The 57,671-nt window shown below is 57.3% G+C and carries 45 protein-coding genes and 13 pseudogenes (1 of these 58 cut by a window edge); 41 read left to right on the top strand and 17 right to left on the bottom strand.

The genetic code is table 11. From position 1 onward, the window contains the following. Nucleotides 1–176: 176 nt before the first annotated feature. The 4 genes and pseudogenes from GEV02_RS21675 to GEV02_RS21660 all read left to right on the top strand — a co-directional run bounded on the left by GEV02_RS21675 (nt 177) and on the right by GEV02_RS21660 (nt 5,623). The gene (locus tag GEV02_RS21675) at nt 177–2,372 is read left to right on the top strand and encodes a hypothetical protein (RefSeq protein WP_152840039.1); all 2,196 of its coding nucleotides are present in this window, start codon (nt 177–179) and stop codon (nt 2,370–2,372) included. Nucleotides 2,373–2,519: 147 nt separating this feature from the next. Beyond that, nucleotides 2,520–3,374: a hypothetical protein gene (locus tag GEV02_RS21670; RefSeq protein WP_152840038.1), complete on the top strand. Its 855-nt coding sequence runs from the start codon at nt 2,520–2,522 to the stop codon at nt 3,372–3,374. A gap of 49 nt (nt 3,375–3,423) precedes the next feature. After that, nucleotides 3,424–4,504 (top strand): annotated as a pseudogene (locus GEV02_RS21665) (IS3 family transposase); the annotation flags it as partial. A gap of 141 nt (nt 4,505–4,645) precedes the next feature. Next, the gene (locus GEV02_RS21660) at nt 4,646–5,623 is read left to right on the top strand and encodes an IS481 family transposase (RefSeq protein WP_152840037.1); all 978 of its coding nucleotides are present in this window, start codon (nt 4,646–4,648) and stop codon (nt 5,621–5,623) included. 471 nt (nt 5,624–6,094) lie between these two features. Here GEV02_RS21660 and istB read toward each other — a convergent pair. From istB to GEV02_RS21650, 3 genes and pseudogenes are all read right to left on the bottom strand, one after another. Beyond that, nucleotides 6,095–6,889, bottom strand: a pseudogene (gene istB / locus GEV02_RS21655) (IS21-like element helper ATPase IstB). Beyond that, the gene (locus GEV02_RS33005; RefSeq protein WP_174999260.1) at nt 6,879–7,022 is read right to left on the bottom strand and encodes a hypothetical protein; all 144 of its coding nucleotides are present in this window, start codon (nt 7,020–7,022) and stop codon (nt 6,879–6,881) included. The pseudogene istB and the gene GEV02_RS33005 overlap by 11 nt, the downstream one beginning before the upstream one ends. A gap of 81 nt (nt 7,023–7,103) precedes the next feature. After that, nucleotides 7,104–7,409, bottom strand: a pseudogene (locus GEV02_RS21650) (transposase domain-containing protein); the annotation flags it as partial. Nucleotides 7,410–7,420: 11 nt separating this feature from the next. Between GEV02_RS21650 and GEV02_RS21645 the strand changes: the two are divergent. Continuing rightward, entirely contained in the window at nt 7,421–8,284 is an 864-nt protein-coding gene (locus GEV02_RS21645) for a transposase (RefSeq protein WP_217433156.1), read from the top strand. 326 nt (nt 8,285–8,610) lie between these two features. Here GEV02_RS21645 and GEV02_RS21640 read toward each other — a convergent pair. After that, nucleotides 8,611–9,756 (bottom strand): annotated as a pseudogene (locus GEV02_RS21640) (IS256 family transposase). Nucleotides 9,757–9,977: 221 nt separating this feature from the next. Here GEV02_RS21640 and GEV02_RS21635 point away from each other — a divergent pair. The 3 genes and pseudogenes from GEV02_RS21635 to tnpC form a co-directional block, all read left to right on the top strand. Further along, nucleotides 9,978–11,120, top strand: a complete 1,143-nt coding sequence (locus GEV02_RS21635; RefSeq protein WP_152840036.1) for a hypothetical protein — start codon at nt 9,978–9,980, stop codon at nt 11,118–11,120. Nucleotides 11,121–11,172: 52 nt separating this feature from the next. Beyond that, nucleotides 11,173–11,448 (top strand): IS66 family insertion sequence element accessory protein TnpB, encoded by a 276-nt coding sequence (gene tnpB / locus GEV02_RS21630; RefSeq protein ID WP_152840035.1) that lies wholly within the window; start codon nt 11,173–11,175, stop codon nt 11,446–11,448. Between the two features lie 101 nt (nt 11,449–11,549). Beyond that, nucleotides 11,550–12,591, top strand: a pseudogene (tnpC, locus tag GEV02_RS21625) (IS66 family transposase); the annotation flags it as partial. A 51-nt stretch (nt 12,592–12,642) separates the two neighbouring features. On the opposite strand, the pseudogene GEV02_RS21620 reads toward tnpC, so the two are convergent. Then, nucleotides 12,643–12,993: pseudogene (locus GEV02_RS21620) on the bottom strand (IS110 family transposase); the annotation flags it as partial. Nucleotides 12,994–13,660: 667 nt separating this feature from the next. Between GEV02_RS21620 and GEV02_RS21610 the strand changes: the two are divergent. From GEV02_RS21610 to GEV02_RS21595, 4 genes are all read left to right on the top strand, one after another. Next, nucleotides 13,661–14,833: a hypothetical protein gene (locus GEV02_RS21610; RefSeq protein ID WP_152840033.1), complete on the top strand. Its 1,173-nt coding sequence runs from the start codon at nt 13,661–13,663 to the stop codon at nt 14,831–14,833. A gap of 280 nt (nt 14,834–15,113) precedes the next feature. Next, on the top strand, nt 15,114–15,476 hold the full coding sequence (locus tag GEV02_RS21605; protein ID WP_152840032.1) for a helix-turn-helix domain-containing protein: 363 nt from the start codon (nt 15,114–15,116) through the stop codon (nt 15,474–15,476). A 126-nt stretch (nt 15,477–15,602) separates the two neighbouring features. Then, on the top strand, nt 15,603–17,873 hold the full coding sequence (locus tag GEV02_RS21600; RefSeq protein ID WP_174999258.1) for an EAL domain-containing protein: 2,271 nt from the start codon (nt 15,603–15,605) through the stop codon (nt 17,871–17,873). 201 nt (nt 17,874–18,074) lie between these two features. Then, nucleotides 18,075–21,581 carry a hypothetical protein gene (locus GEV02_RS21595; protein WP_152840030.1) on the top strand — a complete coding sequence of 1,169 codons (3,507 nt, stop codon included), beginning with the start codon at nt 18,075–18,077 and terminating at the stop codon, nt 21,579–21,581. A 102-nt stretch (nt 21,582–21,683) separates the two neighbouring features. On the opposite strand, the pseudogene GEV02_RS21590 reads toward GEV02_RS21595, so the two are convergent. After that, nucleotides 21,684–22,779: pseudogene (locus GEV02_RS21590) on the bottom strand (IS3 family transposase). Nucleotides 22,780–23,072: 293 nt separating this feature from the next. Here GEV02_RS21590 and GEV02_RS21585 point away from each other — a divergent pair. The 21 genes and pseudogenes from GEV02_RS21585 to GEV02_RS21480 all read left to right on the top strand — a co-directional run. Further along, entirely contained in the window at nt 23,073–23,909 is an 837-nt protein-coding gene (locus GEV02_RS21585) for a hypothetical protein (protein ID WP_152840029.1), read from the top strand. Between the two features lie 55 nt (nt 23,910–23,964). Next, nucleotides 23,965–24,249 (top strand): hypothetical protein, encoded by a 285-nt coding sequence (locus GEV02_RS21580; protein ID WP_152840028.1) that lies wholly within the window; start codon nt 23,965–23,967, stop codon nt 24,247–24,249. A 23-nt stretch (nt 24,250–24,272) separates the two neighbouring features. Further along, nucleotides 24,273–24,770 (top strand): SycD/LcrH family type III secretion system chaperone, encoded by a 498-nt coding sequence (locus tag GEV02_RS21575; RefSeq protein WP_152840027.1) that lies wholly within the window; start codon nt 24,273–24,275, stop codon nt 24,768–24,770. Continuing rightward, nucleotides 24,767–26,176: a hypothetical protein gene (locus tag GEV02_RS21570; RefSeq protein WP_152840026.1), complete on the top strand. Its 1,410-nt coding sequence runs from the start codon at nt 24,767–24,769 to the stop codon at nt 26,174–26,176. Before GEV02_RS21575 ends, GEV02_RS21570 begins: the two co-directional genes overlap by 4 nt. 59 nt (nt 26,177–26,235) lie before the next feature. After that, a complete protein-coding gene (gene sctB, locus GEV02_RS21565; protein WP_152840025.1) occupies nt 26,236–27,099 on the top strand; it encodes a type III secretion system translocon subunit SctB in 864 nt (287 codons plus the stop codon). Between the two features lie 16 nt (nt 27,100–27,115). Beyond that, on the top strand, nt 27,116–27,586 hold the full coding sequence (locus GEV02_RS21560) for a tetratricopeptide repeat protein (protein ID WP_152840024.1): 471 nt from the start codon (nt 27,116–27,118) through the stop codon (nt 27,584–27,586). Nucleotides 27,587–27,669: 83 nt separating this feature from the next. Continuing rightward, entirely contained in the window at nt 27,670–28,122 is a 453-nt protein-coding gene (locus GEV02_RS21555) for a hypothetical protein (protein ID WP_152840023.1), read from the top strand. Continuing rightward, nucleotides 28,122–28,463, top strand: a complete 342-nt coding sequence (sctI, locus tag GEV02_RS21550; RefSeq protein WP_152840022.1) for a type III secretion system inner rod subunit SctI — start codon at nt 28,122–28,124, stop codon at nt 28,461–28,463. The genes GEV02_RS21555 and sctI overlap by 1 nt, the downstream gene beginning before the upstream one ends. A gap of 2 nt (nt 28,464–28,465) precedes the next feature. Next, entirely contained in the window at nt 28,466–29,233 is a 768-nt protein-coding gene (sctJ, locus tag GEV02_RS21545; protein ID WP_152840021.1) for a type III secretion system inner membrane ring lipoprotein SctJ, read from the top strand. Further along, nucleotides 29,226–29,858 carry a hypothetical protein gene (locus tag GEV02_RS21540; RefSeq protein WP_152840020.1) on the top strand — a complete coding sequence of 211 codons (633 nt, stop codon included), beginning with the start codon at nt 29,226–29,228 and terminating at the stop codon, nt 29,856–29,858. The genes sctJ and GEV02_RS21540 overlap by 8 nt, the downstream gene beginning before the upstream one ends. Beyond that, nucleotides 29,825–30,448: an HrpE/YscL family type III secretion apparatus protein gene (locus GEV02_RS21535; protein ID WP_152840019.1), complete on the top strand. Its 624-nt coding sequence runs from the start codon at nt 29,825–29,827 to the stop codon at nt 30,446–30,448. Before GEV02_RS21540 ends, GEV02_RS21535 begins: the two co-directional genes overlap by 34 nt. A 7-nt stretch (nt 30,449–30,455) precedes the next feature. Beyond that, nucleotides 30,456–31,781, top strand: coding sequence for a type III secretion system ATPase SctN (gene sctN, locus GEV02_RS21530; RefSeq protein WP_152840018.1), 1,326 nt, complete (start codon nt 30,456–30,458; stop codon nt 31,779–31,781). Nucleotides 31,782–31,791: 10 nt separating this feature from the next. After that, entirely contained in the window at nt 31,792–32,283 is a 492-nt protein-coding gene (gene sctO / locus GEV02_RS21525; protein WP_174999256.1) for a type III secretion system stalk subunit SctO, read from the top strand. Beyond that, nucleotides 32,273–33,034 carry a type III secretion HpaP family protein gene (locus GEV02_RS21520; protein WP_152840016.1) on the top strand — a complete coding sequence of 254 codons (762 nt, stop codon included), beginning with the start codon at nt 32,273–32,275 and terminating at the stop codon, nt 33,032–33,034. Before sctO ends, GEV02_RS21520 begins: the two co-directional genes overlap by 11 nt. 92 nt (nt 33,035–33,126) lie before the next feature. Beyond that, nucleotides 33,127–34,065: a type III secretion system cytoplasmic ring protein SctQ gene (gene sctQ / locus GEV02_RS21515; RefSeq protein ID WP_174999254.1), complete on the top strand. Its 939-nt coding sequence runs from the start codon at nt 33,127–33,129 to the stop codon at nt 34,063–34,065. Further along, nucleotides 34,062–34,709 carry a type III secretion system export apparatus subunit SctR gene (sctR, locus tag GEV02_RS21510; protein ID WP_328595883.1) on the top strand — a complete coding sequence of 216 codons (648 nt, stop codon included), beginning with the start codon at nt 34,062–34,064 and terminating at the stop codon, nt 34,707–34,709. The genes sctQ and sctR overlap by 4 nt, the downstream gene beginning before the upstream one ends. Nucleotides 34,710–34,718: 9 nt before the next feature. After that, the gene (gene sctS, locus GEV02_RS21505; protein ID WP_152840014.1) at nt 34,719–34,988 is read left to right on the top strand and encodes a type III secretion system export apparatus subunit SctS; all 270 of its coding nucleotides are present in this window, start codon (nt 34,719–34,721) and stop codon (nt 34,986–34,988) included. After that, entirely contained in the window at nt 34,963–35,793 is an 831-nt protein-coding gene (gene sctT / locus GEV02_RS21500; RefSeq protein ID WP_235922873.1) for a type III secretion system export apparatus subunit SctT, read from the top strand. Before sctS ends, sctT begins: the two co-directional genes overlap by 26 nt. Then, nucleotides 35,790–36,851: a type III secretion system export apparatus subunit SctU gene (gene sctU / locus GEV02_RS21495; protein ID WP_328595882.1), complete on the top strand. Its 1,062-nt coding sequence runs from the start codon at nt 35,790–35,792 to the stop codon at nt 36,849–36,851. The genes sctT and sctU overlap by 4 nt, the downstream gene beginning before the upstream one ends. 408 nt (nt 36,852–37,259) lie before the next feature. Beyond that, a pseudogene (locus GEV02_RS33435) lies at nt 37,260–37,804 on the top strand (IS3 family transposase); the annotation flags it as partial. Continuing rightward, nucleotides 37,804–38,641, top strand: a pseudogene (locus tag GEV02_RS21480) (IS3 family transposase); the annotation flags it as partial. The pseudogenes GEV02_RS33435 and GEV02_RS21480, both read left to right, overlap by 1 nt. A gap of 150 nt (nt 38,642–38,791) precedes the next feature. Here GEV02_RS21480 and GEV02_RS21475 read toward each other — a convergent pair. Next, the gene (locus GEV02_RS21475; RefSeq protein WP_152840010.1) at nt 38,792–40,894 is read right to left on the bottom strand and encodes a hypothetical protein; all 2,103 of its coding nucleotides are present in this window, start codon (nt 40,892–40,894) and stop codon (nt 38,792–38,794) included. A 415-nt stretch (nt 40,895–41,309) separates the two neighbouring features. Between GEV02_RS21475 and GEV02_RS21470 the strand changes: the two genes are divergently transcribed. From GEV02_RS21470 to GEV02_RS21460, 3 genes are all read left to right on the top strand, one after another. Continuing rightward, complete coding sequence (locus GEV02_RS21470) at nt 41,310–41,819, top strand: hypothetical protein (RefSeq protein WP_152840009.1); 510 nt, start codon at nt 41,310–41,312, stop codon at nt 41,817–41,819. A gap of 100 nt (nt 41,820–41,919) precedes the next feature. Next, the gene (locus GEV02_RS21465) at nt 41,920–42,759 is read left to right on the top strand and encodes a hypothetical protein (protein ID WP_152840008.1); all 840 of its coding nucleotides are present in this window, start codon (nt 41,920–41,922) and stop codon (nt 42,757–42,759) included. A 109-nt stretch (nt 42,760–42,868) separates the two neighbouring features. Next, nucleotides 42,869–44,287, top strand: a complete 1,419-nt coding sequence (locus tag GEV02_RS21460) for a hypothetical protein (RefSeq protein ID WP_152840007.1) — start codon at nt 42,869–42,871, stop codon at nt 44,285–44,287. A 280-nt stretch (nt 44,288–44,567) separates the two neighbouring features. On the opposite strand, the pseudogene GEV02_RS21455 reads toward GEV02_RS21460, so the two are convergent. The 4 genes and pseudogenes from GEV02_RS21455 to GEV02_RS21440 all read right to left on the bottom strand — a co-directional run. Continuing rightward, nucleotides 44,568–44,773, bottom strand: a pseudogene (locus GEV02_RS21455) (ATP-binding protein); the annotation flags it as partial. 587 nt (nt 44,774–45,360) lie between these two features. Then, a pseudogene (locus GEV02_RS21450) lies at nt 45,361–46,455 on the bottom strand (IS3 family transposase). Between the two features lie 409 nt (nt 46,456–46,864). Further along, a complete protein-coding gene (locus GEV02_RS21445) occupies nt 46,865–47,956 on the bottom strand; it encodes a hypothetical protein (protein ID WP_152840006.1) in 1,092 nt (363 codons plus the stop codon). A 361-nt stretch (nt 47,957–48,317) separates the two neighbouring features. Next, on the bottom strand, nt 48,318–48,554 hold the full coding sequence (locus GEV02_RS21440; RefSeq protein WP_174999209.1) for a hypothetical protein: 237 nt from the start codon (nt 48,552–48,554) through the stop codon (nt 48,318–48,320). Between GEV02_RS21440 and GEV02_RS33850 the strand changes: the two genes are divergently transcribed. Further along, entirely contained in the window at nt 48,454–48,687 is a 234-nt protein-coding gene (locus GEV02_RS33850; protein WP_456320530.1) for an ATP-binding protein, read from the top strand. The genes GEV02_RS21440 and GEV02_RS33850 overlap by 101 nt on opposite strands. 259 nt (nt 48,688–48,946) lie before the next feature. Here GEV02_RS33850 and GEV02_RS21430 read toward each other — a convergent pair whose 3' ends face one another. The 4 genes from GEV02_RS21430 to sctY form a co-directional block, all read right to left on the bottom strand. Then, nucleotides 48,947–49,174 (bottom strand): hypothetical protein, encoded by a 228-nt coding sequence (locus GEV02_RS21430; RefSeq protein ID WP_152840005.1) that lies wholly within the window; start codon nt 49,172–49,174, stop codon nt 48,947–48,949. Between the two features lie 152 nt (nt 49,175–49,326). Beyond that, nucleotides 49,327–49,950, bottom strand: a complete 624-nt coding sequence (locus tag GEV02_RS21425) for a hypothetical protein (RefSeq protein WP_152840004.1) — start codon at nt 49,948–49,950, stop codon at nt 49,327–49,329. Between the two features lie 69 nt (nt 49,951–50,019). Continuing rightward, the gene (sctV, locus tag GEV02_RS21420) at nt 50,020–52,134 is read right to left on the bottom strand and encodes a type III secretion system export apparatus subunit SctV (protein ID WP_152840003.1); all 2,115 of its coding nucleotides are present in this window, start codon (nt 52,132–52,134) and stop codon (nt 50,020–50,022) included. Continuing rightward, nucleotides 52,131–52,469 (bottom strand): type III secretion apparatus assembly chaperone SctY, encoded by a 339-nt coding sequence (sctY, locus tag GEV02_RS21415; protein WP_152840002.1) that lies wholly within the window; start codon nt 52,467–52,469, stop codon nt 52,131–52,133. Before sctY ends, sctV begins: the two co-directional genes overlap by 4 nt. A gap of 478 nt (nt 52,470–52,947) precedes the next feature. On the opposite strand from sctY, the gene GEV02_RS21410 reads away from it, so the two are divergent. Further along, a complete protein-coding gene (locus GEV02_RS21410; protein ID WP_152840001.1) occupies nt 52,948–54,051 on the top strand; it encodes a hypothetical protein in 1,104 nt (367 codons plus the stop codon). 168 nt (nt 54,052–54,219) lie between these two features. Here GEV02_RS21410 and GEV02_RS21405 read toward each other — a convergent pair. Further along, a pseudogene (locus tag GEV02_RS21405) lies at nt 54,220–54,539 on the bottom strand (transposase); the annotation flags it as partial. 127 nt (nt 54,540–54,666) lie between these two features. Here GEV02_RS21405 and GEV02_RS21400 point away from each other — a divergent pair. Further along, nucleotides 54,667–54,777 (top strand): annotated as a pseudogene (locus GEV02_RS21400) (IS3 family transposase); the annotation flags it as partial. Between the two features lie 215 nt (nt 54,778–54,992). Here the strand turns inward: GEV02_RS21400 and GEV02_RS21395 are convergent. Then, on the bottom strand, nt 54,993–55,892 hold the full coding sequence (locus tag GEV02_RS21395) for a hypothetical protein (RefSeq protein WP_152839999.1): 900 nt from the start codon (nt 55,890–55,892) through the stop codon (nt 54,993–54,995). Nucleotides 55,893–56,160: 268 nt separating this feature from the next. Between GEV02_RS21395 and GEV02_RS21390 the strand changes: the two genes are divergently transcribed. Both GEV02_RS21390 and sctW read left to right on the top strand, forming a co-directional pair. Further along, the gene (locus GEV02_RS21390; RefSeq protein WP_174999247.1) at nt 56,161–56,616 is read left to right on the top strand and encodes a type III secretion system chaperone; all 456 of its coding nucleotides are present in this window, start codon (nt 56,161–56,163) and stop codon (nt 56,614–56,616) included. Nucleotides 56,617–56,697: 81 nt separating this feature from the next. Beyond that, nucleotides 56,698–57,671 carry the 5' portion of a type III secretion system gatekeeper subunit SctW gene (gene sctW, locus GEV02_RS21385; RefSeq protein ID WP_152839997.1) on the top strand. The gene runs 172 nt beyond the window's last position, so 974 of the gene's 1,146 nt are visible here — the first part of the coding sequence; the start codon lies at nt 56,698–56,700; its stop codon lies beyond the right edge, outside the window.

Below are 57,671 nucleotides of genomic sequence, written 5' to 3'. Positions count from 1 at the left end.
TAGTGTTTCTAGAGGAGCTTAGTAACCGCTTCGGACCACTGAGTTCATTAGCGAAAGGTCGACTTGATGGTGAACTATTTCCGCTCTATGGTTACCGAGTTTTGACCATGGCAGTAGCTCGTGTAACTGAGCGCGGGATGCGGAAATTTAATCCATCAATAATTAGAAAGCATACTATGAACAACGCAAACGCTGCGGGCCAGCGCCGGCTAAGTCTATCGGCGAATTGGGTATCGGGTTCCTCGACCACTACGTGCCTAGCTGCCTTGGCAAGTGACGCGTCTGGTCAGGTGCGCCATCCGCCGAGACAGCGCTTAAGCCTGTCGCTGCCGCCGCGCGGCGACTATGATGCGCCGACCAACAGCGTCCCATGTGCTCCATCATCGCGCGCTGTTGTCGAGCCTCCTCCTGCGTCACCCTCCACGCCACCAGGCTATGTGGCGCCGGCTGCAGCCGCGTCCACATCCACGACGCCGTCTGCAACCCAATATGTTGAAGAAGGTTACCGGTTCACATCGCAAGAAGATGCCAAGCGCCTTCGTCACTCTCTCTTTTACGTGAAACAACCGGGGATGGTGTTGAGCCCGCTGAACTGGCCGAGATTCTTCCTGTACTTGATCGGAGGCCGGCCGCAGTTTTCCGCCGACGTGCGACGTGCGTTTGATAGCGAGTCCGAGGGCGGCATTGTTGGCACTATCGATGGCCTGGATGACCTAATTGCTCTCCTCAACGCCAGCCGTTTGCCAGAGCGCGCGACGGCCGCGCTGCAAGCAGGGCTTTATCCCGTAGCTCTACCGCTGGTAAACTTTGGAGCGGTCGGCGCGCGCGCCGAGTTCCGTGAGGTGCGTGCGGCATATAGGGAAAACACAAAAAAACTGACCGAACTGAGGACGGAATTATTGGCGCATGCGGACGTGCGGGCGATGGATAATGGATTCCTGTCGTCGGCGACTACGCCTACGGAATTCGGCCTCCGGCTGGTTGCTGTGTTGAAGGCGCGCAGTCAGCCAGTCGAAGCTGATCTGCTGGGGCTTGTGGTTCAATACCGGGCATTGTTGGCGCTGCGCATCGCCAACGCATTGGCTCTTGGCGCTGCGCCAGCCGCGCTGGTGGGCGCGCATGGAATGTTGGCAAGCATTGTGGCTTGTGAGGGGACGGCGCTAGCCGCCGCAATTGGTGGCGCTGGTTCGCAGGTGGCCGCTGCGACCATCATGATGGTGGGAAATTTTGTCATGGGCGGCGCGCAGGTGGCAATGGCTGTGTACGGCCTGGTCGGCGTGGTCCGAGCGATAGTAGCGCACGGCGTACTACGTAAACAGGCGGCCAGTATTGTTGCGTCAAAGTCGATTCAGCCAGCGACGCAAAATGCGCTGCTGGTTGAAAACCGCGTACAGAAACGATTGAATCTGGCCATCGGCCTAGCCAATGCCGGCCTTGCTGGCGGACAGGCACTGATGTTGGCCGGAGGGGCGATTTTCGGTTTGGGCGTGCCATTTTTGATTGCTGGCTCTGTACTGACCATCGCATCCATTGTCGTAAAACTCGTAGCTCAGAATGCTTACGACAAGCGCTTCGCCTATGATCTTAACAATGCTGAACAGGCGCGGCGAGGCACTGGGAGGCCATCCGTAGCTAATCTGGAGCAGCTTCGCGATAAGTCGTTGCGCGCCGGGGTTTGGCGTGAAGTATTTACGACGGCGCAACGTGTCAAAGAACGCTACGGCACCAAGTCCCTGGAAGTGCAAAAGCAGCGATTGTTGCATGAATTGAATGCTATATATTCAACGCACGATCCTCGCCGAGTCCTGTACCAGGAGGTGTACGAGTCAGCTCAAGAACTGTTGAACGCCTGCATGGAGAGTGGGGTCACTTGGGTCGCCAGTTACATTGCCTTGTCAGGTCCGGAAAATTCTGAGAACTCCGCGGTCAAACTGAGGCAATTCGAAGATTTGGCGCCCAAAGACCGAATTGCCAAGTTGTTCAGTTGGGCGATCGAGCGTAGGATCGACGGCGAGTTGTCGCAGGAGGTTGTTCGTCAACTTGTGGTTTCAGTGGCGGGTTTGAAGAATCGCAGTGGGCATCGCTACGATAAATATCTGCAACGTATCAGGTTCTGGGAGCAGCGAAGATTTTTATGGGATAAGCGCAAGACCGCATACAACTTCGATGTGGACACGTTTATAAATGACATCGAGAGTAAGGCGGCCGAAGTCGTGGAGCTTGAGCATATCGTCTATCGGGCGCTAGAGAAAACAGTAGCAAAGGCTTATGCCCAGAGTCAGCGTTCCGAGCTGGCGGCAATTCACGCAAACCTGGTGTCAATTACCGCAGGCGATGCACTCGCAGCCGACCTCGCCGATAGTCGTGTTTAATGCAAGCGTTCCTCTTTTGCCAGTCAGGTGTCCAGTTTGTGCCGGCAGTGCAGCAAACCGATTTCCGGCTGCGGTTACCCATGCTATGGGGAGGCTTGCACAGCTAGGCAAACTGTTAATACCGATCACATTACATGAAAGAAAAAAATGTTTCTTATTCGTCGCTGTTTTGGATTCCGCGAACCAAGCGTGAATTTTTCGACCATCAACTCTACCCCCGACACGACTGCATCGCCAGCAAATAGGGGCTGGCTAAAGGGGCGAACCTTCCAGGCGTTGTGTTGTTTTTTTAGGCGCAAACCTACCGTGGATGCCGAGTCTGTAAAGCAGCGCATTATCCTGGCTGAGAAAAACGTTAGGGCGGTGCTCGCACCTTCGAATGACAACGCAGTCCCTAACAACAAACTGAATCCGAGTAAAGCGGTTAAGACTCTGTTTGCAGAACTGCAGGGGTGTATGGATAAATTACTTATACTCGGCAAGAGGGCTCAGACCTCGGGGGAATATAGTGAGATCTGGGAACTGGATGAGAAAGTACTAAAATTGATGCGTGAGCTGAAAGAGGATGTTGTAGATCAGAGCTCGCTTCCGGTAAGCAAGTGGCAGGACCTAGTCGCGGTTTGGCAGTGCAAGTTCCAGCGCATGTTAGTTCGTTTGGACGAACGCTGCGTATATTGGATCGAGCTTTATTATAAAGGCGGGAATGAGCGTATGCGTGCTTTCAATAACGCTGTGGGAATCGCGCAGTGGATAGTCGACCACGATTCAGGGAAGCAAGCACAGGAGATGTCTGGCTTCGCTAAGGGAAGCACATTCCCTCGGTTAGTCCAACTGAAAGCAAAGTTGGAAGAAGAAGAAGAACGAGCCGAACTAGGTGTTTCCGCCCATCGGCTGCAAATGAAACCTATGTCTTTGCGACCATATCGCTTAGCCAAAGATAAATATACAGCATTGGAGGACGCTTTTAAGCGCACTTACCATGATAATCTCCCCAGCAAATGATCGCGTTTAAAAGTAGAATTTTCCAAACTCAGATTTTTGAAAGTTCTGCATGAAGACGTCCTGTTTTACCGATAGCCAGATTATCTCCATCCTCAAGCAAGCCGAGGGCGGCTCGCCAGTCGCTGAATTGTGCCGCGAGCAAGACATCAGCAACGCCACGCTCTACAAGTGGCGCTCCGAGTTCAGCGGCATGGATGCCTCGCTGATGGCCCGGATGTAGGAGCTGAAGATGAAAATCGTCGCTTGAAAAAGATGTATGCCGAGGAGCGCCTGAAGGCCGAGATCGTTGCGGAAGCTTTGGCAAAAAAGTAGTGAAGCCATCTCACAGACGTGAGATGGCGCGTCACTACGTTGAGGCAGGCCGCATGAGCGTCAAGGTCGCTTGTCTGGCATTCGGCATGAGCCAAACCTGCTATCGCTAAGAAGCCAAGCTGAACGCGGAGAACGAGGTCATTGCCGATTGGCTGGTGCGCCGGACCACCAGCCAGCGTAACTGGGGCTTGGGACTGTGCTTCCTGTACCTGCGCAACGTGAAGTCGTTCAGTTGGAGCCACAAGCGCGTCTACCGGATTTATCGCGAACTGGAGCTGAGCCTGCGGATCAAGCCGCGGCATCGCTTGGTACGGGAAAAACCGTTGCCGTTGGCAGTGCCCACGAAGATCAACCAGACCTGGTCGATGGACTTCATGCACAACCAACTCGCTGATGGCCGCAGCATCCGTTTGTTCAACGTGATCGACGACCACAACCGCGAAGGACTCGGTATCGAGGTCGACTTTTCGCTGCCCTCTGAACGGGTGATCCGATCGCTCGACAGGATCATTGAGTGGCGAAGCAAACCACTGGTCATTCGTTGCGATAACGGCCCCGAGTACATCAGCGCTGTGACGCCGGCCTGAGCCGCCAAGCACGGCATTCGCATTGACTTCATCCAGCCTGGACAGCCGCGGCAGAACGCCTATGTCGAGCGCTATAACCGCACGGTGCACGATTGGTTGGCCCATCACCTGTTCGACACGCTCGATGAGATCCAGTATTTTGCAACCCGATGGCTGTGGACTTACAATCACGACCGGCCGAACATGGCACTTGGCGGCATCACCCCAAAACAGAAGCTTGCCTTGGCCGCCTATCTGTTTAGTTCCGTGCGATCATATTCCTCGTCGCAGCTGGCCTTTGTTTCGTGCTAAGGCTATGCTGGACGAATTGATCGCGGAGTTGGCGCCGCGATCGTCGAGCCACCGCAGGATCGTACCGGAATCATCGAGAGCATGAGCACGCGCATTCATCCGCAAGCCCGCACCACCCCGAAAATCCGCCAGGAGATCAAGGACTCCGGGCTATCCGACCGCGAGGCGGCCAAGGTGTTCAACATCACGCGCGCCACAGCCGCCAAGTGGCTCAAGCGCGATGATGTCCAAGACCGCTCCCATCGCGCTCACACCTTGCATACGACCTTGAGTTCGGGCCAGGAAGCCATCGTGCTCTCGCTGCGCCAAACCCTATATCTGCCGCTCGACGACCTGCTCTACATCACGCGGCAATACATCAATGCCGAGGTGTCACGTTCTGGCTTGGCCCGCCTGCTCAAGCGTGAAGGCATGGCCCGGCTAGAAGATGTCATCCCTACCGCAGAGGGAGAGAAGATTCAGGCCAAGAAGACTTTCAAGGACTACGAGCCAGGCTTTGTTCACATCGACATCAAGTACTTGCCGCAGATGCCTGACGAGAGCTCGCGGCGCTATTTGTTTGTGGCCATAGACCGTGCCACGCGCTGGGTCTTCCTGCACATTTATCACGACATGAGCGACACCAGCAGCATCGATTTCCTGCGTCGCCTCAAAGAAGTTTCCCCCATCAAAATCAGCAAGATCCTGACCGACAATGGCTCGCAGTTCACGGACCGCTTCGCGAACAAAGACAAGAAGCCCAGTGGCCGGCATGTATTCGACAAAGTCTGCGCCGGCATGGGCATCGAACATCGCCTGGCACCGCCGCGTCACCCGCAAACCAATGGTATGGTCGAGCGCTTCAATGGCCGTATCAGCGAGCTCTTGCTGCAAACCCGCTTCGACTGCCACGCCGACTTGGAGACGACGCTGCACAACTACCTCAAGCTGTACAACCATCACATACCGCAACGCGCCATCGATTCAAAAACACCGATCCAGGCGCTCAAAGAATGGCAACGGCAGAAGCCCGAGCTATTTGTAAAACGCGTTTATGAACAGACGGGACTGAACACTTAACCTCTACTTTTAGCGCGTTCTAAAAATGGGGGGATTACCGAGCGACGACGGTACCTGGTCGGAGTGGGATTTTTTTTGTGACCTGTCGGAGCCTTTTTGTAAATTTTATACGTGGTGCCAAATAAGGAAATTGTATTGGTCGCTCCAAAGGGCTAAAAAATTATTTGTAGAAATTACACAGACTTCTAATTCGATTGATATGGGAAAAATCAAAACCTTGTTGATTGCATTCGGTAAAAATTTGAATTTGATTCTTTGCATTGAAATAAGTTCCGGTCAGTGTAGTGATTTGTTAAAAAATAAATAACATTGAAATGTTGAGAAAATCGTTTAAATCGTGTGATGACACTGAGGTGAAAAAATTGCGAAATAAAATTGATGACCATATAAGCTTCATAAAAACAACTTATGGATCAGAAAACCTGGAATTGCCGGTGATTTTTTCCTCTCAATGAAAACATGGGCACGGTGTCAATCAGCGTCGAAACTTTCCACCTTTCTGCGTCCAATACTTTCCACTTTTGAAGGCCGCTGAGCGCGGCCTTTACGCTGTTTGAATCGGTAGGAATCGTTGCCGGTCTCCAAGATGTCGCAATGATGCGTGACGCGGTCCTGCAAGGTTGTCGTCATCTTGGCGTCGCCAAATACCTGCACTCACTCGCCGAACGACAGATTGATAGTAATGATCAGGGATGTCTTCTCGTACAGCTGGCTGATCAGGTGAAACAGCAAGGCGCCACTCGATGGCGGAAATGGCAGATAGCCCAGTTCATCGAGAATGACGGCGTCCACCAGGCACAGCTGCTTGGCCAGGTAGCCGACCTTGCCGAGCGCCTTCTCCCGCTCCAACAGATTCACCAGGTCGACGGCATTAAAGAAGCGCACGCGCTTGGATTGATGGATGGCGCCACACCGATCGCCGTGGCCAAATGCGTTTTCCCCGTGCCGGTTCCGCCGATCAGAATCAGGTTGTGGGCCGCTTCCATGAATGCCGCCGTAGCCAGTTGTTCCAGCAGCGCTTGCGCGAGCGGCGTCTCATTCCAGTCGATGCCGAGCAAGTCGCGTTGGATGGGGACGCGGGCCGATTTGAGCTGGTAGCGCAGGCTCTTGAGTTGCCTGTCGGTTTGCTCGGCGGCGAGCATACGTTCGAGCCAGAGTTCCGGCCGGTGGGCTTGTTTGGGCTTTTCGGCCTGCAGTTCATTCCAGGCAGTGGCCATGCCATTAGAGATGTAGGGCCTTCAGTTGATTCAATAGGTCAATGGACATTGGTCGATCCCAGCAGGTAGTCATAATGCTGGCAATTGACCAGTGGCTCCACCGTCAGCGCAATTCCATCGGGCACGGCGATGGCCGCTGCCGGCAGATGGGGCGCGATAAGCCGGCGCAATTCGTTCATCACGACGGGGGCGCTGAGCGCCGTCTTGAGTGCTGTAGAAAATTAATCGATGATGGTATCACCCCGCTGGGAAGCGGCGTCATCTCAACGGGCTGCTGGCAGGTTGCAGTTCCAAGGCAAGAAATCATCAACCCGGTTCACGGGACGATTGACGATATGCGTCAGCACGGGATGCAACCAGTGTTCGGAGTCGACACCGTTCAGCTTGGCGGTGCCGATCAACGAATAGATCGCGGCGGCGCGTTCGCCACCACTGTCGGTGCCGGCGAAGAGGTAGTTGCAGCGGCCAATGGCGACGCCATGCAAGGCGCGCTCGGCAGCCGAGTTATCGATCTCGATGGCGCCGTCGTCGCAGTAGCGCAGCAGTGCCGGCCAACGTTTGAGCGCGTACATGCGGCCTATTGCGTGCAAGCTTTCGACCAGGCCGTGACATCGCCGAGCTGCGGACCTACCTGCGCGCCCGCGAAAAGCACACGGATTATGCCGCCGCGCACATCCAGCACATGCAGAAGGCGCTGACCTACATGAATATCCAGTTGCACTATGTGATCGCGACCATCACCGGCGTGACAGGCATGCGCATCATCCGGGCCATCGTCGCCGGCGAACACGACCCAGACAAACTCGCCGCGATGCGCGATGTTCGGTGCAAAGAGGGTATCGAAACTATTCGCGGCGCTCTAGTCGGAAACTATCGGCCGGAACACCTGTTCGCTTTGCGTCAATCACTTGCGCTGTACGACTTCTATCAGCAATGCATCGACGAGTGTGATGCCGAGATCGAAAAAGCCGTCGCGGGACTCAATATCGGACGTCCGATGCCGGACGACCCGCTCCCAAAGGCAAAGCACCGCAGCAAAATGCCTAGCGATCCAAACTCCAATGTGCGCCGAGCCGTGTACCAACTCGCAGGCACAGATCTGACACAAATCCATGGCGTCGGTCCGTTCCTGGCACTGCGCCTGATCGGCGAGTGCGGGACAGATATGAGCCGTTGGTGGACCGCCAGACACTTCACCTCTTGGCGGGCACTTTCTCCGGGTTGCAAATCGGCGGCGGGAAGGTGCTGTCGGCGCACACGCGTAAAACAAGCAGCCGACTTACTGTCGCGCTCAGACTCGCGGCGGTCACGGTCGGGCGAAGCAATACCGCGCTCGGTGCCTTCTACCGCCGTCTCGCCGTCCGGATCAGCAATGCGAAGGCAGTTACAGCCATTGCGCGCAACATCGCAGTGCTGTTTTACAACGCCATGCGTTACGAAATGAACTACCGTGATCGCGGGGCAGATCACTACGAACAGCTATATCGAGAACGCGTCATCAAACAGCTGCACCGGCGCGCTGCACAGTTTGGATACTCGCTGCAGCCAGAGCCGTCACCGATATAGAGGTGAGTTTTTTAGGCAGGCCGCGGTGTAGTTTGCCCGCGAACTGAAATAATTTATCAAGCAATTTGCCACCTGCAAAAGGAGGCCGTTCCAGTCAAACAGAGCTGCCGCGTCTTGGGCGTGGTCGATCTGGCTACTGCGAGTCCCAGTGTCGTTCCAGCAAACCGGCTTTGTGCAAGACCAGCGTTCATCTGAAGGCGGCGTTCATGGCCAGTCATCAGAGCTACGGGAGTCGCCGGCTGGTTGGCCGCCTGCTTCCACGTTCCACGTCCGCTGCGGCATCTTCCAATCTTTTTCGATATTGCGCAAGTCCAAGTAAGGCAGCTTGCTGGCCGCGTCGTCGCGGGAAGTGGCCCCGGTTCTTGACGATCTTCCGAAGGTGCATATGCAGGCTCTCAATGGCATTTGTGGTGTAGATGATCGTCCTCACCTCCGGGGGATACGCGAAGAACGGAATGACCTACTGCCACTGGCGCCGCTACATCGCTGCCACAGTCGGGAAATTGGTGCCCCCACGGCCCTTCCGCGAATTCGTCCAGCGCGGCGGCCGCCATATCCGCGTTGGCGGCCTGGTAGACCGGTTTCAGGGACGCCGCCAGTTCCTTGCGGTCCTTCCAGGACGCCAGCGGGGTGGGGGGGGACGGATCAGATGTACGATGCACGTTTGGATCTGCGCCTGCGGATAGACCGCCTCTATGGCCTCGGGGAAGCCACGCAGGCCGTCGACGACAGCGATCAGGACATCATTGAGGCCCCGGTTTTTCAGTTCGTTGAAGACCTTCAGCCAGAACTTGGCGCCCTCGGTTTGTTCTATCCACAGCCCCAACACTACCTTGCGGCCATCGGCGCGGATGCTCAGCGCCAGATGCATGGCCTTGTTCTTGACGGTGCCCTCGTCCCGGATTTTGAGCCGCATCGCGTCGAAATAGAAGATCGGGTACATCGGCTCGAGCGGCCGTTGCTGCCACTGCGCGACTTCGTCCAATACTTCGTCGGTGATGGTGGAAATGAGGTTCGGCGAAACCTGCGTGCCGTAAATCTCAAGCAGATGAGCTTGGATTTCGCGCACCGTCATGCCGCGCGCGTACATGCCGATGACGTGATCGTCGAAGCCTGACATGCGGCGCTGGTGTTTGCCCACCAGTTTCGGCTCAAAGCTCGAGAGGCGGTCACGCGGCACGTCTATTTGCAACTCGCCGCCCGGTGTCAACACCTTCTTGGGGCTGCTGCCGTTGCGGTGGTTCTACCGGCTTGATCCTCGCTCGCCAAGTGGTGGCTCAACTCGGCCGCCAGCATGCGCTCGGCCAGCATCTTCTTCAACTGCTCGGCCAGGCCGGATTCGCCAAGGATCGACTCAGCCTCCTTGTTCTCGACCTAGGCCAGTAACTGGTCGATCAGCTCAACCGGGAACGGGTATGGCGCTTTCTGCTTCTTGGGCTTTTTGGTGGTCGTTACGTCGGCCATGGAATTTCCCTTTCGGTATTATTTCATGACCTCGCTTCACACAGAAAATCTGACAGGCTCAAACAAATCGTTCTCAACCGTTACTAAGTTTAGCTCCTGGGGACAGTATGAAATCAGCTGTCCTCCCTTCCCCCAATCCAGCTGAGGAATTAACATTGCAAGTAAATGACGTGACAAATAAACTAGATAGACAGCCCGTAGGCTTGACCGATCATAGTCGTCCAGCACTTGCTCTCCGCATTAGCACTAGCGTCGCCGAACAGCCCCGAAGTCGGCATAGCGCGGCAGTCACCTACACTGAAAGCTCCGCATCGCCAATCCATTCTCATCAGATAAGGCTGCAGGAAGCTGCGCCATTAACCTTACATACGCTGACTCAGGAAACGTTACCTCAACCGGGTCATGCACCCAACTCAGCCTCGCCACAGCAAGAGCGGGTGGCGCCGCTACCGTTTGGACAGCGTTTTCCTGTCCTCTCAGCAGTAATGTATGGGACGTTCGGCATTCTGCTGTTCCCGTTCCGACTGCTAGCAACCCTGTCCAATGGTATTTGGTTTCTGTTGTTCGATTTGCCACTGGCAAAAATTGGCCACGCGATCGACGATCGCGCGCGTGCCAGGAAGCTGGCAAGTCATCGGTCTCCGGCTCATCCCGAACCAATGGAGCATTGCACTCGCTATCCTTACTGGAAAGGTTCAGACCGCACGGTCATGTTTGTGAACCATCAGAAGCAGGACCAATTTATTATTGATGGGGTACGCGTTCATCAAGTCTACCGGGAAGTACCCGATGCCAATGTCTATGACCTTCTCAATATTGAGGACGGGCAGCAACCGCTACTGGCACTCACGCTTGCCAGTCGTCTTGAGTTGACCGGGCACGGGAATATAGATCACTTCGAGGGCAGTTCGGCTGAAGAACTTGCGCAACGATTATACGATTGCGGCCTACGCGCGGTGGGCGTGCTAAAGATTAATGCGTGCAATGCTGGTAAAGACATTTATCTGGAAGACCTGCGTAATGAATTAGTACTAAAAGGTGTGCAGATAGGGTATGTGAGTGGCCCCCGTGGTAGCCAATCGGACATCAGGCAAGTCGGCAATGTGGGCAAGCGTCGCTTTGTCTATGGCCCGCTGCTGTTCATGCCGAAAATCGTCGGTCGCGTGCCAGAATATTTTGCCTTGCGAGTGGTACGGGGAAATGCCAACATCGCCTTTCCAGGAACCCGTTACGTGCCTGCCCAAAAGTGAATTCGCCTCCCGCAATGAACGATTGCTGCGATGGCTTGGACCGGATGCTGCGATGATCGGCCTGCCCGCGGGCACCGGTGTCTGGCTCGCTGCTGGCATCACCGACATGCGCTCCGGCTTCAATGGCCTGGCTGCAAAAGTGCAGGTGGCGCTGAAGGAAGATCCGTTCAGCGGCCACGTTTTTGTGTTCCGAGGGCGACGCGCCGACCTCATCAAGTTACTGTGGTGGACCGGCGATGGCCTGTGTCTGTTGGCCCAGCGGCTTGAGCGCCGGCGCTTCATTTGGCCGCAAGCGACCAACGGCTCGGTGGCGCTGACGCAGGCGTAGCTGTCAATGTTGCTCGAAGGCATAGACTGGCGACGACCAGAACGCATCTGGAAGCCGATGTCGGCCTTGTAAACGTCACAAGGCACGCGTAAACTTGACGCATGCTCAGCCCAGCCGACGTTCCCAACGATATCGGCGCTTTGAAGGCATTGCTGTTAGCCAGCGAGCGCCTGCTACGAGAGCGTGACGAGCAATTGGCCGACATGGCCGAACAACTGAACACGCGCGCCGTCGAGATCGAGCAGCTCAAGCTGCAACTGGAAAACCTGCAGGCCGACGAGGCCGAGGCGGCGCGCAAGAAGTCGGTGCGCCGGCCTTTGCCCGATCATTTACCGCGAGACGAGAAGGTCTATGCGCCGACCGCCGATGCGTGCCCGGTCTGCGGCCGCTGGGCGAGGACGTGGCCAAGCAGCTGGAGTTCGTGCCGGCCAGCTTCCGCGTGATCCGCCATGTGCGTCCGAAGCTGGCGTGTTCATGCTGCGACACCATCGTCCAGGCGCCGGCCCCGGTCTGCTGGCGCATATTCTGGTGGCGAAGTTCGCCGATCATCTGCCGCTGTACCGCCAGTCCGTCACCTACGCCCGCGAAGGTGTCGACCTTGATCGCGCGCTGCTGGCGAGCTGGGTCGGCGCGGCCAGCGCATTGTTACGGCCGTTGGTCGATGCCGTCCAACGCCATGCACTGGCGGCGTCGAAGCTACATGCCGACGACACCCCGATTCCGGTGCTGGCGCCCGGCAACGGCAGAACCAGAACGGCGCGTTTATGGACCTACGTGCGCGATGACCGGCCAGCCGGCGATACCAGGCCGCCAGCCGTCTGGTTTGCCTATACGCCGGACCGCAAGGGCATCCATCCGCAAACGCAACTGGCCAAGTTCGAGGGCGTGCTGCAAGCCGATGCCTACGCTGGCTTCAATGCTTTGTTCGAAGACGGCACGATCCGCGAAGCAGCCTGCTGGGCACCCGCGTGATGCAAATTCCATGACCTGCACGCGGCTCGACCGACCGCGCTGACCACCGAGGCGCTGCGCCGGATCGCCGAACTTTATGTGATCGAGGCCGCGATCCGGGGCAAACCTCCCGACGAACGAAGAGAAGTTCGACGAGCCCGCTCGCGCCTGCTGCTCGATGACCTGGAGCGCTCGATACGTTGTCCCGCAAGTCCGACACGGCGGCGGTGATCCTGCGTGCAGCCGCTGCAACCATTGAGCGTCATTGACATCGCTCTTCCTGCCGGGTACGGCGCGCGCTTCCCGTGCATTGGCGAGAATGACTTCGAGGCCGTGGAACTCCAACACCTCGAAGGCGGCAACCCAATAGACGCCGGTCGATTCCATCACGACTGTCTTGGTTCCGGTCGCAATGAGCCACTGCGCCATGCGCTCCAAATCGGCGGTGAATGCTTGGAACGTCTGGACCGGTTCATCGCACAAGTGGGGACTAACGGCAGCGAAATGAAATCGCGAACCGATATCGATGTCGGCCGCGTAGGGGTGAATGATCGGGAGCCCGGTGGGCTTCGATCTCGTTCGTTCTTTGGACATGATTCCTCCTGGTTTTTTTGGCGCAGGACGGGGACTCGGATTTGATCAATTTCCTAAACGGGGTCGTCCGAGGACGCCACCACAGATGAGTCCGCAGCTTCCCCGGGGCCAGGTTTTTTGACGGGGTCTATGCCTCCAAGAAGCCAACGGCCACTGACTCTGCGTGCCGCCAGTGTACTTCGCCCCGAGTTTCTATTCATAAGGGCCTCGGGCAACCGTATGTGTGGGGGGGGTAGCAGTTCTACACCACTTTTCAGCTGACGGTTCTCCTGTTCGAGTTGGCGGGATACGCTGCTGCTCGGCGGTGAGTGGCTTGCCGATGCCTGGCTGCCCATTTGGCCCTGTACCGTGCTCTGCCGCCTAACGCCGGATGGCTGTCGGCCCGATGCTCATCGTCTCGCTGACGTTCTGCACGCTTAAGCCCTGTTCTTTGATCATGCGGACTACTTCCAGCTTCAGGCTGGGGGCAAATGTTCTACGCTGTCTTGCCATTGGGTTCTCCTCGAAAGGTGGATTTTCCGCCTATTGAGGTGTTCGGGCAAATTAGACCGCTACATAGTTTTGTTGTTAGCAGATGTGAGGATTTTGCTGCACCCGTTACACATGGAGCGAACATGCGCAGAATCCTTGTTCATCCTTCGCATTTTAATTCTAAGAAAGTATCGATATGAATCTATTTGCTTGTTTTCGTAGCAAGAAAAAAACATCATCTTCTCCATTGGTTCTCGAGCCGACGAGTTCGCTGAATGCGGCTCCTGTCGCATCAAAGGGGAGTGCGCGTGCGCCTACTTCAGCTTCCAGCGACGTAAAATCTTCCCAACACACCTCGCTCTTGGGGCGCGTCAAAGCGGCTTTTTCGCGGAGCAAGCCGGAAAGAGTCTATGAGGAACTTGCTTACTTCGAGGAATTGGGGCGGTCTTTGCAACGCATGTCTAAGGCGGCTGCCTGTGAATCAGTCTCGATAGATGATATTTTTTCTAGGGATATAAAGAAATTTGAGAAAAGATTAGATAAATTGACCCGAGAATATAAAAAATTGACGAGGCAAAAGTACAGTGCTACTAATTCGACGAAAAAATTACAACTTAAAACAGAATTGGACGCTACGAGGAAAGCATTCAATGATAGCTTAGATGCTGTCGTTCAGTATTCAACCAAAACAGGGGCTATTTCTATACGTAAGATTCGAGAAAAGGCTCGATCGGAAGAGGTAAAGCGTTTATCTGCACACTACCAAGATCTACTCTATGTCGTTGATGATAAACACGAAAGTGGCGCAAACCGTATGGCGGCGTTCCTAGAAGTAATAACCGTGCAGCTCGATATCCTTAAGGCTGTGCCAGATCAGGTCAAGTACTTGGCCAAGAATAGTGCACTGATGGATCAGTTGGATAAAAAACTTCAAATGTTGATAGATATAAAAATAAAAGACCAAGATAATGGAATTACTGCAATGGTTTATGAAGGCTTGTTACCTAAATTCCAAAATTTTGAAAAAATTTGGGAGACGGCTAATAGGGGAGGGGTCAAATTTTGGCTCAATCGTGTTGAAGAATGCAAAGACCTAAGAGTCCAATGGGGCAGGCTTCTCAAGGCAGTGAAGGCATTGAAGCAGGAATACGATGACACTTCCTACAAACTAGAAGGCAGAGCTGGAAAGCAGCGGCAGCAGCTCTTTGCCAAGATAATAAACGCAGTGGAAGTTGTCCATAAAAAAAATGATCCAGACGAGGGAGCGGTTGTGATAGACGACTGCAGCGCTGTAACGGACTTGCTAACTGAAATGAGGGGCCGTTGGGGAGAGGTTAATCCAGGCGAGATATTCGCAGAGTATAAATAGAATCTACTTTAGCACTGAACTCATGCGCTCGAAAGGAGCGACTGTTTCATCAGTCGTTCCTTGCGAGTATCGCCTGGGCAGTGGCCGTTACCCGATCTCATATGCTACTGATCTAAATGCAGAAGTGTTGGCGGATTTGATGCACCAATTCCTGATGTTTTATCGCTGGAATAATTTTGGCATGTCTGATTTTTTTTGAGTCAAATTCGTGGATCTCTGGGAAGCGGGCGGCCGCGTATGGCTCGGGTGAGCGGCCTCTGTAAAAAAGATGATAAATAATATGAACATTAAAGCGGATGAGCACCCCCAATATAATCCCGACGTTCTGCTCGACACGATTAAAGACAGGCTGGGATTGAAGAACGATGCGGCATTGGCCAAGCGCCTCGGAATAGCTGCCCCCATCATTAGCAAGATCCGCCACCGTCGCCAAGAGGTCTCGTCGGATGTCCTCATCAGCATGCACGAGGAAACTAAGCTGAGCATACGCGACCTGCGTTTTCTGAGCGGCGATTTCCGTCACCACACGGGGCGTTCGGCAACACCGATCCCGCCGGAGCGGGCCGAAGCCGATTGCCTATGGTCGGTGAGCAAAAAGTGCAAGAAAACGAAGGAAAAAACCGCAGCGGAGCCTCGTTCTTAGCGGCTGCGCAAGAGGTCTATCCACGTACGCGAACCGACCAGTTGAGCGCCGTTACCAATGGCGTGTGTCACGGGGCAGCACGTACGTTCGCCGTCTTCTCCGATACCGAATTTTTTGGGGTTATTCATGGTGTTATTTTATAAGAGCGGACCGCTGCGTCGGACCGCGCTGATGTTGGGCATTGCCGTCCTGGGTTTGCTGTTTGCCGGTAAAGGCTCTGGTATCGGTCTGGCGTTGCTGCGCCTGTGCTGCGGTGGTCTGATCGCGTTCCGATGCCTGGACTGGTGGCGTGCGCGCCAGCGACCAGTTGCGGGCTGCGCGAAATCGCCGGCGGGCGGGCATGCTGTTACTGCATGTCTGCCGGCCCTGGTTGCCTACATCGATGCCAATCAACGCTACCGCTTTTGCAACGATAGTCACGGTGGAATTACCGATGTCGATCCCGCTTCGCTGGTAGGGAAAACGGTGTGCGAGGTATTCGGCTCTTCCGCTTATGCGGTACTGGCGCCTGAACTCGGTGTGGCTTTGCAGGGCAGTCATGCGGCCTTCGAACGTGTCTTGCAGATCGGTGCGCGCCGCGTGGATGCTCACGTCGAGTTTGTGCCGGACGTCGTTGGCGGGCAGGTGCGTGGCGTGTATGCGGTAGTTGTCGACCTGTCGGCGCGTAAGCGGGCTGAGGCTCAACTGGGGGCGGAGCGTGCTCATTTGCGTGCGGCCCTTGACGCCATCGCCGACGCCGTCATCATCACTGATGTGGATGGGGGCATTAGCTACATGAATCCGGCGGCGGAGGCGCTCAGCGGCTGGGCCGGCTCAGATGCGGTGGGTCTTGCCTCTTGCGCTGTACTCAATGTGCTCGACAGTACAACGCGTCTGCCTGCGCCTGGATTGAGAGGCAGTGCGCTGGCCGAGCCGCCAGTTGTTGGCATCTATCGCAACGCGGTGCTGGCGCGGCGCTCGGGAGAGTGCGTTCCCATTGATGGCACGGCGGCGGCGATTGCCGACACCATGGGCGGTACGGCCGGCGCCGTGGTGGTGTTGCGCGACGTGACCGAGGCGTGCTCATTGGCGGCCGAGCTGACCTACCAAGCCAGCCACGACGCCCTGACCGGATTGATTAACCGACGCGAATTCGAGTTGCGCGTGGAGCGTGCCGCTGCTGGGGGGCGCGGCGAGAGGGTACGGCACGCCATGTTGTATCTGGACCTAGATCAGTTCAAGATCGTCAACGATACCTGTGGCCATGTGGCCGGCGACGCCTTGTTGCGTCAGCTGTCCAGGCTGTTGCAAGCGTCATTGCGGCAGAGCGACACGCTGGGCCGCCTCGGGGGCGATGAGTTTGGCGTACTGCTGGAGTATTGCAGCGAGGAGGCGGCCGTGCATACGGCCGAGAAGCTGCGACGCACCGTAAAAGATTTCAACTTTGTCTGGCGCGATAAATTCTTCCCGATCGGCGTCAGCATCGGCCTGATTGGCTTTGGCGGGGACGACTTGCAGATGAACGATCTGTTGCGCATGGCCGATGCTGCGTGCTATCTGGCCAAAGATAAAGGACGCAATCAAGTACGCGTGTTCAAGGAGGATGACCTCGAGTTGATGCAGCGCCAAGGTGAGCTCGACTGGGCCAGCCGTATCCACCGTGCACTGAGCGATAACCGCTTTGTGTTGTACGTTCAGAAGATCCGTGCGCTGGGCAGCAATGGTAGTGGTCCCGACCATTACGAAGTGTTGCTGCGTATGCGTGGCGAGGATGGCTCGGTGATTCCGCCGATGGCCTTCCTGCCTGCCGCCGAGCGCTATGGCCTGATGGGATTGATCGACCGGTGGGTGGTGCGCCACTGCTTCCTCGATCTGGCCGAACGCAATCCGCCGGGCCATCCACCGCATGACCTGTGCGCGATCAACCTTTCCGGCGCCTCGCTCTGCGACCCCGGCATGCTTGCTTACATCTGCGAGCAGTTTGAACTTTGTCAGGTGGCGCCACAGGCGGTCTGTTTTGAAATTACGGAGACAGCGGCCATTTCGAATCTGGCTGATGCCAACGAACTGATTCAGCGCCTGGCGGCGATGGGGTGCAAGTTCGCCCTGGACGACTTCGGCAGTGGCATGTCCTCCTTCGCCTACCTGAAGCATTTGCCCGTCGACTATCTGAAGATAGACGGCGAGTTCGTTAAGGACATGGTCGCCGATCCGATAGACCGCGCCATGGTGGCCGCTATCAACCAGATCGGTCACGTGATGGGCATCCAGACCATTGCCGAGTTTGTTGAGTCAGACGCCATCCTGGATGCGCTTGGTGAGATGGGGATTGATTGCGCGCAAGGTTACACAGTGCAGGTGCCGCAGCCTATGCTGGCACGAAGGCTCGTGCCAGCGCGCGAGGTCGTGGAGGTGTGAAATGGGACGTCCGGTGCCTAGGGGGCGGTGCTTGAACTTATGTTACCCAAGTGGTTACCCAATTGCGCGTTATATGCTTTCTTGCTGCTCCCGACTGCGTAACAGTCCGCGTGGATCCAGTGACGATGAGATGACATAGCGTGCGCTTAGACTAGATGGGTTGTTTCTCATCTTGGCACTATTTCTTTAAGGATGTAAAAAATGAGTCGAATCGGTGCTAGCTATAAAAAGACGCCCCTTACGGGCCCGATGATTAGCAATGCCTCAGGAAAAAATGCAGTGAAGCCTACAGGTTTCTTGCAGCGCAAATTCACCGCGCTTAAATTGTGGGTAACGCGCTTGCGATATCCTTCGCCACGCCGCCCCATGCTCGTTAAGCAAATTGAGCCGCTGATAGCACAGTTATTTTCCTCCGTGGGCCGTGAAATGGAGGGGAGACACAAACCTTGGATGCATCAGCACTTCATTGAGCAAATTAAAACTCTGGGGAAAATTATCCCCAAATGGAGTATGGCGGATGAACAGTTTAAAAGAGAGTTGCAGCAAGCAGTTGCAGATGTCGTGCATGCGGGCTGTCAACGCGCGGATAACGCGACACTGCAACAGGTGTGGTCAAGCCTGGCCGTAGCCTTCGGTAAGGAGGAAGAGGCGACGTGTGCCGAATGTAATGATGAATTAACAATTATTTTCTTGCGAGAAGCAAAAAGTACGATTCAGAGCGAGCTTGAAAAAAAGTTCAATACGGTGGAGCACGAGAGAAAACTTGAGGAGAAAGCCAAGACTCACGTTAGTCGGGCGCTTGTTTGCGCGTCAAGCGGGGATTTGGGGGGGGGGACCAAGCAGATCGAGCAATATTTTGACCATGCTGTGGCGAAGTATCCCCTTTACATGAAACGGCTTAACGAGGATGTGCCCCCGATGGCGGTAAGGGCTTTGTGGTCGGTGTTATTGACCCTGCCGAAGGACCAGCGCGAGCTGTTGTTGCTGAGCGCGCCCGTAGATGCGGCTAAATTGATGCGAGCCTGGCGTAATGAAACGCCTTACCTCCTTGATGAGCAGGCTGAGGTCTTTAGGGAGCTTGACTTGTTATCCTTGAAAGAGAATTCAAGCAGTAACGTGCAAGCGCATCAAACAGCTCTTGAGAAAGCGCACAATGCGTACCTGCAGGCTGAAAATGCACGTCAAGCTGACCTGCTCATGAATCAGCAAAAGCACATGGCCGCGGTGGCGGAAAAACTTGGCGTGACAAACGGTGCCCCCCCAAAATTGGACATTGTCGCTATTATCGGCTTGGCGCAGATTTTGAAATCCCAAAATGCCGACCAGCTGGATCCGCTTCAGAAGGATGCTTGGGTGCAATTCCGGTTGAAATTGCAGAATATGCCCTTCGATGCGCTTCTCCAGGTAGTGAAAGCGATGCCCGGTCTCGCGACCAACGCTTTGACAGAAATGGGCTTGGCTGAGATTCCCGGTGCCGCTGCCGTGCTGAAGATGCTCCAAGTCGAGATTATGGATATCGCGCGCACGCGCGCCGAGCCGAATTTAAAGGAAAGAGTTGTTGCATCGATTCAGGACTCGGCCAAGCCAGGTCCAACCTTGCTAGCTCCTGGTTTCATGGCGTTGATCCGCGATCAGTTGGCGCTAGTTGAGGAGGCAGGCATTATCTTGGAGTCGGAGGTGGTTGGACGTGTCACGGCGTTCGCGTTGGCCGAGGTCGATAAGTTGGGGAAAGAATCCGCATACGCCATGTTGGCGCGACTTCCGCTCGCGGACCTGAGGGAGCTGATGGCGACATCGCCTGTTGACAGGGAAATCGGGAAGTTGCTTGCATTGGCGGAAGACAGTCATGCGATCGTCCCGGTGCAACGAAGTTTTGCACAGCATATCGGCAACGGCGATGGCATTGCAATGTGGCAGCCGGTTCTGATGACGCTGGTCAGCTCAATGACTGAGCTGGAGTCACGCCATGCCCGCGACGGAGTGAAAATGCCCGAACATGTAGACTTGGGCTGGCAAGCGATCATTCTGCAGCTGCAGAACGGCGTGCCACCGCTGGTGGAAGTCGACACCATCATGCTGGGACAGCTTGCTCGCTATCATAGCTGGCCGCCTGCGTTCAGCAAGATGGTGAGCGATGAAATGGCCAACCGTAAGAAGGCTTATGAGGCGTTGCTGAGCGCAAGTGTTGATGCGCTGGTGCGAAGCTTCGGCTGCGATGCCACTGCGACGAACCGCGTCTTGGCGCTTGACGCTATAGTAGTGAGTGAACTGGCGCGTATTGATGCGCTGCATGCAAACTACACGCCTGCACCTGATGGCACCGAGACGCTGCTTGGCCACAAACTGCGTGCCCTCCTTCCAGTTGCGCTGCTGGAATTGGCGGACGCCTTGCCCGCCATGGTGGCTGCGGCACGTACCGGTGCGCTGGCGAACGACAATGCCGCAACAGAGATGTTAGGCCGCGTTCTCCGCTTAGTGACTGACATTGCGCGGGAAGAAGTTGTGGCGATGGCTGGTCGGCTGGTTGCCGCATGCGATGCACAGGGAGGGACTGCCAAGGTAGCGGTCGCTAAGTATCGACAGGCCGTCCAGCAATGGACGCATGACTTTCCGACTGCTCCGAGCGCGCCGACGGGCACGTCGCTGCGTGTCGAGGAGGCAATACCGGCATTGCTCGGCAGTTTAGAGGCTCTGGATGCAGAAACGCTTGGTTATGTTGTAACCAGGCTGGACGCCGCAGATATCGATGTGTTGTTGGTGCAGGCCAAGCACAGTAGTCCGTTGCAGAAGGCGCTTCAGTCGCAGGCACAATGGGCGGCGAAAGAGCGGATATTATTCGCAGCGTTTAAAGACCAGGTTAATCGGCTTACTGACGTAGGTGACATTCAGGACGTGCAGGCGGTAACGGATGCCTTGGATGCATTGGTCAAAACCTATAGCGAGCGAAAAATTCCGATAACTCCGGCCATTCAGGAGCAAGGCCGCGCGCTGGCTGTTCGTGTAACTCGCCGCGCTACAGCCGCCAGCCCAACGTTGCTGAATCGATTGCCTGACGATGTCTTGCTGCGTTGGCTAGAAAGTCCGACGTGGGAAGCCGGTTTTGTCACGCAGTTGCAGCAGGAAAAAGAGTTCCGTTTGAAGGCGTTGGCGTGTAACGCGCGACAGCATGTGACCGAGGTTGTACGCCTTTTGATGGAGAGAGGTAGCGTTGGCACCCAGATAGGGACGAAATTTAAAGAGCTGTCGGAAATTCAGAAGACCCAGTCTCGATTGCGCCGTGATGGAGTCAATGTGTTACCGGACGGTGTGAAAGGAGAGCTGGACTTACAACTAGGCCTGCTGAAGTTGAATGAGGTCACTCATATACTGACCCAGTTGCGTGGCATAAAGCAGGGACAAGGAGATAGCATCGCTATTGTCGAACTGTTTATGGGAGTGGTGCAAGCCGTCGTTGTAAACCGCTGTAATATTCGTTTTGTCAATGCTGTCAAAGAGCTTTTGGCGACGACAAGCATGAATAGGCTCGGGGATGCTATGAGGAGAGCAGTGGACGCCGAAATGCTGCTGCGCTACGCAGCCGGCATTGTGTCTCAGGAAGATGACGCAGCTGTTCGCTTGCGGTTGGTGGAAGTGTGTGCACAACAGCAAGAAGTAGTAAATCGACCTGCGGCACCGCCGCGAGGAATGTTCGGTTTGCTCTTTAAGTGATCAGTACCGGACTAGTGCAGTGTCGCTGGCCATCCAGGTTCTTGGATGGTCGGTGGCCTCCCTCTACGTCACGGTTACTTCCGCTAGGCGCATTTTAGATTTTCAAATCTGTACTGGACTGAGATAGCCGATGGTGGAATGCCATCGACGTGGATTGTAAAACCTTTCTATGTAGTCGAACACGTCCGCACGTAAATCATCTCTTGTCCGATAGTGCTTTTTGCTCAGGCGTTCAATCTTGAGCGTCGAGAAGAAGCGCTCCACTGCGGCATTGTCCCAGCAGTTTCCACGGCGGCTCATGCTGCATGTGATGCCGTGGGACTCAAGCAAACGCTGGAAGTCCTCGCTGCTGTATTGAGCGCCTTGGTCGGAATGATGCAGCACGGCTTTGGGTCGTCCTCGACGAAAGACCGCCATCAACAATGCATCCATCACCGGCTGCGCCGTCATCGTCGGTTGCATCGACCAGCCCACGACGCAGCGCGAATACAAATCGAGAACGACTGCGACGGACAACCAGCCTTCGCCAGTCCAGACATAAGTGAAGTCGGCCGCCCACTTCTGATTCGGCCCAGTTGCTTCAAACTGTCGGTCCAACAGATTCGGCGCAATTGCGTGTACTGCCGCTTCAAGCTGGCCCGGGAGGGCGGCGGCGCTGGTGTCGTGCCTTGATACCAGCGATCTTCATCAACCGGGCCAAGCGATTCTCACTGCAAGCAAAGCCAGCATCCATAAGATCTCGCACTATCCGTGGAGAGCCGTATGTACCATCGCTGGCTTCGTGCCTGTGCTTGATGGCCTGCACCAACTGAGCGTTCCCACGCTCGTGCTGGCTCATCGGTCGGTAGAGCCAGTCGCAGAAACCGCTGGTGGACACGCCGAACAGGCAGCACATGGTGCGCGTGGGCCATATCCTGCGATGCTTGGCGATGAAGTCGTACTTCACTTGAGGTCGGCTGCGAAGTAGCCGAGCGCTTTTTTAAGATGTCGCGCTCCGTCTTAACCTTCGCCAGTTCACGCCGCACGCGCTCATACACCTGACCGAAAACCTTCGCTCCGCGTCCCGATTGCCCGTCCACATTGGCTTCTCTGCATCAGCGTCCCAACAAATTTTCACCAACGCCGAGGTCGCGGGCGATACCAGTTTGACTGCTTCGCGCTTGAACTCTTCAGAAAACAAACGTCGTTCGCGTGCCATGTAATTACCTCCGATAGTGACATCATACCGATCGAAAGTGTCCGTCACGCTAGGGGAAAGCTACCCTGCCGTTCTAGCTGGCTCAGCAGCTATGACACGGTAAGACTGGCGCCGAAGCGGAGCTCGCCATCGCGCGTTTGCCGCAGAACTATTTCAACGGTGGCGTGACTTAGCTTAGGCATGCGTCCAAGCCAGTCCAAGGCAGGACGATGCGGCACCCTTCATGCCGGAGCGTGTTTCCGTGCCGAAGACTGTTGATGCTTGTGGATTTTTTTTGAACTTTAGGAGTGCTTATGTCAGATCCAACTATCACCGGCGACAGCCGTTACGTGAATCTCAAACAGCAATGGGACGATAAAATCGCTAACTATTCTAAGGATGACCAGGCGGCGTATGATAAAGCTAAAGCGCGCTATACGGAGTTGTCCGGTCGCGATCCTGCAACCCTGACACCTGACGAGCAAAAGGAACTGCTGAACGTGCAGGGCCAGATGCAGCACTACCAGACGATGCTGGCAAACGACAAGGTGGAAATGGGGGTGATGACCAGCCAACGTGATACCGAGCTGGCCGACCTGGAAAAAGGCCTGGTCACCCTGCGCACTGGCGACACCATTTTGGCCGCTGTCGCGAAAGCTGCCGCCGGTGCGGTAAAACAAACCGATGGCATGGACGTCCTGATGGCCGCGGCGCTGGTGTATCGTGCCGCCATGGACAACTCGGGAGCTCAGCTGACCTTGCTGCGCAATGATCTGCAAAAGATCAACGCGGACCTAGCTGGGCTGACGGCGTTGCAGTCGGGTATCCACGATCAGCGTCCAAACGGCTCGGCCACCGACACCGCCAGTTTATCGGGCACGCTCATCGAACAGCTTAAAACGTACGGCATCAATCCCGACTACCTGGGGCAGCCGGATAAAAACGGTAACTATACCGTCTCGCAAGCGAACTTCGACAAGCTGAAGGAGGACATCAGTGGCCTGTCCGGCACCATGACCACCAAGCAGTCGACTGTGCTCGCCGATCTGCAGCGCTATAGCAACGAGTACCAGGTGCGTTCCGATACCAGCACTTCGCTGATGAAGTCCGAGAAGGATCTATTGTCATCCATTAACCGTAATCTCGGTTGAGTTCGGATAGCTGCCGGGGCTATCAACGCAGGACTATTTTATATGAGGAGGTCAGATGAGCGAGTACCGGAGTGCGGCGATCGCCGAAGGGTTGATGAAGGAGAGCGCCGCGGCGCTGGCGGAAAGCGCCTCCATGCTGGAGCGTCACGAGGCGCTGCACAAGGCGCTGGGTCTGGATCGCGCATCGCTTGAGCGGGCGTTGGGAGTGATGCCGCAGGAAAAGCGCGACCAGCTGCTACGCATCAGGGACATTTTCCTGTCGCGTGAGCCGCGCGTTTCGCCCAAGGGCAATGGCGCTTTACAGGCAAGGCGCGCGCAACTTTTGCATAAGATGCTGTAGCAGAATATCTTCGGGAGTCTAACATGCAAGCAAATATATCGGCCTCGGCCGAAGCAAGTGGACAGGTACTGGCCTTGGCCGGCTTCTTGGCGGAGCATGGCGGCACGCTGGCGCAAGGGCGCGGCATCGATCAGCGCGAACTGGAGGCGGCCTACGCACTGGCCTACAATCTGTACGGCCAGGCGCGCTGGGAAGACGCGCTGGCGATGTTTGATTTTCTGTGCGCGCATGACCATCTGCAACGCCGTTTTCATATCGGCCGTGCCGCCTGTCTGCAGATGCACAAGCAGTATGAGCGCGCCTTGGTGGCTTATGGCGTTGCGCATCTGATGGATGTGGACGATCCTGACGTGGGCTTGCGTATCGCCGAATGTCTGGCCGGGCTCGGGCGGCACGCGGACGCCAGGTTGGCGTTGGCCACGGTCGCGGTGCAGGTCGAAGGCAAGCCGGAGCATGATGCCGTCGGCCGCCGGGCACAGGCGCTGTTCGACTTGCTGGCACAGGTGGAGGCTTCGGCATGAACGGGCTCACCAACTTTGAACGGTTGACAGCGTTGGCAGTCAAGTACCCGGAAACCGGGCGCACTGCATCGCCAGGCGGTGTGGCGCAGCAGCGGCTGCTGCTTGAATTTCTGGGACAGGGCAATCCCGCCGGCACCCGGGCCGGCGGCGACGCGCCTGCGCTGGAGCAGCCGCAGGTCAACTATACCCCCGGCGATCTGGCGGTGATGATCAGCACGTTGCTCAGCAAGATCGGCGAGGTGCAAAACCGCGCCACGCGCACTGATATCAAACTGACCGACCAGCAAAAACGCGAGGCCCATGAAAGGGCCAGCGCGCAGATTCAGAAAATGGCGGAGAAAATCGCTGCCGCATCCAAGAAGGCCAAGGCCTTGGGTATTTTGGGTGTGGTCGGCAAAGTGTTTGGCTTGATCGCGGCGGTGGCCATGACCGTATTGACGGCAGGGGCGGCCTCACCGTTGCTGGCGGCCATGTCGTTCGCGCTGCTAGCCTATAGCGTCATCGATACCGGCTTGGCTGTGGCGAACGCCGTCGCTCAGCCATTGGGTGGGCCTGCGCTCAGCCTCGATGCATTGGGGCAGAAAATGTTTACTGCGCTGGCCGAGCTGCACGGCGACAGTCCGGAAGCGGCCGCCAAATTCGGACAGTGGATGATGTTCTCGGTGCAATTGGCGGTCGCCATTGCCGGGGTTGGCACCGGGGTTGGCGTCTACCGCGCCGGCGCCGCCGCCACGACCGCCGCCACTGTCGCCACGGCTGCGGCATCGACGGCGGCCACCACCGCCACTGCCGCAGCGGTCGAGGCGGCGGAAACCGCTGCGACGGCCGCGACGGCCGCGACGACGGCGGCCAGGGTGGCTGGCAACGCTGCCTTGAACGTCATACTGGACGCCACGGGCGGTCCGACCGCGCAGGCCGCTGCGGAGTTGGCGGCACAGGCGGCGGCACAGGCGGCGGCACAGGCAGCGGCCACTTCGACCGAGTTGACCAGCGCCGCGCAAGCCGCGGCGGAGGCGGCGGCCACGGCAGCGGAACAGGCGGCGACCGCCGCAGCGCAAGAGACTGGCATGGTGGTCCAGTTCAATGCCGGCCTCTCTTACCGCGCGGTGCAGGCTTCCGAGGTGGCGCAGGCTGGCGCCAATGGCGCCAATGGCGCCACGCTGATGGCTCAGGGCGGGGTCGGCATCGCGAAGGGATTTAACGACCGCGATGTGGCCGAGTCCAAGGCTGCGCAGCTGCGGGCCAACGCTCAGGCGATGGCGCTGACCGAGATACTGGCCGCGGCGCTGGACACCTTGAAACGGCAGGTCGAGCGTGATACGGACGGGCGTAAGGAGGTGGTCGGTTTGTTGCAGGGGGCTCGCGACAGTTATCTGGCTACGGCGCAAAGTATCAATGTTGTGTAAACCAGGATGCGCGTGCGCGGCGTCGCCGCGCGGCATCCTCTGAATGGAGTGGCAAACACATGAGTATGACAGTGAAGAATGATGGCGGCTTCAGCTTTCACCTGCCGCCTGTCGATGCCCTGGGCGGTGGCGGCGCCATCCTGGAACGAGGGGGCATTATCGGACCCAGCGGGTGGCGTATGTTGCACGCAGCCGATGGCACCTTGGTGTTGCCCCCTCCGACGAGCGCCGATGGAACGGGCTGCTGGCGCGATTTACAGCGGTCGATGACGCACGCCGAGCAGAATATGCCGTTTGACATGAGTCAGCTATTGCGCCTGCTTATTGAGTTTGCCTCCGCGCAGCAGGTGCAGGACCGCGAGAACCGCCAGCAGGACCTGGCGGCGAAGATCCATTCCCTGGACACGGCTGCGGACGAAGTATTGAATGCGGCGCAGCAGCGTTTCACTGGTGCATTGCTGGGCGGCCTGATGGCGGTAGGGGCGGGCGCCATCAATATTGCCGGTAGCGTGTCGGGGCTGCAGGCGATCAAAAGCGCCAGGACCAAGATCTTGGCCGATAGTATCGGACCGGCTGTGGAAGGGCGCGATCCTGCGCTCCTGCGTGATCCGGACTTCCAGATCCGACAATTCAACCAGCTGACGGCGACATCGCAAAGCGTCTCCCATCTGGCGCAGGGGGTGGGAGGGGGCGTGCAAGGCGTGGGCCAGATGGCGACCGGCGGCATGGAGCTGAGCGCGGGTGGGCATGACAAGAGCAAGCTGAAGGCGGATGAGGCTGCCGAGGTCAGCGAGGCGGCGCACGCGTCCGACAACGACATGCTGCAGCAGCATCTGGAGACGCAACGGGCGATAGCCGCCGCTGCCGCCGAGATTGAACAAGAACGTCACGCCACGGCGAAGAGCCAGGCGCAGGCCGTTTAAGCGGAAAGGGAGTGCCATGTCAGCAAGTGCAAACGCAGTGGCCGCCTTGCGCGCGGGCGTCGCCGCCAGCGCGGCGGCCAGCCGCTACAGCGACGGCGAACTAGAGCTTATCTACGGCTTGGCTTACCGCAGTTATCAACAGGGCGATTTCGCCCAAGCGGCCCGTTATTTCAGCTACTTGACGCTGTACCGTCCAACCGATGAACGCTTCCTGAAGGGGCTGGGCGGCAGTCAGTTCATGGGACGCCTGTTCAGTCAGGCGCTTGGTAGCTACGCGTTCCTGGTGCTGCTCGATCCGCAGGATGCCGAGGCGTTGTGCATGCACGGCTACAGCTTGCTGATGCTGGGTGAACGGCAGCAAGCCCGCGCCGCGCTGGCGCGCGCCGCCGGGCTGGGTGGTGGCCTGGCGCCGTTTGCACGCAAGGCCGCCGCGCTGCTCTTGCTGACCGAGCGGCAAGCGGAACCGGGCGATGCGCCGCCCGGGTGAGCGCCGGAGGGGGAACTTTTACCCTTCCGCGGTTACTTAGAAGGAAGGGGATGTTGTCGACGTTGCCCAATAAAGGAGTTGCTATGCAGACAGCCAACAATAGTGTGTCCTTGGTGGGGGGGGGCGGCGGGGTGGTGGACCCGTTGTCGGCAGGCGAGGTGCGTTTTCTGGTTGGACTGGCGTTTGCTGCCGCCCTGCGGGGGCAGTGCGAGTTGGCGCTGCAGTTGTTTGATGCGTTGGGGCGCTTGCGTCCCAACGCCAGTTTTGCATTGTTGGGGCAGGCAGTGGCGTTATTGGCTGTCGGTCACTTTGGCGAGGCCGTGGCGGCGCTTGAACAGGCGCAGCTGGCATGGCCCGATGACGAAGCCGTACAGGCTGTGCTGGGTCTGGCGCTGCAGCGGGCCTGCCGGCATGCGCAAGCGCAGCGCGTGCTGTCGCCCTTGGCCGCCGCAGCACGCGATGGCGCCGTGCGCTACGCAGCACGCGACTTACTTGAAACGACCGGCTCCAGTCGGGTAGTGAACGGAGGAATGTGATGAAAGTGCAAAATATGGCAGGGGCGCCAGGTGGCGTGAGCTTGCTGCCGGCCGAGCCGCCGGCCGCCGCGGTCGGACTGTTTGAACAGCTGATCGCGTCGGCTGAGAGCGGGCCGCCCGGGATGGGGCAGGCGCTGCTGCAAGGACTCGATGGCCTACATCGCCGCCTGGAGGCGGACTGGAGCACGGTACAGGCGCTGGGAACGGCGGGCCAGCCGTCCGCCGTGGAGTTGCTGCAGGCTCAGTTGAAGATCGTGGGCGCCTCCTTTCAATGTGATTTGCTGGCCAAGGTGGTGGCGAAATCCGAGCAGAATGTCGAGCAGCTCGTCAAGATGCAGTAGCCATGAAATCATCCATTTTCCGTTCTTTAGTGTGCAGTGCCGCGCTGGCAATACTGCTGTCGGCGTGCAGCGCCCGGGTCGAGCTGTTGGCCCAGGTCAGCGAGGATCAGGCCAACGACGTGCTGGCGGCCTTGATCAATCGCGGCATCAGCGCCGAAAAGCAGGCCGGCAAGGAAGGTCTGGTGTCGGTGCGTGTCGCGCAGACCCAGGTGGCCGAGGCGATCGGCATCATGCGCAGCCAGGGGTTGCCGCATCCGGCACATGCCCGCATGGGCGAGGTGTTTAAAAAGGAAGGCTTGATTTCGTCGCCGTTGGAGGAGCGTGCCCGCATGGTCTACGCCCTGTCGCAGGAGCTGGCCGGCACCATTTCACATATCGACGGCGTGATTACGGCCGAGGTGCATGTGGTGCTGCCCGAGCGGGCCGGATTCGGTGAGGCGGGCAATGCCTCGTCGGCGGCGGTATTTATCAAGCATCAGGATACGGTTGACATGAAGCCGGTGGTGCCGCAGATCCGTCGTCTGGTGGCCAACAGTATTTCCGGACTGGACTATGACAAGGTGTCGGTGGTGCTAGTGGCTGCGGCACCGGCGGCCGAGGCGGGCGGCGCGCCGGCCGAGGCGGCCGCCTCGGCCAATGAGTCGGTGCTGGGATTGGAGGTCGCCAGCGGCTCCGCCGGCCGTCTGCGTCTGTTGTTGATGGCGTTGGCGCTGGCGGGGCTCGGTGGCGCCGCCAGCGCCGCGCTGCTGTGGTGGCGGAGCCGTGCCTGACTGGGCGGCACCGGCAGCGCCGGAGGTGGTGCTCACCGCTGAGCTGGTGCGGCGCGAGGGGCGGTTGTGGCCATGGATCGCCCGTTTTTTGTGGGCGCCTGCGCTGGACCTGCACCCCGAGCGGCGAGCGGCACTATTGCCTGGCTGGCCGGAGGCGCTGTGGCGTGAGCCGGCCTCGTTGGAACATCTGTCGCGACACCTGCTGGCCAGCGCCGAACCGCTGCCGGCGTGGCACAGCGGTGCCAGCGCTTTCCGCTTGGCGTTGTTGCCGCAGCCCCCGTTGGCCCTGTTAGCCCGCAGGCTGGAGCTGGCCTTGCGGGGAGGGGGCAGCGACCTGAACGATGACGACGCCCGCTTTTTGATGGAACGTGCGCCCTTGTACTGGCGGCCGCGTCCGGATGCTGGCGGCGTGGCCGGCACGGCAGGTTGGGCCGCGTTGCGCGCCGCGCTGGCGGGGCAGCCCGCCGCGGTGCGCACCCGCTTTGACTGGAAGACACCGCCCATCGCCATGCAGGCCGATGGGGCCAACGATGGCGATAGCGATGCGCTGCTGGCGCTGACGCTGCGTATTTTGAGAGAGTTTGAAGAGCCATGGTCTTGTTTGTTCGTCACACCGATAAGCTAGCGGCGCCGGATCCGTCAGCACCGCTGTTGCCGGCTGCCGCCCACCTGCAGTATGTGCGGGCCGAGGCGCTGCTGGCCGCCGCCCAGGCCGAGGCGACTGCCGTGCTGGCGGCGGCGGCCGCCGAGCGCGAAGACGAGCGCCGCCGTGGCTACGAGGAAGGCGTCATGCAAGCTCGCGCCGAGGCGGCTGAGCAGATGTTGAGCAATGTGGCCCGCACCATTGACTATTTCGCCGGCGTAGAAGGACGGATGACCGAGCTAGTGTTGCAGGCAATGCGACGCCTGGTCGCCGACTATAGCGACCGCGAGCGCGCCACCATCGTGGTCCGCGGCGCCTTGGCAGCGGTGCGCAGCCAGAAACACGTGACGTTGCGGGTGGCGGCCGAGCGGCTCGATGTGTTGCGCGATGCGCTAGATGGCATTCTGGCCGAATTCACCGGCATCGGCTACGTCGATCTGCAGGCCGACACGCGCTTGCGCGGCGATGCCTGCGTGGTGGAGACCGAGATCGGCGTGGTCGAGGCATCGCTTGAGGCCCAGATCGAGGCCCTGCGTCGCGCCTTTGCACATGTGTTCGGCAAACGCTGCTAGGAGAACCATGCATCAATTCCATTACATTGCCGAGTTGATGGGCCTGGCTATGCAGGAGGCGCCCACGCTGATCGTGCGCGGCCGCGTCACCCAAGTGGTGGGCACCATTATCCGGGCGGTGGTGCCGTCGGTGAGCATAGGCGAGATCTGCCTGCTGCGCAATCCGGGCGAGCACACAGAGATACAGGCCGAAGTGGTCGGATTTGCCCGCGATGCGGCGTTACTCACACCGCTTGGCGACATGCACGGCATCTCCAATGCCACCGAAGTGATCCCCACCGGACGGTCGCACATGGTGGCGGTCGGCCCGGGACTGCTGGGGCGCGTGCTCGACGGACTGGGGCGCCCGCTGGATCGGGACACCTGCGGGCCGCTGGAGACCGAGGGCCATTATCCGGTGTTTGCCGAGGCGCCGGATCCGCTCAAGCGACGCCTGATCGCCGAGCCACTGGCGCTGGGCGTGCGCGCCATCGACGCCGTGCTGACCTGCGGAGAGGGCCAGCGCATGGGCATCTTTGCGGCGGCTGGCGGTGGCAAGTCGACGCTGATGGGCATGCTTGTTAAGGGCGCCGAAGTCGACGTGACGGTGGTGGCGCTGATCGGTGAGCGTGGCCGTGAGGTGCGCGAATTTCTTGAACACGAACTGGGCGAGGACGGCCGGGCCAAGGCCGTGATTGTTTGTGCCACATCGGACAAGTCGTCGATGGAGCGAGCCAAGGCGGCTTACGTGGCCACGGCGATCGCCGAATACTTCCGTGACCAGGGCAAGCGGGTCTTGTTCCTGATGGACTCGGTGACGCGGTTTGCGCGCGCGTTGCGTGAAATCGGCTTGGCCGCTGGCGAACCGCCGACCCGGCGCGGCTATCCGCCCAGCGTGTTTGCCACGCTGCCCAAGTTAATGGAGCGGGGGGGCATGAATGAGCGCGGCTCGATAACGGCTTTTTACACGGTGCTGGTCGAGGGCGACGATATGAGCGAGCCGGTGGCCGACGAGACACGCTCGATTTTGGACGGGCACATCGTACTTTCGCGCAAACTGGCCGCGGCCAACCACTACCCTGCCATTGATGTGCTGGCCTCGACCAGCCGTGTCATGAACGCCGTGGTCGATGAGCAGCACCGCGCCGATGCTGGCCGCCTGCGCGAACTGATGGCCAAATATGCAGAGGTCGAGCTGCTGGTCAAGATTGGCGAATACCAGCGCGGTGCCGACGCCGGCACCGACGAGGCGATCGACAAGGCCGACGAGGTGCGCGCTTTTCTGCGTCAGGGCACCGGTGAGTCGGCGCCGTACGAGGAAACGCTTTCCGCGCTGACGATGTTGACTGCCTGAGGCCATGGGGATGCTCGAACAAATCTTACGCGTCAAACGCCATCGCGAGGAAAAGGCTGAGATGGCCGTCGCCAGCGGCCGGTCGGTACTGGCGGAGGCGGCGCGCCGCAGCGAGTTGGCTGGTGTTGCGTTGACGCAGTACCAGCAGTGGAGCGCACAGCGTGAGCGCAGCATGTACGCCGACCTGTGTCAACGAGTGGTCGCTCCGCGTGAGCTTCAGTGGCTGCGCGAAGATGTCGCTTCGCTGCGCGAGACGGAGCGCGAAAAACAGGAGTTGCTGGCGAAGGCCGAGCTGCAGCGTGAGCAGGCCGAGGATGATTTGCGGGAAGCGCGCAACCGGCTCGCGCTTGCGGTGCGGACACGACAGAAATTTATCGAGTTGGTCGCGGCCGAAGATGATCTGCTGCGACATGAAAGTGAGCGTGGTGACGAAATCGAAACGGATGACAACCACGTCGCAGGACGCGAGCGGGACAATTGGAGGGAACACGATGAACCATAACACTTGGTGGCGATCCGAGGCGGTGGGAGGGATGCCAGCGGTGCGTTCCGGTCCGGCGCCTGCCGCCGGCTCCGACGTCGCCCGTTTTGGCGCTACGCTGGCGGGCAGCACGGCGTGCGATGGGGCGATGGATGGCGCCGGGCTGGCCTCGGCGCGTAGCGCGGAGCCCCCGTGCGAAGCCGCCGATGCGGCGCCGAGCAAGCCGGGCAGGGATGCCGAAGCGCAGGGCAGGGGGACGACGCGGGACGGCGGCACGGGTGCGCCGAACGGCGCCGGGCGGCGCCGCTCCAGCCAGGATGAGCGCGGCAATCACCGTGACGGCCAGCATGGTGGTGAGCAGGCCGCGGCGGTGCCGGTGGCTGGACCGTTCGGCCTGTTTGCGGCGCCACTGGCTCCGGCCGCCGCGCCGGTCGCGCCCGAAGCGCCGCTGCCGCCATCCGCAGCAGCGACCGTGGCGGTCGTGGCGGCGGTGGCCGAACGTCTGCTGGTGGCGGCCAACGGCGCGCAGGAAGTGCATATCACCGTGCGTCCCGACGTGCTGCCGGGGGTCGATATCCGCCTGACGCGCGAAGACGGACGCTGGATCGTTGACTTCAACGTCAGCGATGCCGCCAGCCTCGCTGTGTTGCAAAGCGCCGGTGACGGCATCGCCACGACATTGGCGCGCCGCTTGCGCAGCGGCGTCGAGGTGAAACTGCAAGCGCTGGCCGGCACCCGCATTGCGCCGCGGCGCGAACGGGAGCCGCGGTGAGCGCGCGCGCCTATGACATGGCGGTGCTGGAAGCCGATGCCGCCGAGCAGTTAAACCTAGTCGCCGCGCGGCTGAGGGCTGGCAGCTTCGCATTGGGGGGCGCCCTCTGGCGCTACGGGTTGGCGCCGCTGGTCGGCGCTCCGACATGGCCGAGGCCGGCCTGCGTGCTGCGGGCGGAGTGGGGTGGCGCGGCATTGCGGCTGGTGGCGCCGCCGGCGCTGCTGGCGCTGCTCCACGCCCATCAGTTTCCCGATGCCGCGCTGGCCCAGCTGCCCGAGTCGCTGGCGCTGGCCGGTCTCGAACTGGCCTGGCGCGACTTGGCGCTGGCGGTCGAGAAGCTGAGCGGACGCAAGATGCGCCTGACCGGCATCGACCAGGCCGGGACTGAATTCGACGGCGTTGAACCGGCGGCCATACTGTGGTATGCGCTGGCGCTCGAGAGCGAGGCGGCCGGCGACGGTGTCCAGGCCTGGCTGGCACTGGACGTGTCAGCGCTTCCCTTGTTGGCATTGCTGGCGCGCCGTTTGCCGGCCCTGCCGTCGGCGGCGCTCGACCCAGCGATACCGCTGCGTCTGCGTTTGGAGCTGGGATCGCTGCGTTTGCGCGCCGCTGCGTTGCGGGGGCTGGCCGTGCACGATGTGCTGATGCCCGACAACGCCATCGATGCCGCGGCGCCGCAGCTGGTGCTGCGGGCCGGTGGCGATCACGTGTTGCGCGCGCGCCTGGAGACGCATGGCCTGGTGGTTGAATCTTTCCTGGAGAAAAGCATGAAGTCCGCAACACCTGAAATAGTCGACGGTGTCGACGCGCTGGAGATCAACCTGGATTTTGATCTGGGCGAAACAATCATCACGGTCGGCGAGCTGGCTGCGGTCGCTCCGGGCCAAGTGTTCCCTTTGGAGGCGCCTCCGGCCCGGCTGGTGACGATACGGGCAAATGGCGCCTGCTACGCCTACGGTGAGTTAGTGCGTATTGGCGAGCGGGTCGGTGTGCGCGTGCTGGCGTTGGCGCCGCGCGGAGACGCGCCGTGAGCGGCCCTGATCCTATGGTCCTGGCGTTCGCGCTGGCGCTGTTGGCGCTAGTGCCGATTATGATCGTGATGACGACATCCTTCGTCAAGATTGCCGTGGTGCTGTCACTGGTGCGTAACGCCATCGGTGTGCAACAGATCCCCCCCAATATGGCGCTCTATGGGCTGGCCGCGATTCTGTCGTTCTACGTCATGGCACCGGTTGGTCAGCACATGTACGACACGGTGCGCGCCGACCCCGCCGCCACCCATTCGGTGGAGCAGCTGGGGGCGGCGGTGTTGCGCGGCGCCGAGCCATTGCGGGGCTTCCTGGTCAAGCAGAGCCGGCCGCAACAGCGTGAGTTTTTCCTGCATACGGCACAGGAACTGTGGGGCGCGAAGATGGCCGCCGGACTGCAGCATGACCATTTTATCGTGCTGATACCGGCGTTTCTGGTGTCGGAGCTGACCGCCGCTTTTGAGATCGGCTTCCTGCTCTACCTGCCCTTCGTCGTCATCGATTTGATCGTATCGAATATCTTGCTGGCGATGGGCATGATGATGGTGTCGCCGGTGACGATTTCGCTGCCGCTCAAGCTGTTTCTGTTCGTCGCGGTGGATGGCTGGACACGCCTGATCCGCGGCCTGGTGCTGAGCTATGTTTAGGAGGGCGAGATGAGCGAAACGGATTTCGTCGGATACATGAACCAGGGACTGCTGTTGGTGCTGCTGCTGTCGATGCCCACCATCCTGGTGGCGTCGGTGGTCGGCGTGTTGTTCAGTCTGTTTCAGGCACTGACCCAGATCCAGGAACAAACGCTGTCCTTCGCTGTGAAACTTATCGCCGTCAGCGTGACGCTGATGCTGACGGTGCGCTGGGTCGGCGGCGAGATCCTGCACTACACGATACAGCTGTTTGATGCCTTCCCGTATGCAGGTCACTGAGGCGATGACATTGGTGTCCTCGGTGACCCAGTATGACGAGGCCAAGCTCTGGTTGGTGGCATTACTGTACTCTACCGTGCGTCTGCAGGCGGCTCTCGCCATCATCCCGCTGTTCAACAAGGCGGTGGTGCCGGCGCTGCTGCGCTCGGCGATAGGCGTGGCGCTGTCGCTGGTGTTGGTGCCGCCGTTGCGCCAGACCCTTGATGGCGTGCCCGAGACGTTCACACTGGTCGCCACGGTGCTCAAAGAGGGTTTCCTGGGGCTGCTGATCGGCTACGCGGTGGCCGTGCTGTTCTGGGCGATTGAGGGAGTTGGTTTTTTCATCGATAACCAGCGTGGCGCCAGCATCGCCAGCACACTCAATCCCTTGACGGGTAACGATACCTCACCGTTGGGCATGCTGTTCAACCAAGCCTTCATCGTATTCTTCTTGGTGTCCGGCGGTTTTCTGGTATTCCTCGGCATGCTGTATGACAGCTACCGACTGTGGCCGGTGATCAGTTATTTTCCGACGCTCGACGTCGGTGGCGTGGACGTCTTCGCCGATCTGTTCCAGCGCTTGGTGCGGTCGGCGGTGGTACTGTCATCGCCGGCGATCGTGGCGATGCTGTTGGCCGAGATCGGTTTGGCGCTGGTGAGCCGCTTCGCGCCCCAGTTGCAGGTGTTCTTTCTGGCCATGCCGGTCAAGAGTGCGGTGGCCTTCCTGGTGCTGGTGGTATATCTGCCCACGCTGTTTGGTTATATCCACGATGAAATCGGCGCGTTAGCCAGTATGCTCGACGTGCTGGGACGGGGGCTGCGGTGAGCGGAGAAAAGACTGAGCAGCCCACCAGTAAGAAGTTGCGGGATGCGCGCAAAAAAGGGCAAGTGGCGCACAGCAAGGACTTCACCCAGACGGTACTAACACTGGCCCTGTTTGTCTACCTGATCAGCGCGGCCCGTTCCTTGGCCGAGGATTTGACGTCGCTGCTGTTGTTGCCGATGGCGTTGATCGGGCGGCCGTTCGGCGAGGGACTGGATGCGGTGCTGTGGCCGGCCATGAAGGCCGGCTGCATGTTGTTGCTCCCCTTTCTTGGTATCGTGTTGGGTGTTGGTGTGCTGGTCGAGACGCTGCAAGTTGGGGGAGTGTTGGCGTTCGAAGCCATCAAGCCGAGCGGGAAGAAGTTGAACGTGGTAGCCAACACCAAGAACATATTCTCCAAAAAGAATCTGGTCGAATTCCTCAAGAACTGTCTGAAGGTGGTGGTATTGTGCGCGGTACTGTACTCGGTCATACGCGACGAACTGGCGCATTTGCTAACGCTGCCGCTGGCAGGACTAGACGGCGTCGGTGCCGCCATCACCAGCTTGCTAAAGGCGGTGATGCTCAATGTGGCGGCTGCGTATGCGGTGCTAGCGCTGGCTGATCTGGCTTGGCAGAGGTATAGCCATACGAAGGAATTAATGATGACGAAGGACGAGGTCAAGCGGGAACACAAGGAGTCGGAAGGGGATCCCCATATCAAGGACACGCGCAAGCAACTTCATCGGGAGCTGTTGTCGGGCGCAGTGGAAAAGAGCCGTCAGGCCAGCGTGCTGATCACCAATCCGACGCACGTGGCAGTGGCTTTGCGTTACGAGCGCGGTGCGACGCCCTTGCCGCTGGTGCTGGCCATGGGCACAGACGAGATAGCGCATCGGATGATCGCCGCCGCACGTGCGGCGGGGGTGCCGGTGATGCAAAATGTACCGCTGGCGCGGGCCTTGCTGGCCCAAGGCGTTGTTGACCAATATATCCCGTCAGCGTTGGTAGCGCCGGTGGCCGAAGTGCTGCGCTTGGTAGAACAACTCGCCCGCGGCGAGTGGAGTGAGCCCTCGGCGTAAGCAAAAGTGGACATCGAATCTGCGATGGTGGTCTGAGCTTTAGAGCGATGACAGCAAATGGATGACGGTGAACAGCACGGGGACATCCGGTCAGTTCCCCGCCAGCGCAGACGATAGGCTGCACTTCGAGGGTGAAGGCTGCTGGGATCGTGGTGATTCAGGCCGTAAAACAACCAACCAATCGGCTTGTTTAGCCTCGCCGCCTCGGCGGCTGTTATGTTTTTATCGCGCGGCCCCAATCATAGGTAATTCGGGCTTCCCTCCAAACAATGTTGCTGCGATGGTTATAGATAGCTCGCCATGCATGGCAGCAAAGCATTCTCATTTATCTAGCAATTGGGAACTCATGAAAACGACAAGAAATCAGCGGAGTAAGTTATCCCAGGCTCCGTTCTAGCTGGAAGGGAGCGGCTTGGCGTCAGTATCTACAGCATCTATGCATGGACAAAGCGGCATGGCGTGCCCGAAATTGAACGCAAGGCCCAGGACGCCCGGTCCGACGAGATGCAGCGGCTGAAGGCCGAATTAAAGCGCGTTACCGAGGAGCGCGACATCTTGAAAAAGGGCGCGGTGTACTTTGCCAAAACGTCCTGGTAAGCTACGTCTTCATTCAGGCAGTACAGGACGAATTTCCGGTGCGGCGCTTGTGCAAGATGGTGGGTGTTCATCCCAGTGGGTTCTACGCGTGGTGCGTTCAGCCTGAAAGCAAGCGAGCCAAGGAAGAGAGGCGTCTGCTCGGTCACATTAAGCAGTCATGGCTGGAAAGCGGCGCGGTTTACCACTACCCGAAGGTATCGGACGACCTGCGCGACTTGGGTGAGCGATGCGGCATCAATCGCATTCACCGCATTATGCGCTTAGTTGGCCTGCGTTCGCAGACCGGATACGGCAAGCGCAAGTGGAAAGGCGGCGGCGTGCCATCGGTGGTGGTTCCGAATCATCTGCAACGACAAATCGCAGGATATGGCCCACGCGCACCATGTGCTGCCTGTTCGGCGTGTCCACCAGCGGTTTCTGCGACTGGCTCTACCGACCGATGAGCCAGCACGAGCGTGGGAACGCTCAGTTGGTGCAGGCCATCAAGCACAGGCACGAAGCCAGCGATGGTACATACGGCTCTCCACGGATAGTGCGAGATCTTATGGATGCTGGCTTTGCTTGCAGTGAGAATCGCTTGGCCCGGTTGATGAAGATCGCTGGTATCAAGGCACGACACCAGCGCCGCCGCCCTCCCGGGGCAGCTTGAAGCGGCAGTACACGCAATTGCGCCGAATCTGTTGGACCGCCAGTTTGAAGCAACTGGGCCGAATCAGAAATGGGCGGCCGACTTCACTTATGTCTGGACTGGCGAAGGCTGGTTGTCCGTCGCAGTCGTTCTCGATTTGTATTCGCGCTGCGTCGTGGGCTGGTCGATGCAACCGACGATGACGGCGCAGCCGGTGATGGATGCATTGTTGATGGCGGTCTTTCGTCGAGGACGCCCCAAAGCCGTGCTGCATCATTCCGACCAAGGCGCTCAATACAGCAGCGAGGACTTCCAGCGTTTGCTTGAGTCCCACGGCATCACATGCAGCATGAGCCGCCGTGGAAACTGCTGGGACAACGCCGCAGTGGAGAGCTTCTTCTCGACGCTCAAGATCGAACGCCTGAGCAAAAAGCACTATCGGACAAGAGATGATTTACGTGCGGACGTGTTCGACTACATAGAAAGGTTTTACAATCCACGTCGACGCCATTCCACCATCGGCTATCTCAGCCCAGTACAGTTTGAAAATCTAAAATGCGCCTAGCGGAAGTGTCCGCGACGTTGGGGGAAGGCCAGAGGAAGGCCAAGCAGACTCGTGGCGATTTAGCTGAATGTGACCTGACAGTCGCAGGCTTCAACCCGGGTAACTGTCAGATCAAGTCGCAATCATTACCTCTTAAGACTGTGGGTAGAACTACTGCACAACGTAGTCAAACGTTACCATCCCGTTGCCAGATGAGTAATGGCGATAGAGCTCCATTGCTTTGGGATCATTAAAAACCGTGAAGACGATCTTCAATTTAGACGCTGGATACTTCCGAATGAAGGACTTAGCGGCGTGGACTGCGATTTCGACGCAGTGGATTTTGTTGCCGTTGAGCGAAGGAAGATTGAGCCCAACCATTGGTAGCGCTATGTAGTCAAGATCTTTTGAGTGCTCCAAGGTTTCCATATACATATTGAAAAACCCTTTGGGCTGATTAACCGGAGGGGAAAGGACTTCTATCCTATTAACGCCATGGGACGTAACCATGTCGTGCGCTCCGCATGTTATCGCGTAGCCTCTGCCTTCCGTTGCGGAGTAGGGGTTATCATCAAACTCAACTACCCCTCCTGTTTTGGGGACGCCATAGTTATTGTACAGCTCCATCTGCAGCCCTGCTCCGGTCGCATTCACAACCGAGGTCGCCAACGGAAATCCGGAGCTCAAATCCAGGTCGCCGTAGTGTGTACATGCGATAGCCGCAGTTTCGTCGGGACCTGCTCTTAAGTCGGTGATGGCGCCAGCGTATAGATGGAGTCGATTATTGCAACCCGGTCCCGTCATTTTTTCGGTCTGTGAGAAGTTTGTTTTCGGCGCGCGTTGTTCTTTGTTTCGTGGCCCCAGCGTTGATGGCGGAAGCTTATCGAGTTTTTTTCCTTCAAACAGCACGCCCCTTACGTCATCAAGAGTGTATTGCTTGACTCCTGCGCGCATACGGGGGTGTGACACGTTACCTATCGGCGAATCGCTTTTCGCCGTTACAGCCGGCACGGTTGGATGGTCGGCACGACTGGTGGCGATCTGCTTTTTGTATGCTTCCACCGCTTGCTTATCGTTGTATATCACAAAGATGATTTTTAGTTTGGAAGTCGGATGCCTGCGAATGAATTCCTTCGCAACCTTGGTAGCAATGGCCGCGCTGATTTCTTTTCCTTGAGGGCCATTTAGCAGGGGGTGGGACATGCCAGCCATTGGCAGCGCGATGTAATCCATATCTTTGGAATGGATTAATGCCTCTCGATACATATTTTCCAACCCAGCCGGATTGTGCATGGGCACGGTGAGCAACTCGATGGCCTTAACGTGATGCGTAGTAGCCATGTCGTGTGAGTCGCAGGTAATCGCGTAGCCCCTGTTTTCCGTCTTCGCGTAATCTTTATTGTCAAGAGCATATTGAGGTTGCTGCATCACGCCTGGCACACCGTAAGTGTTATATAGCTGCGCTTGCAGGCCGGGGCCTGCGGCATTCACCACCGCTTTGGCCACAGCGAAGCCGCAGCCGAGCAGAAGGTCGCCATTGTTTGAGCAGGCGACCGCCGCTTTTTCGTCCGGATTCGCCTGCAAGTCGGTGATGCCTCCTTCGTACACCCCCATTCGACCAGAAAATTCTGGATCATCGGACGGCTGCATTGCAACGGTTGAAAAATAGGCGCTAGTTTTCGGCGCGTATTTTTCCTGTTCGCGCGCGTGCAACTGGGATTTAGGTAGCTTGGGGTGATGTGAGTGGTTAAACAGCCAATCGTTGATTTCCTCCGTCGAAAAGTCACTAGCACGTTGTGAACTGTACGTATCAGCCGCCGCCGCGGTAGCTGAAGCGGGTGCGGTTGGCGATGGCACAGGCGCCGTCAGCCACTCGGGGGGGGGGCTGTTGCCAAGGATCGGCGACGGTAGTGTATCCACGTGTTTTGCAACCGCGGCCGCTACCGTCAGGGGCTTGTCTTGCGGCACAAACGGAGTAGCAGGCTGTGCACTGTTCGTCTTTGGCATTGCCACCATCATAGCTGAAGTGGGCGTTGATGGTGTGATCGCACCTGCCGTGGCCGGTGCTGTAGACGATACGGTCTTGTCGAGAAGTGTAGCGGTTGAGGAAGGAAAGGCATTTTTTTTATTAAAAAATGCTTTCAGGCGGGAGAAGAAGGCGCCAGATCCGGCGCCTGCTCGCCCCTTTAAGGAGTCGTTATGCCCATTTATCGAGGATGTCGAATTAGGGGAGTGTCGGAAAAAACGGGAAATGTTTGTGAAAAAATTAAACATAAGAATTTCTTTTTGTTGATTATTGACGACTGCAAACAGTAAGTAACGTGGGTAGGGATTATGTTCAAGGCTGGCCGTGACATTCTGGCCATGACCAATACGGTGCAGGCGTCGAGTTCAAAAAGATGCGTGCATACGGATGAAGAAATCGACTGCAGAATCACCTTATTTTGGCTATTAACAAGGACGCGTGGAATTCATGTGCATAAGATGCGAGCCTTGTGAAACGCGAAGCCAAAAGGCGGAGCGGGGAGAGGGACCTCGTTGCTGAAAGGTTAGTTGAATTGCGAATGAACAAAACACGCGATGCTGTTACTTATGCTTGCAAGCGGAGTATTTAGCATCAATGCGCCTCGGGAATGGCGCGTCATGCGTGTTTGCATATTAAAAATACAACCATCTATGAGGAGGTCAAATGTTGCCCATTGGTAGTTCCCCGCCCGCTCCAAGCCAGCGGGCAGCCGATACGAATGCCCGCACTCATGCCAAGCAGGCAAGGCAGGGGCTTTTTCATCGTGTGTTGCCCCAGGCTGCTGCGCAGCCTAAGCATGTCGCGCATCAAACCCCCGCCCCTATTTTGAGCTTTCGCAGTTGGGAATCGGCCGAGGCTTCGGAAGTGCAACGTGGAGGCCAAGTACGACGCGTCGGTTACCTGGTGAGAGGAATTGTAGTCCGGTGCCCGCGACCGATCAGTAGAGAGCTGCAACAACTGAATGGCGCGATTAAAGAATTACAAAAGTTGGGAGGGAAGCCCGAGACCTTAGTGTTGGGCTGCCTGAGTCGGGAAGTGAATAAAAAGCAACAGCCAGGCGAAACACTGCGGGTATTAGAGGCGGCGATAAAGGCGGTACCTGAATGCGACAAAATATTGCATTTTGTGCAGCAATTGATAAGGGAAAGAAGTGCTGCGTTGGGTGATGGATAGTCCCTTAGGCGCTGGGCGTTTGTGGTTGGGACTTGCTGCTTGCTGCTGGTACTACAGTCCGTCCGCAGAGCGTGTTCTGCGGATAATTTTGGAGAATACGATGTATATCTTGCGTGCTATTCATTCATTTAAGAGTGCGAGGAACACTGCTGGGGGGGGGATTCAGACTGCGTCCTTGCTCAGTTCCGCAGCCTCGGCGCCTCCTTCTCCTATTGGTGGGCGCAAACTGCCTTCTACTTTTGCTCGACTCAAGAAATCTTTAAGAGCCCGCGTAATGCCGGTGAAATTCGGTGCCACCGTAGAAACTGTTGCGGCCACTTTAAAAGGCGACTTCAAGGTACAAGCGGAATCGCCGGAAGGGCGGAAGCTGCTGATTGCACTGGACCGTGGGCTTCGGACGGCTAGCCGGAAAACCGCTGCGTCGACGCCTGGCGAATTGGCGCGAGCACTCAGTGGAAAGACGTTCGAGGAGCTATTCGCCATGGCCGCTAGTTGGCCTGCTGATGGGAAGTCTTCGCCCACGAAGCATCCCGTGAAGCACGCTATTCTTGTGGCGATAGAGTCCAAATTGCAGTCGACTTTAAAAACCGGAGCTGCTGCGTATGCCGCCATAACCTGTGCTCTTGCCAAGAGAGATATAGGCCAGGTTGCGGAGGCGCTGGAGGTGAACGGTGAGACTATCCGTGCTGCTTGGGAACAGCTGAGAAGTGCAACTGCACTCGCGTCTGTCGGGTTTACCACTACGGCGAGCAGTGAAGTTGTACGCGACATAGCCTTGCTTCTTAACGCCCCGGCGTTCAAATTGGGAAGTCAAACGTGCGAATGGAAGCGCTACCTTTCCGACCTGGAAAACTTCGAGAAAGATAATCCCGAAGAGTATAAAGAAATATTTGGAACATCAGCGAATGTAATGTCAGCGCCCTCTAATCCGTGGGAATAAATCAATTATTTTCAACCTCCGATGAAAAATATTCAATCCGGATATTCGGTCGTTTGCCGGTTTGCAGAGGTGGAAAGTCAGCAGTAGACCCATTAAGGCAGATAAAACTATGTTAAAGATATTTAAATCGTCAAATCAGGTTGTTGGTCATTCGATGCGAGGAGAAGTTGATAGTCCCCGCCCGAATTCACAACTGACGGCCAGTAAGGCAACAAGCAGTGGCATTTCCCATCGTTTATTTGGACCTAAGAATCTAAAAACCGAAAATACTTTGGCTGCTCGAAAGCCGTCAGTTTCCCCTCCTCCAAGTGAAGGGCGCTTATTGAGTACTCCGCGACCAACAGCTAATAAAAAATCTTCCAGAAAAATGTTTGGTCCGAAAGATCTTAAAAATTCCGTCAATAATAATATTATAAAAGATAAAAATGACATTGAATCATATCGAAAAATAATTAAAAATACAGTTAATATTGATGAATGGGGCGCAAAAGAATATGACGGGAAAATAGAAATATTCAATTTCGATTTCAAAGCAAGCTTCAGCGCAAGTCGTGCAGCTTTCGAAGCTGCTAATCCGTCAATGAAAAAATATCAATTCGAACTAAATAAGTTGAAATCGGAGGCGGCCGAGTTGAAGCAAAAAGAGAATATGCTTGGGAGCGAGATCGCTAAACTTAGAGGCTCCGATAAACCAGCCGATTTGAAGAAAACGAAGGAGTTGGCCGGGGAAAAAGACCGGGTATCGAAACAGCTCAAGTCAAAGAATGGAGAAATAATAAAGAAAGAAGCACGAATTTATGATAGAGAGGCACCGCTGCGGGCTCAAGACGCGCCAAAGCGTCAACAGCAAGAACTGCTGAAAAAATTGATCGCGAACATTAGAACCATTGAAACTGAAAAACATCCTTTTGAGAGGGATTTGTCTCCCGCAGTGGGTGAAGGACATCCGTATTTTGTTCCGGCAGTGCCTTTAAAGGCGAATAAGCGCCCTGATCTTGAATTGTGCACTTCCACAGAAATACTCTCGACTGAAGTTACTCTTAACAGGACATACGACCATGGAATCAAAAGGTACACCGAGTATCTCAAGACGCATCCCGAAGATAAAAATGCGACACAATTATTGGTGCATTTAAAGACACTGAAATCTTTTTCCGACAAGTTATTGAAAGATTTTATGACGATATTTCCGGCAGATACTGATGAAAAGCGAACTGCCTTGGCAGAGGCATTGTCGAAGTTGAACGACGATGAATTCATTGCTGCGTGCGTCGGGATGAATAATATACGTATACTAGAGGATAAAAATCCATTAAGTATCGAGAATACCTCGTCAGCGAACTCAACTGTTTCAATTTTACCTACCCAGCGTATTGTTCGATATAAATTACTCGCTGCCGAAGTATATAGAATTCACGAAAAAAATTGTAGAGAAACGAACGCTCCGCAAAATTCGGCATATGCGAAACTAGAAAATACAATGAGAGAAATTGCTCAAAAGGTGCAAGATGCTACAAATAAGATGTAAGGCCATCTCGAATAACCATCTTATTACACATTGATGTGACAAAAAGAGAGCTATGCATGACGATTTGAATAAGCTGCCGGTGCTATAGCAAATCATCTATAGCTGGGAAAACTACTGTCGCCCGGTGGCCCGCGCCGCGATAAGCCCGGCTCCCTTAGAACAGAGTTAGGCTTTCGTGTTGCTTTACACTGGAATCTGACATGGTATTTGCATCGAATTATGGCCCACTGCTTGGGGTTTAAAGGTCATGCCGATGTTAAGTTCCTAGCCTCCTTTTCCTTTATGTGAGTTGATCTGTTCTAGAACGGTAGCTGTCATTTTCGGTTTCGATTATGTGGCAATGATGGGTGAGTCGATTAAGCAAAGCTGTCGTCATTTTCGCATCCCCGAATACGTCCCGCTTTCGGCGAAACCTAAATTGGTTGTGATAATGAGGAGTGTGCGCTCGTAGAGCTTGCTGATCAAGTGGAAACGTAGCGCGCTGCCCTGTTCGTCGGCGCGCCGAATTGATCATCATTTAGCCATCCACCCTTCGACAGAGCCAAGGAATAAAGTCACGGTCCGAATCCGAACTTTAAGTGGCCGGGGTAGATACGGAAAAAAATGTGTTTTAGCTGTAAGCAGTAGACATGGAAACGGGCGAAGTGATCAGCAAGCAGATTGAGCGTGGACAATTTTATCTTGGTTTGCAAATAGTATGCCGTGATTGGTTGGCAGGAAGCCTGCGGCCGCTCACAGCATTGAGCGCGTAAGTTGCAGCAGTTGGGCCACGAGGTGAAGATGATGCCAGGTAAGATGGTTAGGGCATTCGTGAACGGTAACAAAAGTGATGTGGCTGATGCACGTGCCATCTGGCTCGTGGCCCAACAGCACGGCGTGAACGCACGCGGTTAAGACGGAAGCACAACAGGCTGTATAGCGATGCAACGAATGCGACAGCAATTGGTAAAGAATCGTACAGCACAACGCTATGAGTTACATGGTCTATTGGCCGAGTATGGCGAGGTGTGCCTGATCCGCTTGGATTCCATGGACACTTCGGGGCCGGGAATTCGGTCGGTCAATGGTCCATTTCAAGCCCTCCAGAGACCGGACTCCGAGCGAAAGCCGTGGGGGGGGTCTTTGAGAGCCTTGTGAGGCCGAATCTCATTGTAGTCCACGCGCCATGCCTCCACGACGGTCTGTACCTCGGTCAAAGAGGTGAACCAGTGGACATTGAGGCATTCATCACGCGGTGATCCGTTAAACGTCTCGATGAAACAGTTGTCGGTCGGCTTCCCTGGCCGGCTGAAATCGATCTTGGTGTGATGGTGGTAAGCCCAGAGGTCCAGCATGTGCCCGTAAAATTCGCTGCCGTTGTCGACGAACAGGCATTTCGGTGCCGTCCGTTTTGCAATGATGCGGTTGAGCGCAGTCACGACATCCTCACCGCGCAGGCGATGGCCGGCCACGATGGCCAAGGATTCCCGGCTGTAGATGTCGATGATCGTCAGCAGTCGTATCTTGGTTCCGTCGGCGAGTTGGTCAGCCACAAAATCCATGCTCCACGCATCGTTTGCCTGACGTGGCTGCATGCGCACCTGGCGGGCGACCGAACTCTTGCGGCGCTTCTTGCTCCAGGCGCGCAACTGCAACTGCTCCTGGCAATACCATCGGTACGTCTGGTTGACGCCCAGTTGAAAGCCTTCGCGCTTGAGCAGCACATGCAGGCGCCGGTAGCCCCAACGCACGCGCACCAAGGCCAGCTCACGCAAGCGTTGTCGCAGCGCCAGCTTGAGATCCTTCCTGCTCGACAGATACTGCGTGCTACGCACTTGCCTGATCAACCGACAGGCCCGCGCCAGTTTCAATCCATAGTGGCCGATGATGTAATCGACCACCTCACGTTTCAACGCGGGCCGCCCCCACTTTTTTGACGCAACGTCCTGCAGGATTGCCTTGTCCAGACTCAGCTCGGCAACCAGCTTCTTCAGGAGCGCGTTCTCGTCCTGCAGGATATTGAGCTCCGGCACGTCTTCGGATTACATGCCGTCGCACTGTTTCTTCCAGCGATAAAAAGTCTGCTCGGAAATGCCAAGCTGCCGGACAATATCGCCGACCGCCATGCCCAGTTCGGCCTGCTTTAAGACGGATACAATTTGTTCCGCCGGAAAATGTTTGCGCTTCATGGTCAAGCCCTCCCGCACAGGAATTATTGACCAAAAACTCGCGCCCGGAAGTGCCTAATTTCGCCAAAGCAGATCAATTCAGGGCGCATGATCGACAGCATCAATGAGATCCTATGATTTTAGAAACGGCGGGCAGACTGCAAATCGGCTCCAAAACTGAAAGCGTTCAACCCACAGTGAAGGAGAGGGAAATGGAATCCGCCCACGACTAGAATTTTATGCCGAATGAGGAAGCGCTGGCGGTATTGCCGGAGCAGTCCGGCAAGAGCTGGAAGATTGGCTTGCATGATGACAACAGCACCCGACGCGCTCCAATGCCTTATGGATCGTCGCGGTGGATAGCGAAATTTCGGGTATCGTCGTTCATGACACTATTTTAGTTGAAACGACATCCGTGAATCGCACACTTTTACTGTTCAAGGTTGTCAGGCATTACGAAACTTACAGTCTTTGCTCTGGTACTGGGAACTTCCGAGAATGCGATAATGCGCGCGACTTCCTTGTCAATCAAAGCGTTGAGCAAGGTTGTTTTCCAAGATGAGTCAGATGTTTCGCCGCGCTGCTCGAGTTTGTTTTTTATATGCTGTCGCACGGCCTGCCGTTGGGCGACATCGCCATCCGACGCCGTGCTGTTCGCCACGCTGAGACTATCTTGAGCCAGTTCGGCAATCTGGCTTTTTAAATCGTCAGCAAAGGTGTCATAGCCATGCACCAACGGAAATTTTTCGGCATCATAACGCGAGACTGGCGTCGTCGCCTCATTGTTGGCGACAGTGGGCAGCAGCGTGTTCAGTTTGGCTCGGTTTTCCAACGACATCAGGGGGAATTGGTGCAGAACTTGTGCCATTGCAGCATCGATTTCGGCTTCGCTGGCATTTTTTGACGTGGTTTTCAAGACGCCTGCTCCCCCCCATTTCTCTCCTTGTCGCGCTTGCGCCACGACTGTTTGGGCTAATTCTGCACGCGTCGCTATTTGGCTGGAAGGTACTTTGGCTGATTCACGGTCTGTCGGCGCGTTCACCGTCAAATTTATCGCTCCCGCGACGAGCATATGGTGCAGCGGATCAAAGCTTTCGGATTGCGGATTCATGGCCTCCGATGTCGCCAATTTGTCTGCCATGTCCTTCAATACCGTAAGCGGATAGGCCTCAGTCAGCTGCCGTGACATATCGTAGTTGTTGCACAGATGTTGCAGCGCGTAGCTGGTTCCCGGGTCCTCATCGGTACCGGTTTTCTTTTTGGCCATCATTTGCTGGTATTTCTCCAACCCCGCCTCGCCTTCCTTCGACACATTTCTGGACGTCATCAACCCTATTGCGGAGAAGATTCGGGTTCTGAACTGCGCAAGCGCGCCGGGCTTGTTGCGCAGGCATGATCGGTTGACCCTCGGTGTGGTCGGTGTTGTCTGTCTGCAATCCCGCTTCGCAAGTTTCCCTTTGAAATCGGACATCGAGATCGACAAATCAAAACAACTTAGAAATAATTTTACCGATTCAATCATGGCTGGCTTTCGGATAGTGGCTACTGGCTGTAAATCAGTAACGCTGAGCGCGATAAAGTTCCATCTCAAGGCCGCAAATTCCAACTTAAAACGCTTGGCATTTCAGAAGGGCAGTTCGAATAACTAGCTTTTTCGAAAATAGGCGCTATACGAATCAATGACATCTAGCCTGCGGTGAGCGTCAAGCGGGTCGGACACTGGCGAGGCATGCTGATAAAAATCGAGGCCGACGTTAAGGTGCAGTTGAACATCCCGGTCAGTTGCAGATAATCCTGGTTCGCGCCGATGGAATGCAGGTCGACGCGGATAAATGCAGGTTCATTCGCAGCTTATGCTGGTTTGAGGGGGCCTTCAGTTGCAGTTATTTCTGGCCGAGAGTTGGCTCGAATGCAGGTTCGTGAGGTTTCAAACGCAGGTCGGTACAGGTATCGGTCGCAGGTCGATAGAGTGCCCGGTCCTGTTCTCCGTAGAGGATCGCCGCACCGCCCGCTTTCAGGATGCCCTCGGCGCGTTCGCTGGCAGCCCAGCTCTGCTCCTTGCGTGGTATCAGTGGCGGCGAGCCGTCGATCTGCTCCGCGTTGAACACGGTCGACTTCACTTATCAGCCGTCGATCGACAAGAAAGAGTTTCAGACGCTGACGAGCTGCCATTACATCGACCATGGCGACACCGTACTGATGCTCGGGCCGCCATGCGTTGGCAAAACCGATCTGGCAGTGGCGCTGGGGTGAAAGCAATCGATGCCGGCTAGGGTGTCTTGTTGACAACGGCGGCCAATCTGATCGCGGCTCTCAGCCGCGCGCATGGAGAGGGACGCCTCGATGAAAAGCTGAAGGTCGAGGGGTGCTTCGACAGTCACGCCAGCAGCCTGCTGCGCGAATGCACGCAGGCCGCGATGCGCTGCGGCATCTCGGCGGTCATGGGACTACCGTTGGCCGCGTACAGTTCGACGAATTTTCGTCCCACATGTGCGCCAGGCAAATTTGGTAATCAACCGCTGTGGGTGCAGTAATAGACAGAAACAAACCAGCAGCGGGGATCATCATAGCCGCGTGGAACTTTTGGCTTGCTGACAAAGACCATCGTATTTGCAGTGGCTTGTAGAGTTGCGGAATTAGTCGCCAGATCCTCATTTGCGCTAGCAAGATGCTGCATACCTAGAGTTAGCAGTGCAGTCAACAGCAGCAGAGTGTATTTCACAGTCTTCATTTTCTTCATATTTACTCCATAGAACGAGGTTAATAACCGTGCCAAATTAAGGCACTCTTTGTGTACCTCATCACGGGGAAAAGTTCGATGTCGGATTTGCGTTGGCCGCCTTGGAATGGGCTGAACGGCCAGTTCCACGCCGATCAGCCGAGAGTAGCTTCTCAGGGAGTTATCAGGTCAAATGCCGTGTTAAATATTTCAAGGCCATTCATATCGCCGTCCCGCTCCAATTTCTCAGCCCGGCAACCAACATTGCCCGAAATCGCAGTAGTGGCCATGTCGTATGCTTCCCCGCCCAATGCCTTCGCAAAATAATGCGCCTTCAATTGTTCCTCGCTCATGTTAGCGAACAGCGATGCATAACGTGACATATTACAACGCGCCACGTCGGCATCGCCATCGACCTGCTTAGAGGCAATGAGCATCATTGCCCCGATCGCTGTCATCGTCAGCTGTTCCGCTGCTACATCTTTATTCGCTAGTTTCTTACTCAACGCTAGCAGCGTCTCTAATACATTACTCTTCGCAATATTACGGCGGAGGTGGGCTTGAACCATTGCATGTGCGACGGCGGTGGGAACCACCAGCAAAGCAGACAATAGCCGCGTTTTGAGCGACGTTTTCGATCTTGGCTTGCCGCCAGCGCAACCACGGTGCGCGACTCGCGCGACCAAGTCCTGAAGCCAGGCAACGAAATGCCTGAGCTGCAGCCCCCGCCCGATCCCGCCGGGGGCGATTTGCTCAGATGCTGGGATGCGTCTGTACTGTCCTTGTTTTACTCTCATGATATTAACTTTATCAGCTGTTCCATGTTGTTAAATATGCGCCACGTCGCCCTGCGTACGACGTGCCCGCTACTCCAGTTCGATGCGCGCGAGCGGCTGGATATTGATCTCCGTGGTCAACTCTTGGTATGAAATCACAGGTAGGTCGTACAGGTCTTGCTCGATCATCTTGCGCACGTAACGCCGGATGTCCATTGATGTCAGCAACACCGGTCGCTGAGTGGCCACCGAAAGGTCTCCCACCGCGCGTTTGATGCTGTCGAGTAGGCGGCGCGAAACTTGCGGGTCCAGTGCCAGATAGCTACCCGCCGAGGTTTGCCGGATTGCCGTGCGCATCGTCTCTTCAACATTGGGCGCGAACAGATAAGCCGGCAACATGTTTTGCCCACCCGAATACTTATGTGACAGGTGGCGCTTCAGGGCCGCGCGGATATATTCCGTGAGCAGCACGGAATCCTTCTCTTTCTGGCCCCAATCGATCAGCGCTTCAAGAATGGTGCGCAGATTCCGGATCGATACATCTTCCGAGACCAGACGCTGCAGGATCTCGGCGATCTTCTGGATCGCCATGACCCGTTGTACTTCCTTGACGAGATCGGGGAAGCGCTCTTCCATTGAGGACAACAAGAACCTGGTTTCTTGGATGCCGATAAAGTCGGCGGCATATTTCTTCAGCACCAAGGCCAGATGATAAGTCAGCACCTGGGTAGCATCCATGGTACTGGTGCCCGCTCGGGTAAGGAGGTCTTGTAGCCCCTCCCCGACCCAAACGGTTTGCAGATTAGGCAGGAAAGGTGTATCGGTTTCGGTCGCCACGCCCAATGCCCGCAAGGTATCCTCGCTCTCGCGCACGAACAGATAGCCGGGTCGCAGGTGCCCGTGGGCCACCGGCACCTCCTGTAACTGGATCGCGTAACTGTTAGCCGGCAACGTATCATTGAAGCGCAAGCTAATACCGGGGAACGGCACGCCCAGGTCGAAATACAGCGCCCGCCGCACTTTCAGCAATTCATCGTTAAGCAAGTCAGCCCGGAGCGTGGCCGATAGCGATTCCGCCACGTCCATGAGCAATGGCACCGTCGGCGAGAATTCGCTGGCCGGGTCGGCGCCCGGGCGTGGCTTGCCTTGTCCCGCCGCAGCCATGCCCGGCATCGCCCCCAGTCCGCCCCCGCCCGAACTGGCACTGGCAGGACGGTTGCTGTTGCGGTGCAGTATAAAGCCCATCCCACCGATCAGCGCGAACAGTGCAATGAACACGAGCGTCGGCATGCCAGGAATCACTGCAAAGCCTAGCATCACGGCGGCGCCTATCATGAAGGCGCGCGGCTGCGCCAGCAACTGGCGACCTATATCCTTGCCGATGTTGGATGGACCACCGTCATCTGTCGAGACGCGCGTAACGATCATGCCGGCGCAGATGGAAATGAACAGCGCCGGGATCTGCCCGATCAAGCCGTCCCCTATCGACAGGATCGCATACTTTTGTAAAGCAGCGCCTGCGCTCATATTGCGTTGCAGTACGCCGATCAGCAAACCGCCCAATAAATTGACGGCGACAATGATCAGGCTGGCGATAGCGTCGCCTTTCACGAACTTCATCGCCCCGTCCATCGCCCCGTACAGCTGGCTTTCCTTCTCCACCACCCCGCGGCGGCGGCGCGCCTCGTTCATGTCGATCACGCCGGCTCGCATATCGCCATCGATTGACATTTGCTTACCCGGCATTGCATCGAGCGAAAACCGCGCGCCCACTTCGGCCACCCGTTCGGTCCCCTTGGTGATCACGATGAACTGCACTATAGTCAGGATGAGGAAGACAACCAGGCCGACGACCAAGTTGCCCCCAACGACAAAGTTGCCGAACGTTTCAATGATGTGGCCGGCATCGGCCTGCAACAAGATCAAGCGGGTCGTGGCAATCGACAGCCCCAGCCTGAACAGCGTGCTGACCAACAGGACTGTGGGGAAGGCGGAGAATGACAGCGGCGAAGGAATGTACATAGCCACCATCAGCAAGATCGCCGAAAAGCACATATTGATCGCAATAAGCGCATCGACTAACAGCACGGGCAACGGCAAGATCATCATAAAGATGACCGCCACAATCACGGTGGCCAGCAGCAAATCGGTCCGCTCGGATGCGATCTGCAGGTAGCGTGAAACGCGGTTGAGCAGCGCGTTCATGGCACCACCCGCGCCGCAGCGGTGCGCAAGGCAAGGAACGCCTGCATCGCGACATGGGCATCATCGTCTCGCTCAAGGCGCGCAAAGGCGCGCGCGCGCAATAACTGCAGCAAGGCATCCGGCTCGCGCGGCCCCACCACACCATCCAACACTTTCAGAGCTTGCAGTGGTTGCCCCGCTTCGATACTGGCCCACGCCAACGCCTTCGCCACGATAGAATTGTCCGGCTCCAGCACGTGCAGCGCTGCGTACAAGGACTCGGCTCGGCAGGGAGCTCCGTTCTGAACATAAACATAGGCGAGCAACTGAATCAGATCGAGGGCATTGCTGGACATAGGCGAGATATGGCGAGGTTGACGGCGCCCGATGCGCCTGTGCAGGATAGGTAACGCTGCAGTCGGTTTGGTTCTGCCGCCTACCTGAACCAGGACGGCCCGCCGGAACTATCCTCGTTGCGCCGTCACCAAGGACATGAGGGTAATAAAAACGACCGACAAAGGAAAAGCCATGCTTGCGACATCAACTCCCGTTACCACGGAAACTCCCGTATCGGTAATACAGTCAGCGACACACGTTTCTCCCCTAAAAAGACTGTTTTCCAGCGTATGCGGCTGGACTAGCCGTCGGCCTAGCCGGACACCAGTCAGTGGCGCGTCGCTGGCGCACCGCGCCACAACGGCCAAGCCAAGTGGCGTCCGCATAGCGCTGCGATCTCTGCTGAAATCTCGTAGCACGGACGCCGCGCTCAAATGCCTTCGAGCGCTGACCGGGGCCAAATCTGCCCCCTTCTGCCCGGGGGGCGAGCTCCAAGGCATGACACTGTCAGACTTAAAAAAACTAGCAACGACACTTGACAACTGCCTCAAGCAGGATCTGAGTCTTGAGCCAGATTGCGCACGCATTCTGATGAATTTGGCAATGACGGTGGAAGAGCGCACTCGACATAAGGCACAGGACACCCTCCAGGCATCCATGAATGGATTGCTGACAGCGCTAAGTGAGGGGAATGAAAGGATGATGAGTTCTCACTGCAAGGCCTTGCAAGAGAGTTTGGCGGCGCTGACGATATTTGATGGTGCTGACACGGTCTGGAGGAATTTGCCAGCACTGACGAAAAACTACACCGCCGAGCAACGCTCGGGGTTAAGGGAACAGATCAAAACCAGGCTGGCGGCCGCCCCCCGCTTGTTCGAGACAGCATCCGAAGTGGTCGGCGCGCCGCTAATGCGTCACACCCTGCGCCAAGTGTTCGGCATGGAACTGCCGCCCATACAAAATACAATCCGGGTGCCTACCAACATCGTGGAGCAGGCAAAGAAAATAATGGAACAGGCTCCAAGCGAGACTGAGCTCACGCTTGTTACGTTAAGACAGGGAGTGCATGCCGCCAAAGCGTTTGTCCTCGACGCCAATCGAGGCATTCCAATCGAATTGGACGGAGGCATCCCGTTAATCGATTACAGTAATTGGTCACAAGTCGATGAAAACACGAGAATGATCCGCATCGGGGATGGTGTAGAAAAGTTGATCGCACTGTGCGATGGAAATGCAACCCAGGCGGCAGCACTTTCCTTGTTCGCCGCGCAAACCGCGTTTTCTGGAATAGTACTCGCGCTAGCAAAAACATGCGAAGACGCAAAAATAGTAGGAGTTCCGCATGGAGTCGTCTCGCCATCTAACGGCGTCGAACGATTCTTCACTCAGATCATTAAAGGTGAAAATGGCCCAGAGATAATTGCACATTACCAGCAAGAGGGAGGGAGCCTCGCTGAACAGGATCAAGCAGGTGTAGCCCGTTTGGATCCATCCAGCTGGTTCAGTGCCAAGATTCACCTCGTTCTATCATCGAACAGTCCCTTCTCCGCCAAGGTAGTGGGCGAGCCCCTGTTCGAAGTAAAGCTGGTGAAAGCCGCCTAGCCCGGATATTTCGCCTAGTAGTTCCACGACCGACAATCGGATGATAGATGGTCGTGGCGCGCAAATCATCGGATATCGGTAGGAATTTAGTGCAAGGCGGCTGCACCAAGCGCAATCTCCCTTACCCCACATTGTTTACCACGTGCCTTGGACAGCACTGGTCGGCATCTACGGAGCCAGTGCGCGTGCGGCGCCGATGAAGACGTGCTGCAAGGGATGCTGCGAGGCGAGCATCATGCGTACTTCCCGGGTGTTGTGCACAATGGGGGCGCCGATCTTGAGTAGAACAGCTTGACGTGGATCGCCGCCGCAGGCGCGCACCCGTTCGGTGCCGGCCAAGGCGAGGCGGCGCAGGTTGATCATCAGCGTGTGGGCGAATGCGGCCATTGGCCTGGAATTTGAGGCAGCTGACGCGCCTCCATATTAAGTTGTGCTTCCTTGATACGGTTCTTGGCCTCGCCGCGGGCGCAATACACGCGTTCAGACAAGGCTGCCGGTTACGGTGCGCCGCGCAGCACCGGCGGCGCCCGCGCTGAAACTGTACGGCCCGAATGGTTGGAGCATCGAGCTGCCGCAGGCCCCGCCGGCGGCTTGGTTCTCCACCCTGCTGGTCGATATCGGACAAGAGATGATTTACGTGCGGACGTGTTCGACTACATAGAAAGGTCTTACAATCCACGTCGACGCCATTTCACCATCGGCTATCTCAGTCCAGTACAGATTTGAAAATCTAAAATGTGCCTAGAGGAAGTGTCCGTGACGTTGGGGGGGGCAATGGCTTACCCGACGATTATGTTTCTCGCGGAAGTCAGACGAGCGCAACGCCATGTATCTAACTCGATCACGACGCTGCGCACACATCGACAGTGTTATCGCTGCACAACTGCAGCGCTGACCATGCTGCAGTGGCATAGCAAGACTGAATTTATGACACAGTAAGACTAGGCGATGCACATAGATAGAATTTTCCGCACTGCCTCGGCACTAGTGCGTCGTTGCTTGGCATGCTCGGCGGAATCCCAGCGCTCTTGCCGCTCACACGCCTCTTCAAACGCCCGACGGCCGTCCGCGCAATTTTTCTGGCCGACCAGGATCAGGTGTTGATTGCCCGCGATGCGTTGCTGCACGCTGAGGTCACTGCCCACCACATCCATGAGCGACAACAAATTATCAAAGGCGGCAAGCACCTTGTCCGCACCGCCCGGGCGCATCAACTCCCTCGCTCGCCCGAGTTCGGCGCGCAAATTACTGCTGTCGACATCTGCTGCGACCCAATTTGTCTGCGCTAGCAGCGTCAGCACGGGCAACAGTACTTCGCGCGATGACGCATTAAGACTCTCGATGTCGGCAATCAGCCGCTCCGCAGCCTTGTTGCGCAACACATACAGCACATCAGCATCCCAATGGCCTACAGCCTGGCAAGCCAGCTCAATCTTCCCCCATTGCGACGAATCGAGGGGCATGGCGGTCAGCGCCGAGCGTATCGCCGCAACGGGCACACCAGCCGCGCGCGCCTGCGCCAACGCTGAGTGCAAGCGCGAGGCGTACTCCGCCGGCGCCGCGCCGACAACATCATCCTGCATGGGCGCCGCCATCAGATCGGCGGCGAACCGACGCAAGCTCGGCTGCAACGCACCCTGCGCGCCCGATTGCTCATGGCGAGCTATCATGCGGGCCACCAGATAAGACCCGGGGGCCGCCGGCCACCCTCGCAGGCTGCCAGACACAGCGCCGGCCTGCGCCTGTTGTAGCAGACCGAATGAATTGCAGCCGCTGCGGACCAGGCTAGATATCGATGTCATCACGTTCAATTTTTTCACCTTTTTTGGATAGAGTTGCAATGAGAGCCACCGGTCGCGCGCCGTACGCTCCGCCGGTAGCAAGCTCCGCCCCTTGGGCAGTGCCCGGCGCTTAGTAACAGCGACACGATCCTCGTTCCACCGCTGGATTCGCAGCCATACTCCTGGAACTAAATGCGCGGCGGCGCCACTCATCCTGGGCAGGCTCGACGCGCGGGCATGCTGCGCCCGGCGCAGCCGGAAAGCATGGCTCGTGCAAGCCCCAATGCGATGGCCGCCGGCCTTCGCCCCCCCCACAAGGAGAGATGCAATGACCCCCCAGAATTTAGTCCAAGAGCTTGGCCAACGACTAGGCATTACCCTAACACTGGACCAGGCAGGCCTGGCCCGCCTGATGATCGATAACACGCTGCCGGTGGACTTCGAACACGACGAAAGCGGCGACCGCCTGCTGGTTTACTCGACGCTGGGCATCACACCGCTTGGAGAGGAACGCGAAACCGTATTCGCCGACTTGCTGTCGGCGAACCTCTTCGGCGCGGAACTTGGCCCATGTTCGCCGGCACTGGACATGGTACGCGACGAATTGCTGCTGTGGTTTGCGCTCGACGAGCAAAGCGATATCGACGGCGCCATGAAGGCGCTGGAGAACCTGGTTGCACAAACCGAACATTGGCGCAGCCGCATTGCCAGCGGCGGCGATGACCTCGCGAGCTCCGGCGCCCCCACCCCCAACGGTAATCTGGACAATTTCATTCTAGCGTAACCGGGCCTTATTACAGTGCGGCAGGCGTTGCGCCCTGCCGCATCGTCTTTATCACCTTCTGCTTTTTTGGAACACGCGTATATGTACACTCCGATTTCCAGCAATGCGAGCGCACTGCAAACCGAGCAGCCGGACGCGTCGGCCCCAGCCCAAGGCCCCCAGACAGGTGTTTGGCGCGGAGAAACCATCACCGTCGAACAAAGCGACGGACTAGGCAACGCCGCCGAAGAGATCAGCTTTGCACACGAAAGCACCGAACCACATAAGTTACATGAACGAAAAATCAGCAAGCGACGCGTGCTGGCGCTGCCGCCGCCGGAAGCGATCGACCACTACCTGCAGGCCGTGGGCAAGCGCGAACAACGCGACAAGTTCAAGCAGTTTGTCGACACGCTAAAAAGCCGGGGCCATCGTAACGGCCAGAGAGGTGGCGCGCGCCAACTGGCGCACGAGCAGTTCGCCGGCGTCACCGAGCAATTCCTCGCGCTCGCCTATGCTGCCAACACACTCACCCGAGAGGGCGGTCATAGCGCCGTACTGACTGATGTGCGCGAAGCGTTCGAAGACCTGCATCGCGACGCTGGCAGCCATATCGATGCCGACCTCAACACTGTCGGCGTCGCCTCCGAGTTTGGCGCTGGCAACGCCGCCGCTATCGCCAACTTCCAGGACGGCTACCGCGATGCAGTGCTGGGCGAAGCCAATCTGTGCGGCTTGCTCAGAGGTGCCCTGGAACGCTTCGGCGTGGCGGACTACCGTTCCGCGATAAACAGTCTGATACGCGCGCTGGACGCCGACCTCGACGCCATCGAAGGCTGTTCCGTTGACCCCATCCGCCTGCATACAGTGCTGCAGGAGTTGTACCTCCTCAGGGTTTTAGCAACCGGCCTGGACGATTGTCAGTCGCTGGCTGGGCGCCTGCTTGCCAAGTACAAGGTAACACTGGAGCCGGGTGCACTGCTGCAGGACGTGGTCGCCGCCAGCGTCGAGAATTGGGTCGACGACCAGCGCTTCCCCGGTATCGCCGACCAGCACGCGACAAGGGACTATCCCCC

The sequence above is a fragment of the Rugamonas aquatica genome (genome assembly GCF_009380215.1).
GTDB lineage: Bacteria > Pseudomonadota > Gammaproteobacteria > Burkholderiales > Burkholderiaceae_D > Rugamonas > Rugamonas aquatica_B.
Note: the sequence above shows the minus strand (reverse complement) of the source record. Positions and strands in the feature narration are given on the sequence as shown.

Coding starts and splice junctions, on each gene's coding strand:
- GEV02_RS21675 (WP_152840039.1), top strand. CDS start 177: ATGAACAACGCAAACGCTGCGGGCCAGCGCCGGCTAAGTCTATCGGCG.
- GEV02_RS21670 (WP_152840038.1), top strand. CDS start 2,520: ATGTTTCTTATTCGTCGCTGTTTTGGATTCCGCGAACCAAGCGTGAAT.
- GEV02_RS21660 (WP_152840037.1), top strand. CDS start 4,646: ATGAGCACGCGCATTCATCCGCAAGCCCGCACCACCCCGAAAATCCGC.
- GEV02_RS21635 (WP_152840036.1), top strand. CDS start 9,978: ATGAAATCAGCTGTCCTCCCTTCCCCCAATCCAGCTGAGGAATTAACA.
- tnpB (WP_152840035.1), top strand. CDS start 11,173: ATGATCGGCCTGCCCGCGGGCACCGGTGTCTGGCTCGCTGCTGGCATC.
- GEV02_RS21610 (WP_152840033.1), top strand. CDS start 13,661: ATGAATCTATTTGCTTGTTTTCGTAGCAAGAAAAAAACATCATCTTCT.
- GEV02_RS21605 (WP_152840032.1), top strand. CDS start 15,114: ATGAACATTAAAGCGGATGAGCACCCCCAATATAATCCCGACGTTCTG.
- GEV02_RS21600 (WP_174999258.1), top strand. CDS start 15,603: ATGGTGTTATTTTATAAGAGCGGACCGCTGCGTCGGACCGCGCTGATG.
- GEV02_RS21595 (WP_152840030.1), top strand. CDS start 18,075: ATGAGTCGAATCGGTGCTAGCTATAAAAAGACGCCCCTTACGGGCCCG.
- GEV02_RS21585 (WP_152840029.1), top strand. CDS start 23,073: ATGTCAGATCCAACTATCACCGGCGACAGCCGTTACGTGAATCTCAAA.
- GEV02_RS21580 (WP_152840028.1), top strand. CDS start 23,965: ATGAGCGAGTACCGGAGTGCGGCGATCGCCGAAGGGTTGATGAAGGAG.
- GEV02_RS21575 (WP_152840027.1), top strand. CDS start 24,273: ATGCAAGCAAATATATCGGCCTCGGCCGAAGCAAGTGGACAGGTACTG.
- GEV02_RS21570 (WP_152840026.1), top strand. CDS start 24,767: ATGAACGGGCTCACCAACTTTGAACGGTTGACAGCGTTGGCAGTCAAG.
- sctB (WP_152840025.1), top strand. CDS start 26,236: ATGAGTATGACAGTGAAGAATGATGGCGGCTTCAGCTTTCACCTGCCG.
- GEV02_RS21560 (WP_152840024.1), top strand. CDS start 27,116: ATGTCAGCAAGTGCAAACGCAGTGGCCGCCTTGCGCGCGGGCGTCGCC.
- GEV02_RS21555 (WP_152840023.1), top strand. CDS start 27,670: ATGCAGACAGCCAACAATAGTGTGTCCTTGGTGGGGGGGGGCGGCGGG.
- sctI (WP_152840022.1), top strand. CDS start 28,122: ATGAAAGTGCAAAATATGGCAGGGGCGCCAGGTGGCGTGAGCTTGCTG.
- sctJ (WP_152840021.1), top strand. CDS start 28,466: ATGAAATCATCCATTTTCCGTTCTTTAGTGTGCAGTGCCGCGCTGGCA.
- GEV02_RS21535 (WP_152840019.1), top strand. CDS start 29,825: ATGGTCTTGTTTGTTCGTCACACCGATAAGCTAGCGGCGCCGGATCCG.
- sctN (WP_152840018.1), top strand. CDS start 30,456: ATGCATCAATTCCATTACATTGCCGAGTTGATGGGCCTGGCTATGCAG.
- sctO (WP_174999256.1), top strand. CDS start 31,792: ATGCTCGAACAAATCTTACGCGTCAAACGCCATCGCGAGGAAAAGGCT.
- GEV02_RS21520 (WP_152840016.1), top strand. CDS start 32,273: ATGAACCATAACACTTGGTGGCGATCCGAGGCGGTGGGAGGGATGCCA.
- sctS (WP_152840014.1), top strand. CDS start 34,719: ATGAGCGAAACGGATTTCGTCGGATACATGAACCAGGGACTGCTGTTG.
- sctT (WP_235922873.1), top strand. CDS start 34,963: ATGCCTTCCCGTATGCAGGTCACTGAGGCGATGACATTGGTGTCCTCG.
- GEV02_RS21475 (WP_152840010.1), bottom strand. CDS start 40,894: ATGTTTAATTTTTTCACAAACATTTCCCGTTTTTTCCGACACTCCCCT.
- GEV02_RS21470 (WP_152840009.1), top strand. CDS start 41,310: ATGTTGCCCATTGGTAGTTCCCCGCCCGCTCCAAGCCAGCGGGCAGCC.
- GEV02_RS21465 (WP_152840008.1), top strand. CDS start 41,920: ATGTATATCTTGCGTGCTATTCATTCATTTAAGAGTGCGAGGAACACT.
- GEV02_RS21460 (WP_152840007.1), top strand. CDS start 42,869: ATGTTAAAGATATTTAAATCGTCAAATCAGGTTGTTGGTCATTCGATG.
- GEV02_RS21445 (WP_152840006.1), bottom strand. CDS start 47,956: ATGATTGAATCGGTAAAATTATTTCTAAGTTGTTTTGATTTGTCGATC.
- GEV02_RS33850 (WP_456320530.1), top strand. CDS start 48,454: ATGCCCTCGGCGCGTTCGCTGGCAGCCCAGCTCTGCTCCTTGCGTGGT.
- GEV02_RS21430 (WP_152840005.1), bottom strand. CDS start 49,174: ATGAAGAAAATGAAGACTGTGAAATACACTCTGCTGCTGTTGACTGCA.
- GEV02_RS21425 (WP_152840004.1), bottom strand. CDS start 49,950: ATGAGAGTAAAACAAGGACAGTACAGACGCATCCCAGCATCTGAGCAA.
- sctV (WP_152840003.1), bottom strand. CDS start 52,134: ATGAACGCGCTGCTCAACCGCGTTTCACGCTACCTGCAGATCGCATCC.
- sctY (WP_152840002.1), bottom strand. CDS start 52,469: ATGTCCAGCAATGCCCTCGATCTGATTCAGTTGCTCGCCTATGTTTAT.
- GEV02_RS21410 (WP_152840001.1), top strand. CDS start 52,948: ATGACACTGTCAGACTTAAAAAAACTAGCAACGACACTTGACAACTGC.
- GEV02_RS21390 (WP_174999247.1), top strand. CDS start 56,161: ATGACCCCCCAGAATTTAGTCCAAGAGCTTGGCCAACGACTAGGCATT.